At 63.6% G+C, this 57,671-nt stretch carries 44 protein-coding genes and 1 pseudogene (1 of these 45 running past the window's edge); 28 read left to right on the top strand and 17 right to left on the bottom strand.

Features of this window, described 5'->3' with window-relative positions:
- The 4 genes from JQ609_RS29940 to fhuB all read left to right on the top strand — a co-directional run.
- Positions 1-8,472, top strand: the 3' portion of a protein-coding gene (locus JQ609_RS29940; RefSeq protein ID WP_212276348.1) for a non-ribosomal peptide synthase/polyketide synthase. It extends 7,956 nt beyond the left edge of the window; only the last 8,472 of its 16,428 coding nucleotides appear in the window; its start codon lies off the left edge, out of view; it ends in the stop codon at positions 8,470-8,472.
- An 8-nt stretch (positions 8,473-8,480) separates the two neighbouring features.
- Entirely contained in the window at positions 8,481-9,488 is a 1,008-nt protein-coding gene (locus tag JQ609_RS29935) for an alpha/beta hydrolase (protein WP_212276347.1), read from the top strand.
- Between the two features lie 135 nt (positions 9,489-9,623).
- Complete coding sequence (locus JQ609_RS29930) at positions 9,624-10,484, top strand: ABC transporter substrate-binding protein (protein WP_212276346.1); 861 nt, start codon at positions 9,624-9,626, stop codon at positions 10,482-10,484.
- Entirely contained in the window at positions 10,471-12,477 is a 2,007-nt protein-coding gene (gene fhuB, locus JQ609_RS29925) for a Fe(3+)-hydroxamate ABC transporter permease FhuB (protein ID WP_212276345.1), read from the top strand. Before JQ609_RS29930 ends, fhuB begins: the two co-directional genes overlap by 14 nt.
- Before the next feature lie 32 nt (positions 12,478-12,509).
- On the opposite strand, the gene JQ609_RS29920 is transcribed toward fhuB, so the two are convergent.
- Both JQ609_RS29920 and JQ609_RS29915 read right to left on the bottom strand, forming a co-directional pair.
- Positions 12,510-13,334, bottom strand: a complete 825-nt coding sequence (locus tag JQ609_RS29920) for an ATP-binding cassette domain-containing protein (RefSeq protein WP_212276344.1) — start codon at positions 13,332-13,334, stop codon at positions 12,510-12,512.
- Positions 13,335-13,408: 74 nt separating this feature from the next.
- Complete coding sequence (locus JQ609_RS29915; RefSeq protein WP_212276343.1) at positions 13,409-14,470, bottom strand: siderophore-interacting protein; 1,062 nt, start codon at positions 14,468-14,470, stop codon at positions 13,409-13,411.
- 322 nt (positions 14,471-14,792) lie between these two features.
- On the opposite strand from JQ609_RS29915, the gene JQ609_RS29910 reads away from it, so the two are divergent.
- The 3 genes from JQ609_RS29910 (at position 14,793) to JQ609_RS29900 (ending at position 19,096) form a co-directional block, all read left to right on the top strand.
- Positions 14,793-16,493, top strand: coding sequence for a cyclic peptide export ABC transporter (locus JQ609_RS29910; protein WP_409411206.1), 1,701 nt, complete (start codon positions 14,793-14,795; stop codon positions 16,491-16,493).
- Between the two features lie 223 nt (positions 16,494-16,716).
- Positions 16,717-17,775: a GNAT family N-acetyltransferase gene (locus JQ609_RS29905; protein ID WP_212276341.1), complete on the top strand. Its 1,059-nt coding sequence runs from the start codon at positions 16,717-16,719 to the stop codon at positions 17,773-17,775.
- A 22-nt stretch (positions 17,776-17,797) separates the two neighbouring features.
- Entirely contained in the window at positions 17,798-19,096 is a 1,299-nt protein-coding gene (locus JQ609_RS29900) for a lysine N(6)-hydroxylase/L-ornithine N(5)-oxygenase family protein (protein ID WP_212208264.1), read from the top strand.
- Here the strand turns inward: JQ609_RS29900 and JQ609_RS35840 are convergent.
- Entirely contained in the window at positions 19,093-20,079 is a 987-nt protein-coding gene (locus tag JQ609_RS35840; RefSeq protein WP_212276340.1) for a 4'-phosphopantetheinyl transferase superfamily protein, read from the bottom strand. The two genes, JQ609_RS29900 and JQ609_RS35840, sit on opposite strands and share 4 nt — an antisense overlap.
- Here JQ609_RS35840 and JQ609_RS29890 point away from each other — a divergent pair.
- Positions 20,070-21,260 carry a CaiB/BaiF CoA-transferase family protein gene (locus JQ609_RS29890; RefSeq protein ID WP_212276339.1) on the top strand — a complete coding sequence of 397 codons (1,191 nt, stop codon included), beginning with the start codon at positions 20,070-20,072 and terminating at the stop codon, positions 21,258-21,260. The two genes, JQ609_RS35840 and JQ609_RS29890, sit on opposite strands and share 10 nt — an antisense overlap.
- Positions 21,261-21,308: 48 nt before the next feature.
- Here the strand turns inward: JQ609_RS29890 and JQ609_RS29885 are convergent, their stop codons facing one another.
- From JQ609_RS29885 to JQ609_RS29855, 7 genes are all read right to left on the bottom strand, one after another.
- Entirely contained in the window at positions 21,309-22,814 is a 1,506-nt protein-coding gene (locus JQ609_RS29885) for an ATP-binding protein (protein ID WP_212276338.1), read from the bottom strand.
- Between the two features lie 233 nt (positions 22,815-23,047).
- Positions 23,048-23,683 (bottom strand): pyridoxamine 5'-phosphate oxidase family protein, encoded by a 636-nt coding sequence (locus JQ609_RS29880; RefSeq protein ID WP_212208268.1) that lies wholly within the window; start codon positions 23,681-23,683, stop codon positions 23,048-23,050.
- Between the two features lie 29 nt (positions 23,684-23,712).
- Positions 23,713-25,014 carry an ArgE/DapE family deacylase gene (locus JQ609_RS29875; protein ID WP_212208269.1) on the bottom strand — a complete coding sequence of 434 codons (1,302 nt, stop codon included), beginning with the start codon at positions 25,012-25,014 and terminating at the stop codon, positions 23,713-23,715.
- A gap of 61 nt (positions 25,015-25,075) precedes the next feature.
- On the bottom strand, positions 25,076-26,746 hold the full coding sequence (locus tag JQ609_RS29870) for an ABC transporter ATP-binding protein (RefSeq protein ID WP_212276337.1): 1,671 nt from the start codon (positions 26,744-26,746) through the stop codon (positions 25,076-25,078).
- Positions 26,743-27,576 carry an ABC transporter permease gene (locus tag JQ609_RS29865; RefSeq protein WP_212276336.1) on the bottom strand — a complete coding sequence of 278 codons (834 nt, stop codon included), beginning with the start codon at positions 27,574-27,576 and terminating at the stop codon, positions 26,743-26,745. Before JQ609_RS29865 ends, JQ609_RS29870 begins: the two co-directional genes overlap by 4 nt.
- Positions 27,576-28,550: an ABC transporter permease gene (locus JQ609_RS29860; protein ID WP_212208417.1), complete on the bottom strand. Its 975-nt coding sequence runs from the start codon at positions 28,548-28,550 to the stop codon at positions 27,576-27,578. Before JQ609_RS29860 ends, JQ609_RS29865 begins: the two co-directional genes overlap by 1 nt.
- Positions 28,551-28,573: 23 nt before the next feature.
- Positions 28,574-30,151 carry an ABC transporter substrate-binding protein gene (locus tag JQ609_RS29855; protein WP_212208272.1) on the bottom strand — a complete coding sequence of 526 codons (1,578 nt, stop codon included), beginning with the start codon at positions 30,149-30,151 and terminating at the stop codon, positions 28,574-28,576.
- Positions 30,152-30,440: 289 nt separating this feature from the next.
- On the opposite strand from JQ609_RS29855, the gene JQ609_RS29850 reads away from it, so the two are divergent.
- From JQ609_RS29850 to JQ609_RS29840, 3 genes are all read left to right on the top strand, one after another.
- Entirely contained in the window at positions 30,441-31,178 is a 738-nt protein-coding gene (locus JQ609_RS29850) for a helix-turn-helix domain-containing protein (RefSeq protein WP_249128566.1), read from the top strand.
- Positions 31,179-31,363: 185 nt separating this feature from the next.
- A complete protein-coding gene (locus JQ609_RS29845) occupies positions 31,364-32,401 on the top strand; it encodes an aldo/keto reductase (protein WP_409411205.1) in 1,038 nt (345 codons plus the stop codon).
- On the top strand, positions 32,401-33,255 hold the full coding sequence (locus JQ609_RS29840; RefSeq protein ID WP_249128564.1) for an amidohydrolase family protein: 855 nt from the start codon (positions 32,401-32,403) through the stop codon (positions 33,253-33,255). Before JQ609_RS29845 ends, JQ609_RS29840 begins: the two co-directional genes overlap by 1 nt.
- Before the next feature lie 18 nt (positions 33,256-33,273).
- On the opposite strand, the gene JQ609_RS29835 is transcribed toward JQ609_RS29840, so the two are convergent.
- The 4 genes from JQ609_RS29835 to JQ609_RS29820 form a co-directional block, all read right to left on the bottom strand.
- Positions 33,274-34,875, bottom strand: a complete 1,602-nt coding sequence (locus JQ609_RS29835; protein ID WP_212276334.1) for an FGGY-family carbohydrate kinase — start codon at positions 34,873-34,875, stop codon at positions 33,274-33,276.
- The gene (locus JQ609_RS29830) at positions 34,872-35,816 is read right to left on the bottom strand and encodes a sugar-binding transcriptional regulator (protein WP_212276333.1); all 945 of its coding nucleotides are present in this window, start codon (positions 35,814-35,816) and stop codon (positions 34,872-34,874) included. Before JQ609_RS29830 ends, JQ609_RS29835 begins: the two co-directional genes overlap by 4 nt.
- A gap of 113 nt (positions 35,817-35,929) precedes the next feature.
- Positions 35,930-36,952, bottom strand: coding sequence for a zinc-binding dehydrogenase (locus tag JQ609_RS29825; RefSeq protein ID WP_212208276.1), 1,023 nt, complete (start codon positions 36,950-36,952; stop codon positions 35,930-35,932).
- Between the two features lie 191 nt (positions 36,953-37,143).
- Positions 37,144-38,700 (bottom strand): aldehyde dehydrogenase family protein, encoded by a 1,557-nt coding sequence (locus tag JQ609_RS29820; RefSeq protein ID WP_212276332.1) that lies wholly within the window; start codon positions 38,698-38,700, stop codon positions 37,144-37,146.
- 263 nt (positions 38,701-38,963) lie between these two features.
- On the opposite strand from JQ609_RS29820, the gene JQ609_RS29815 reads away from it, so the two are divergent.
- The 8 genes and pseudogenes from JQ609_RS29815 to JQ609_RS29780 form a co-directional block, all read left to right on the top strand.
- Positions 38,964-40,292 (top strand): extracellular solute-binding protein, encoded by a 1,329-nt coding sequence (locus JQ609_RS29815; RefSeq protein ID WP_212208420.1) that lies wholly within the window; start codon positions 38,964-38,966, stop codon positions 40,290-40,292.
- A gap of 119 nt (positions 40,293-40,411) precedes the next feature.
- Complete coding sequence (locus tag JQ609_RS29810) at positions 40,412-41,362, top strand: ABC transporter permease subunit (protein WP_312014912.1); 951 nt, start codon at positions 40,412-40,414, stop codon at positions 41,360-41,362.
- Positions 41,363-41,366: 4 nt separating this feature from the next.
- Entirely contained in the window at positions 41,367-42,287 is a 921-nt protein-coding gene (locus JQ609_RS29805; RefSeq protein WP_212276330.1) for an ABC transporter permease subunit, read from the top strand.
- A gap of 10 nt (positions 42,288-42,297) precedes the next feature.
- A complete protein-coding gene (locus JQ609_RS29800; protein ID WP_212276329.1) occupies positions 42,298-43,059 on the top strand; it encodes a glycerophosphodiester phosphodiesterase family protein in 762 nt (253 codons plus the stop codon).
- Positions 43,056-44,597, top strand: coding sequence for an alkaline phosphatase (locus JQ609_RS29795; RefSeq protein ID WP_212276328.1), 1,542 nt, complete (start codon positions 43,056-43,058; stop codon positions 44,595-44,597). The genes JQ609_RS29800 and JQ609_RS29795 overlap by 4 nt, the downstream gene beginning before the upstream one ends.
- Positions 44,597-45,403, top strand: a complete 807-nt coding sequence (locus JQ609_RS29790; RefSeq protein WP_212276327.1) for an inositol monophosphatase — start codon at positions 44,597-44,599, stop codon at positions 45,401-45,403. The genes JQ609_RS29795 and JQ609_RS29790 overlap by 1 nt, the downstream gene beginning before the upstream one ends.
- Positions 45,400-46,353 (top strand): sugar-binding transcriptional regulator, encoded by a 954-nt coding sequence (locus JQ609_RS29785; protein ID WP_212208282.1) that lies wholly within the window; start codon positions 45,400-45,402, stop codon positions 46,351-46,353. Before JQ609_RS29790 ends, JQ609_RS29785 begins: the two co-directional genes overlap by 4 nt.
- Before the next feature lie 12 nt (positions 46,354-46,365).
- Positions 46,366-46,605 (top strand): annotated as a pseudogene (locus tag JQ609_RS29780) (HlyD family efflux transporter periplasmic adaptor subunit); the annotation flags it as partial.
- A gap of 735 nt (positions 46,606-47,340) precedes the next feature.
- Here JQ609_RS29780 and JQ609_RS29775 read toward each other — a convergent pair.
- Positions 47,341-48,351: an NADP-dependent oxidoreductase gene (locus JQ609_RS29775; protein WP_212276326.1), complete on the bottom strand. Its 1,011-nt coding sequence runs from the start codon at positions 48,349-48,351 to the stop codon at positions 47,341-47,343.
- 175 nt (positions 48,352-48,526) lie between these two features.
- On the opposite strand from JQ609_RS29775, the gene JQ609_RS29770 reads away from it, so the two are divergent.
- From JQ609_RS29770 to JQ609_RS29760, 3 genes are all read left to right on the top strand, one after another.
- Positions 48,527-49,498, top strand: coding sequence for a tripartite tricarboxylate transporter substrate binding protein (locus tag JQ609_RS29770; protein WP_212276325.1), 972 nt, complete (start codon positions 48,527-48,529; stop codon positions 49,496-49,498).
- 104 nt (positions 49,499-49,602) lie between these two features.
- On the top strand, positions 49,603-50,238 hold the full coding sequence (locus tag JQ609_RS29765) for an SDR family NAD(P)-dependent oxidoreductase (protein ID WP_212276324.1): 636 nt from the start codon (positions 49,603-49,605) through the stop codon (positions 50,236-50,238).
- On the top strand, positions 50,235-50,504 hold the full coding sequence (locus tag JQ609_RS29760; protein ID WP_212276323.1) for a hypothetical protein: 270 nt from the start codon (positions 50,235-50,237) through the stop codon (positions 50,502-50,504). The genes JQ609_RS29765 and JQ609_RS29760 overlap by 4 nt, the downstream gene beginning before the upstream one ends.
- 60 nt (positions 50,505-50,564) lie before the next feature.
- On the opposite strand, the gene JQ609_RS29755 is transcribed toward JQ609_RS29760, so the two are convergent.
- Entirely contained in the window at positions 50,565-51,083 is a 519-nt protein-coding gene (locus JQ609_RS29755) for a MarR family winged helix-turn-helix transcriptional regulator (RefSeq protein WP_212276322.1), read from the bottom strand.
- 302 nt (positions 51,084-51,385) lie between these two features.
- Here JQ609_RS29755 and JQ609_RS29750 point away from each other — a divergent pair, with 302 nt between their 5' ends.
- Both JQ609_RS29750 and JQ609_RS29745 read left to right on the top strand, forming a co-directional pair.
- Positions 51,386-52,267, top strand: coding sequence for an SDR family oxidoreductase (locus JQ609_RS29750; protein WP_212268836.1), 882 nt, complete (start codon positions 51,386-51,388; stop codon positions 52,265-52,267).
- A 70-nt stretch (positions 52,268-52,337) separates the two neighbouring features.
- On the top strand, positions 52,338-53,138 hold the full coding sequence (locus tag JQ609_RS29745; RefSeq protein WP_212208289.1) for an enoyl-CoA hydratase/isomerase family protein: 801 nt from the start codon (positions 52,338-52,340) through the stop codon (positions 53,136-53,138).
- A 2-nt stretch (positions 53,139-53,140) separates the two neighbouring features.
- On the opposite strand, the gene JQ609_RS29740 is transcribed toward JQ609_RS29745, so the two are convergent.
- Entirely contained in the window at positions 53,141-53,944 is an 804-nt protein-coding gene (locus tag JQ609_RS29740; RefSeq protein WP_212276321.1) for an enoyl-CoA hydratase/isomerase family protein, read from the bottom strand.
- A 213-nt stretch (positions 53,945-54,157) separates the two neighbouring features.
- Here JQ609_RS29740 and JQ609_RS29735 point away from each other — a divergent pair, with 213 nt between their 5' ends.
- The 4 genes from JQ609_RS29735 to JQ609_RS29720 are packed head-to-tail and all read left to right on the top strand — an operon-like array spanning position 54,158 to position 57,594.
- Positions 54,158-55,027 carry an SDR family oxidoreductase gene (locus JQ609_RS29735; RefSeq protein ID WP_212276320.1) on the top strand — a complete coding sequence of 290 codons (870 nt, stop codon included), beginning with the start codon at positions 54,158-54,160 and terminating at the stop codon, positions 55,025-55,027.
- A 40-nt stretch (positions 55,028-55,067) separates the two neighbouring features.
- A complete protein-coding gene (locus JQ609_RS29730) occupies positions 55,068-55,544 on the top strand; it encodes a MaoC family dehydratase (RefSeq protein ID WP_409363394.1) in 477 nt (158 codons plus the stop codon).
- Complete coding sequence (locus JQ609_RS29725; protein WP_212208293.1) at positions 55,541-56,416, top strand: CoA ester lyase; 876 nt, start codon at positions 55,541-55,543, stop codon at positions 56,414-56,416. Before JQ609_RS29730 ends, JQ609_RS29725 begins: the two co-directional genes overlap by 4 nt.
- Complete coding sequence (locus JQ609_RS29720; RefSeq protein ID WP_212276319.1) at positions 56,413-57,594, top strand: acyl-CoA dehydrogenase family protein; 1,182 nt, start codon at positions 56,413-56,415, stop codon at positions 57,592-57,594. The genes JQ609_RS29725 and JQ609_RS29720 overlap by 4 nt, the downstream gene beginning before the upstream one ends.
- The last annotated feature ends 77 nt before the right edge of the window (positions 57,595-57,671 follow it).

Raw genomic sequence — 57,671 nt, 5'->3', positions numbered from 1 at the left:
CCAAAAGACCGGGTTGATTGGCAGGTCATGGGACGCGCGATAGCGGCCGTGCTGGCCCATCACGACGCGTTGCGGCTTCGCTTCGAAGCGAGGGACGGCGTGTGGCGCGCGGAGCACCGCGCTGCGCCTGACATGGCTGAGTTGTTGTGGGTCCGAAGCGCTGTTGATAGCGAAGCCGTCACGGCTCTTGGATCGTCGGCGCAGGCGAGCCTGTCGCTGGCCAATGGTCCGCTGCTGCGTGCGGTCGGGATCGATGTTGCCGACGGCAGCCAACGTTTGCTGATCGCGATTCATCATCTCGTGGTCGACGGCGTGTCGTGGCGGGTGCTGCTGGAAGACGTCGCGGCGGCGTACAGCCAGTTGACGCAAGGCAACGCGGTTGCGCTTCCGCCGAAGAGCCAGGCCTATTCCCTGTGGGGGGCCCGGCTCGATGCTTACGCAGCGTCGTCCGAGCTCGCGGCAGAACTGCCCTATTGGGTGGAGCGCAGCGGAGTTACGGATTTTCCGTGCGACGACGATCATGGCGGTGTCGACACCATCGCCGACGCCGATGAAATCTCGCTGTCGTTCGAGGCTGAACTGACGCAACGCCTGCTGACGGACGCGCCTTCCGCCTATCGCACGCAAGTAAACGACCTTCTCCTCGCCGGCCTTGCGCGCGCCGTTTCGCAATGGAGCGGTCAAGACGATGTCCTGGTGGAGCTGGAAGGTCACGGCCGCGAGGATTTGTTCGGCGATATCGATATCTCGCGCACGGTCGGCTGGTTTACGACCGCGTTTCCTGTGCGTCTGGCCGGCGGCTCGCAGGATCTGTCGTCGTTGATCAAGACCGTGAAAGAAGAACTTCGCGCCATTCCCGGCCGCGGGCTGGGCTACGGCGTGTTGCGCTATCTCGGCTCGGAAGAGCAACGCATGGCCCTGTCGAGAGCGATCGAGCCGAAGATCACGTTCAATTATCTTGGCCAGATCGACGGCGGCGCCGGAGAGGCGTTCGCCATGGCGCCGGAAAGCGCGGGCTCCTCGCGGAGTGCATCGAGCCCTCTGCGGCGCTGGCTCAGCGTCAACGGCACGGTGCGCGAGGGCCAGTTGCGGCTGTCATTCGGCTTCGGCAGCAAGCGCTATCGGCGCGAGACGGTCGAACGGCTGGCCGTGTTGTATAACGCGGCGCTGCGGGAACTGGTCGATCACTGCTCGAGTGGTGTTTGCGGAATCACGCCGTCCGATGTGGCGTTGTCCGGGCTCAGCCAGACCGATCTCGACCAGCTCGAGCTCGACTGGCGCAAGATCGAGGATGTCTATCCGTTGTCGCCGATGCAGCAGGGCATGCTGTTCCATGCGATGCACGACGGCGAGAGCGGGCTTTATGTCAACCAGGTCGCTGCCGAGATACACGGCCTTGATGCCGGCAAGCTTCGTCTGGCCTGGCAGGCGGTCAGCGACCGCCATGCGGTGCTGCGCACCGGGTTTGTCTGGCGTGACCTGTCGGGTTCGGCGCAACAGGTGGTCTATCGCCACGCCGAGGTGCCGTTCATCGAGGAGGATTGGCGCGCGCGCCTTGCGGTGCTGGAGCCATCCGCACTGGATGCAGCCCTGACGGACGTCTCGTGCCAGGAACGCCTCGAAGGCTTTGACCTGTCGCGGCCGCCGTTGCAGCGGGTCCGGCTGATCCGTCTTGGCGAAGACCGTCACTGGCTGATCTGGACCCATCATCACATCCTGCTCGACGGATGGAGTTCGGCGCGACTGATCGCCGAAGTGTTGAAGTATAGCGGCGACGGCCGGTTGCCTGCCTTGCAGCGCCGCTATCGGGATTACATCGGCTGGCTGCAGAGCAGGGATCGTGACGCCGCAGCCATCTTCTGGCGGACTGCGATGGCGGAGCGGGGCGAGGCGGGCTTCCTCTCGAATGGCTCGGCGGAGCGGTCGAGCGGAGAAGCAACGGGTCACGGTGCGCTGGCGCTGGAAATGGACGTCGCGCTGACCGGGCGGCTGCAGCAATTCGCGGCGCGCGAGCGCGTGACGCTGAACACTTTGGTGCAGGCGGCATGGGCGCAATTGCTGCGCCAGCATACCGGGCAGGGCACGGTCTGCTTCGGCGTCACCGTGTCGGGCCGGCCGTCGGAACTGGCAGGCTCCGAGGACATGGTGGGCCTGTTCATCAACACCTTGCCGGTCGTCGACAGCGTCGCTCCGCAGCAGAAAGTCGGCGCATGGTTGCGCGAGCTGCAGGATCGCAATCTGACCATGCGCGAATTCGGCTGGACGCCGCTCTATGAAATCCAGCGCCTGGCGGGACGACCCGGACGGCCGCTGTTCGACAGCATCCTGGTGTTCGAGAATTATCCGGTCGACAGCGCGCTGAAGGAGAAGAACCAGCGCGTCCGTGTCGGCGAGACAAGGATCACCGAGACCAGCAACTATCCGCTGTTCGCGAGCGTCGGTCTCGACGAGCGGCTGCGGCTGGTGCTCAACTATCAGCGCAAGCATTTTGATGAGGCCCAGGTGGCGCGGCTGCAGGCCGCCTTCGTGCGGTTACTGGAGGCGTTGAGCGCCGATGCGGATCGACCGGTCGGTATGATCGCGGCAAACGATCCTGCTGATGAGGCGCTGCTTTGGCGCATGAACAGTACCCGTCGTGATCGACCACGCCGGGGAATTGTCGCGCAGTTCGAAGAGCAGGTTCGCCGGTCCCCGGCTTCGATCGCGCTGGTGTTTGGCGATGAGGAGCTGAGCTATGGCGAGCTGAACAAGCGGGCCAACAGGCTGGCGCGGGGGTTGCGGGGTTACGGTGTCGGGACGGACGTGGTGGTCGGTCTGGCGCTGGAGCGCGGCGTCGCAATGATGGTAGCGTTGCTGGCGGTGCTGAAGGCCGGCGGGACGTATCTGCCGCTCGATCCGGATTACCCGCCGGAGCGGCTTTCGCACATGCTGGGCGACAGCGGCGCGGGACTGGTGCTGACGCAGACGTCGTTGCTGGAGCAGTTTGCGCCGGTGCTCAAGGAGACCGGCGCCGAGTCGTGGCTGCTCGACGAGGCGGCTGGTGGTGAGGGCGCTGATGCCGCCAATCTCGATGTCGCTGTCCACCCCGAGAGCCTGGCCTATGTGATCTACACCTCAGGCTCGACCGGCCTGCCCAAGGGCGTGATGGTCCGCCACGACGCGGTGACGAACTTCCTGGCGACGATGGCGGAACAGCCGGGAATGACGCCACAGGACCGCGTGCTCGGCCTGACTTCGCTGTCGTTCGACATTGCGGTGCTGGAACTGTGGCTGCCGCTCACGCTGGGCGCGCGCGTGGTGCTGGCGGATCGTGCCGCCGCGCATGATCCGGGTCAACTGAAGGCGCTGGTGACAGCCCAAGGCGTGACGATGATTCAGGCGACCCCGTCGACCTGGCGGATGCTGCTCGATCACGACAGGCCACAACTTCCGGCAAGCTGCCGCGTGCTGTGCGGCGGCGAGGCGCTGCCACCGGATCTTTCGCGGCGGCTGGTGGCACAGGCCGGTGAGGTCTGGAATCTGTACGGTCCGACCGAGACCACCGTGTGGTCGGCCCGTCATCGCCTCGACGCGCAGGACGACCGTCCGTTGCTGGGCGGTCCGATCGGCAACACCACGCTGCACATCCTGGACAGCGATCTCAACCTTGCGCCGGTCGGGGTTGCCGGCGAACTCTATATCGGCGGCGAGGGCCTTGCGCGGGGCTACTGGCAGCGCGGCGCGCTGACGGCGGAACGTTTTATTCCCGATCCGTTCGGCCCTGCCGGTGCACGGCTGTACCGCACCGGCGATGTGGCGCGGTGGCGATCCGACGGTGTGATCGAATATATCGGCCGCTCGGATCACCAGGTGAAGATCCGCGGCTTCCGGATCGAGCTCGGCGAGATCGAGGCACGGCTGATGGAACAGGCCGCAGTGCGCGCAGCCATTGTGGTGGCGCGCGAGGTCGGCGCTGGCCGCCAGTTGGTGGCCTATGTCAGCGGCGAGGCGTCGCTGGATGGCTCAGCGATCAAGACCGCGCTGTCATCGGTGCTGCCGGACTACATGGTCCCCGCGCGCATCATGGTCTTAGACCGGCTGCCGCTGACGCCGAACGGCAAGATCGACCGCAAGGTGCTGCCGGCGCCGGATCAGCTTGCCACTGCCGAGCATGTCGCGCCGCGCACGGCAACCGAGGCGGCGCTGGCTGCGATCTGGGCCGATCTGCTGCGCCAACCCAACATCGGTGTGACAGACAACTTCTTTGAGCTCGGCGGGGACTCGATCATTTCCCTGCAAATGGTCAGCCGCGCACGCCGCGAAGGCGTCTTGATTGAGCCGCGGGACTGCTTTCAGCATCAAACGATCGAAACGCTTGCAGCGGTCTCCCGGCAAGTCCGGCCACCAATGGAAGCGCCGGCGCCGGTGCGGGGCTCACTCTCGGGCCTGACCAGCGAACAGCTCGAAAAGCTCGGTCTCGACTGGAGCCGGATCGAGGACATCTACCCGTTGTCGCCGATGCAGCAGGGCATGCTGTTCCACAGCCTGCGCGACGCCGGCGGTGGCGTTTACGTCAATCAGGTCAGTGTTGAAATCCGTGGGCTCGACTCCGAACGCTTCCGGTCTGCATGGCGCGAGGTGACCGCGCGTCATCCGATGCTTCGGACCGGATTCCTGTGGCGCGAGCTATCCGGATCGCCGCTGCAAGCCGTCTATCGCGACGCCGCCGCGCCGTTCGAACAGGAAGACTGGCGCGGGCAAATCGTTACCGACGAACGCATTGCGGCGGCTCTGGCCGGCGAGCGTGCTGCCGAATTTGACCTCTCGGCGCCGCCCCTGCAAAGGGTCCGGCTGCTGCGCCTCGAGGACGACTTCTATCGCTTGATCTGGACCTATCATCACATCCTGATGGACGGCTGGAGCTCGGCGCGCTTTGTCGGCGAGGTGCTGGAGCGCTATTACGGCGGGTCGCCCGCGGCGAACCCGACGCGTTACCGCGACTATATCGCGTGGCTGGTGGCGCAGGACGCGCAAGCGGCCGAAGGCTCCTGGCGCGAACAACTCAAGTCCTTTGACGAGCCGACGCAACTCGCCGATGCCTTCGGTTCTCGCCGTCATCCGGCTTCCGGCCACGCGCGCTGTTACACGCGGCTCGGCGCGACGGCGACCGCGCAGTTGAAGGCGTTTGCTCGCCGTGAGCGGATCACGCTTAATACCATTGTCCAGGGTGTGTGGGCCTTGTTGCTGCAGCGTTATACGGGTCAGCAGACCGTGACTTTCGGCGTCACCGTCGCCGGTCGCCCGGCCGGCCTCGATGGATCGCAGCAGATGCTCGGTCTCTTCATCAACACGTTGCCCGTGATCGAATCGCCGTCGCACGCAAGCACGGTCGGAGAATGGTTACGGGCGCTTCAGGATCGTAACCTCGCGATCAGGGATTTCGAGCACACGCCGCTCTACGACATTCAGAGCTGGGCCGGACGCGGCGGTCAGACGATGTTCGACAGCATCATCGTATTCGAGAACTATCCGATTGAACGCGGCATGCTGCAGAAGGGGGATGGCTCGCTGCAGTTCGGTGGCCTGAAGAATGTCGACGTGACGAACTATCCGATGGACCTGTCGGTGCTCGTCGAGGAAACGCTTCAGGTCGAATACACCTATATGCCGAGCCATTTTACGGCAGCGCAGGCCGAGCAGATCAGGCTGCAGTTCGAGCATCTGCTGGCGGCGCTGACGCGGGACGCGTCGGTGCTGCTCGGCAGCATCGATCCGGTCACGACGGTCGATGCCGGTCTTGCCGACAACTGCAACCGCCACGCGGTGCCTGCCGTCGCATTGCCGCTGGTGCATGAGGCGATCAGCGCACATGCGAGGCGTCACCCGGAACGAACCGCTCTTACCATCGGCGGCAAGGTGCTCTCGTTCGGAGCGCTCGACACCAAAGCCAATCGTCTTGCCCATCACCTGATTGGCCGCGGGCTCAAGCCCGAGCAGCGCGTCGGCGTCGTGGTCGAACGAACCGAAGCCACGATGGTCGCGCTGCTCGCCGTCCTCAAGGCGGGCGGCGCGTACGTTCCGCTCGATCCGGAGCTCCCGCCCGAGCGCCGCAGGTTTGTCATGCGCGATGCCGGGATTTCGTTCCTGCTGACGGGGCAGCTCGAAGAGGACCTGGACGATGTCGAAAGGATTTCTCTTTCCACATTCGATTTCGGTGCGGGTCCGGACCATGCGCCGCAATCGGATTTGAGCTCCGAAAACCTCGCTTATCTGATCTACACCTCCGGTTCGACCGGAACACCAAAAGGTGTGGCGGTTGCCCACGGGCCGCTCGCGATGCACTGTCACGTCACGGGAAGCCTCTACGAGATCGACGAGGACTCGTGCGAATTGCATTTCCTGTCGCTGGCTTTCGACGGCGCGCACGAACGCTGGTTGACGGTGCTGTCGCACGGCGCGCGGCTCCTGATGCGTGACGCGGAGTTGTGGACGCCGGAGCAAACCGTCGAAGCTTTGCACGCCCATGGCGTCAGCCATATCGGCCTGCCGCCCGCCTACCTTCAGCAGGTCGCGGAGTGGGTCGAGCAGGCGGCCAACCCGCCCCCGGTCAAACTGTATTCCTTCGGCGGTGAGGCGATGCCGAAGGCGGGTTTCGACAAGGTCAAGCGCGTCCTGAAACCGCGCATCCTGATCAACGGTTACGGTCCGACCGAAACCGTGGTCACGCCGCTGGTCTGGAAGGTTGATGGCGACGCCGAATGCGATACGCCCTACGTGCCGATCGGTCTGCCGGTCGGTGATCGCAGCGCCTACATTCTCGATGGCTCGCTCAATATCATTCCCGCCGGCGTCGCAGGAGAGCTCTATCTCGGAGGCCTTGGGCTGGCGCGTGGTTATCACGGCAAAGCGGGCATGACGGCCGAGCGTTTCGTGCCCGACCCGTTCGCAGCGGCGCCCGGCGCCCGCCTGTACCGCACCGGCGACCTGGCGCGATGGTGTGAGGACGGCACCATCGAGTATCTCGGCCGCAGCGACGACCAGGTCAAGATCAACGGCTTCCGGATCGAGCTTGGCGAGATCCAGACCTCGCTTCTTCGTCACGAGGAGATCGAGCAGGCGGCGGTGGTGGCGCTGCCGGGCGATGCCGGAAGCCAGCTCGTTGCCTATGTCGCGCCGAAGGCGGCAAAGGACGCGTCGGGAGCGCCTGCCGAAGCGCTGGTCGACAGATTGACCGAATTCCTAAGGCGGACATTGCCGGTCTACATGGTGCCGGCACGGATCATGGTGCTGGACCGCCTGCCGGTCATGTCGAGCGGAAAGATCGACCGGCGCGCGCTGCCGGCGCCCGACACCGCGGCGCGAAGCTTCGTTGCCCCGCAGGGGGCGGTGGAAACCGCGATGGCCCGTCTGTGGGCCGATATACTCAAGCTGCCGCAAGTCGGCGTCACCGACAATTTCTTCGAACTTGGCGGCAACTCGATCCTTAGTCTCAAGGTCGTTGCCCGGCTCCGTCAGGACAAGAGTTTTGGCATCGAGATCAAGCTTCGCGATCTCCTGCAAAAACCGACGATCCATGCGCTGCTGGCTGATACCAGCGCCGCCGCTGCAGCAGCGCCGTCGGCGTTGCTGCCACTGAACGTTGCGGTTTCTGGAACGCAGCCGGTGTTCTGCGTGCATGGCGGTTTCGGCACCGTCTTCGATTATGGACCGCTGGCGCGGCGCCTCCAGGGACGCCGGCAGGTGATCGGGCTGCAATCGCGGATGCTTGTCGACAGTTCGTGGAGCGACCGGTCGCTCGAGGCGATGGCGGCGGATTATGCGCGCGAGATCAGGCAGGTGCAGCCCCGCGGTCCGTACAGCCTGATCGGTTGGTCGCTGGGAGGACTTCTCGTCACGCTCGTTGCGGCCGAACTCGAACGAAGCGGTGAGCGTGTGGTTCGTCTTGCCTTGGTCGACAGCTTCGTGCTGCGGACACACGGCGGATCGGATCGGCAGGATACCGTTGACCACTGGGCCGATGATCTCGCGGGATTACTGTCGGCCGTTGTTCCGAACGCTGCATCGGGCCGCATCCGTCCGCATGTGGAAGCGGCGAAACGCGCCGGCATGCCGGAGACGTCCGAAAACGTCCGGCGTCTGGCCGCACAGGTACTGGAAGCGGTGCAGGGACCATTGCCGGACGACACACTGCTCGGCGTCGACGACCTGTCCAGCGCCTTCGCTGTCGGGCGGCATCTGAAAACCCTGACCCAAAACGCAGCACCGCCGCACCGTCTCGCGGCCGCGCCATTGTGCTGGTGGACGTCAGGCCGTCTTGCGCAGCGTGATCGGCTGGAGGCGCAGCTCCCGAACGCCGTTGACCGCGGCATTGTTGGGGACGACCATTTTACGATCCTCAGGGATGCCGATTTTCTCGATGAGATCTGCGCGCTGCTGGCTCCGGAGGCGACATCGACAACGTCGCAGGACCAGGTGCCGGAACCGGCGGAGTGAACGATCGCATGAGCCTTGATCCCGATATCGCAGCGCTCCTCGAGATGGTCCAGCTTGGGACCGAAAGCGGTGCACGCGTTCCGTTTCCGCAACTGACCGCCATACAGGCACGCGCGGATTTCGACGCTTCTTCGCCGTTGCTCGACGTCGACCCTCCGGCGCTGGCGTTCGAACGCCAGCTCTCCCTGCCGACGCGCGATGGGGATGCCATCGCCGCGCGGCTCTACGCCCCGCGGGAGCCGGACGCGAAAAATCCCACGGCCGTTCTGCTTTACATGCACGGCGGCGGCTTTGTCGTCGGAAGTCTAGATTCGCACCAACCCTTGTGCCGCGGCCTCGCCGTCGCTAGCGGTGCGGCGGTGCTGTCGATTGGCTATCGGCTTGCCCCGGAGCATAAATTCCCGAAGGCGTTCGAGGATGCGGTCGATGCGCTGGCCTGGCTCGGTCGCGAGGGGGAGGCGGCCGGGCTGGACGCGGGCCGCGTTGCTGTTGGCGGCGATAGCGCCGGTGGAACGCTTGCCGCAGCACTTGCAATCGCAGCCAAGGGCGAGCCGAGTTTGCCGCAGCCCGTCCTGCAGGTTCTCGCCTACCCAGGCCTGAGCTCGCGGCAAGATTCGGATTCCTATAACCGGTATGGATCTGGCTTTCTGCTCGAGCGAGACACCGTCGATTGGTTCTTCCGGCAATATCTCCGTGACGATTCCGACCGCGACGATTGGCGCTTTGCGCCGCTGGCCGCGCATGATCTCTCTGGGCTGGCGCCGGCGCTTTTCGTGCTTGCCGAGTATGATCCGCTGGTCGATGAGGGGCGCGACTATGCGGCACGGCTTCGCGCCGCTGGCGTTTCCGTCGATCTCCAGATCTATCCGGGCATGATCCATGAATTTCTGCGGATGGGGAATGTCGTCGCCGATGCCTTGCAGGCGCAGGCTGCGATCGGGCAGGCCTTGGCAAACGCGTTTCGCGCCCCCAGCGGCAGGGCTTGGACGGACAGGACGGTTGAAGGTATGTCATAATGGTCTTCTGTCCCCTGGCCTTGGCCGCAAGAGCTCTTTGAGCCAATTTCCATGAGCAAAAAGTCTGTAGATGTCCCCGATCGCCGGCCGTCACGCCGCGCCGTTCTCACCGCCGGCGCGAGCCTTGGCGCGGGCGTGCTGCTCGGCAGCAACTGGCCGCTTTGCGCAACGCAAGCTGCAACATCACAGGCCGCGCCGCGCGTTGCGGCGCTCGGCTGGGCCTGTGCGCAGACGCTGCTGGCGCTCGGGGTCGTGCCGCTCGTGGTCCCGGAGATCGAGCGCTACGGCAGGCTCGTCGTCGAGCCGGCTGTCCCGTCAAGCGTTCAGGAAATCGGCCTGCGCTCGGAGCCAAATCTCGAGCTGCTGCAGAGTTTCGCGCCCGATATCATCATCATCGATCCCAGTATCACTGCCGCAATACCCCGGCTCAAGCTGATCGCACCGGTCGAGATCTTCACGATTTTCAAACCCGGCCGGCATCCTCTGGAAACAGCGCGCAGTTCGACGATGGAGCTCGCACAGCGGGTCGGCATGCAGGCCGCATGCGAAGCCTATCTGGCGCGTTTCGATGCGGCGATGACAAGGTATGGTGAGCAGCTTCGCAATCGCGGCGGAAAACCGTTGTATCTCGTCAGCGAGATCGCGCGCAACCGTGCGCTGGTGTTCGGTCCGAACAGCCTCTATCAGGAGGTGCTGAACCAGTTCGGATTGAAGAACGCTTGGACCGGGCAGAGCGGTCCGTGGGGACATACCAGCGTCGGCCTTGAGGTGCTCGCGGCGGTTCCGGACGCGCGGCTGATCCTGATGAGTTCACGGGTCGCAGACATCGAAGCTCTGCTCACGTCGAGTCCGGTGTTGCGAACCCTGCCGTTCCTCCGGTCGGGTCGGTTGACGGTGCTGGGAAATCAATTCTTCTATGGCGGCGTGCCGGCGGCTGAGCGCTTCGCCCGCCTTCTCGCCGAACGTCTGCCGCAGGAAAAAAATGAGCAAGGTTGAGGCGCTGCCCGCCCGCTCCGGGATCGCGATGCATCCGGCGGTGCTGATCGGATTGCTGTTTGCGGCAGCGGCTGCGCTGACATGGCGGCATCTATCGGGGTTTCTGCCGGCGGGCGCTTGGTTGCCGGTGCTGTGGCGTCCCGAAATCAACGATCCGCAGCAGATGCTGGTGCATTACACGGTCTTTCCGCGCATAGCGGTGGCGCTGCTGGCTGGCGCAGCGCTGGGTCTGGCAGGAACGGTGTGTCAGCAGGTGCTGCGCAATCCGCTGGCCGAACCGAGTACCCTCGGTGTCCTGAACGGAGCCTATCTCGCGCTGTCCGTGACAACCCTGTGGGCGCCGTCGCTGCTCACCTTCGGCCGCGAATGGATTGCGTTGCTGGGCGGGTTCGCTGCGTTTCTGTGCGTGTTCGGTCTCACCTGGCGCCGTGCGCTATCGCCGGTCGTGCTGGTGCTTGCCGGGCTGATCGTTGCTTATTATTGCGCGGTGACGACCCAGGCCCTGATATTGCTCAACCATGAATATTTAATCGGCCTGTTCATCTGGGGCGCGGGTTTCCTCAATCAGCAGGACTGGAACAACGTCCTGTTCCTGGCGCCGCGTTTCATCATTTCCTTCGCCCTGATCGCGGCGATGGTGCGCCCGCTGACCTTGCTTGGCTTCGATGACGAGACTGCGCGCAATCTCGGCCTCGGATTGACCGGCGCGCGGGTCTGCGCGCTGGGCATCGCCATCGCGCTCAGCGCGTCAGTTGTAAGCGTGGTCGGCGTAATGGGCTTCGTGGGCCTTTCGGCGCCGGCCATCGTTATGCTGTCAGGCGCGCGCCGTTTTCGCGACCGGCTGATTTGGGCGCCGCTTTGCGGCGCGCTGCTGCTATGGCTGACGGATGAACTTGTGCTGCTGATCCCGCCCGGTTATCGTGAAATGCCGGCTGGCGCCGCCACGGCCCTGATCGGCGCGCCGATGTTGCTGCTGTTGCTGCCGCGGCTTCGGGCCGCCGCTCCGGTGGGAAACCTCACGCCATCCGTTCCACCACGTCTTGATCATCCGTGGCGGGTGATCTTGTACGGCCTGGTCTTGTTGTTGCTCGTGGTCTGGATCGCGCTTGCCGTCGGGGTCGGTTCAGAAGGCTGGAGTTGGAGCGGTCTGGCCGGCATCCAGGAATTTCTGCCGTGGCGCTGGCCACGCGTGGTGTCGGCCTTGGCTGCGGGGGCCACGCTGGCGGTAGCTGGTACGCTGCTGCAACGCATGACCGGAAATCCGATGGCGGCTCCAGAGGTGATGGGGATCAGCTACGGCGCTGCGATGGGTGTGCTCGTTCTCCTGTACGCGATGCCTTCCCACACCCGCGCGGCGCAGATTGCCGCCGGCGCGATCGGTGCTTTCAGTGTGCTCGGGCTGGTTCTGCTGTTCAGCCGGCGGTCCGAATTCAGTCCGGAGCGTGTGCTGCTGGCCGGCGTCGCCATGAGCGCGGCGTTCGGCGCGATCATGGCCATGGTGCTTGCGACCGGTGATCCGCGCATCGGCATGCTTCTGTCGTTGCTGGCGGGATCGCTCTATCAGATCGGTCCGACCGAGGCTGCGATACTGGCCGTCGCCGCGATCATCCTGCTGGCGATGGTGCCGATGTTGTCGCGCTGGCTCGATATCCTGCCGCTCGGTCTGGCGGCCTCGCGTTCGGTGGGCGTATCCATGGCGCGGAGCCGAATCATTATCATGCTGCTGACCGCGCTGTTGACCGCGACCGCGACCCTGATGGTCGGGCTCCTAAGCCTGGTCGGCTTCATCGCGCCGCATATGGCGCGGATGATGGGGGCGCAACGCGCGCTGCATCAGGTGGCGCTGGCTGCGCTGATTGGCGCCACCCTGATGGTGTTCGCGGACTGGGCAGGGCGGATGGTGATATTCCCGTTCCAGATGCCGGCCGGCATCTTCGCGATGATGCTCGCTGGTCCTTATCTGGTGTGGCTATTGCGCCCGCGGCGCGCGTGATCTGCTGCGTGGAAAGGCGGATGATCTGGCCTTCATCGCGCGAAGCTGATGAGGTGGCTTTGATCCGGAGACGGCATCACCCCCATGGGGATGCCGTAGATGGTTTCGAGTTCGGCCGGCGTCATGATCTTGTCAGGCGTGCCCCGGGTTATCAACTTGCCGGAATGCAGCGCGATGATCTCGTCGCAGAAGCGGGCCGCCATGTTGACGTCGTGGAGAACGACGACAATTCCGAGGTTGCGCTCGCGGGCAAGCTTCTGCACCAGCGACAGAACCTCGATCTGATGGGCTATGTCGAGCGCTGAAATCGGCTCGTCGAGCAGCAGGCACTCGGCGTCCTGCGCCACCAGCATGGCGATCCAGACCCGCTGGCGCTCGCCGCCTGACAGTGTGTCGACGAGCCGGTCCGCAAACGCCTCGATGTGGGTGAGCGCCATGGCTTCCGCGACCTTGTTGCGGTCGGTCTCGCCAAATCGGCCGAGCGCGCCATGCCAGGGATAACGGCCCAGCGCGACCAGTTCCTTGACCAGCATGCCGGCGGCAGGCGGGGTCTGCTGGGGCAGGTACGCTACCTTTCGCGCGTATTCGCGATCGCTCCATTCCCGCAATGGACGCCCTTCAAAGCGGATCGTACCGGAGGAATTTGGCTGCTGCCGCGCCAGCATCTTCAGCAAGGTCGATTTGCCGGAACCATTGTGTCCGATCAGGCCGACGACGCTGCGGGCGGGAAGGGTCAGAGTCAGCGGTTCGAGCAATGCGCGGCCCGCCACCGCGAAGCTGACCTGGTCCAGTTCGAACAAGGGCATGGCCGCGTCGCGCGTCGCCGGGGCGGTTTCGGTTGGCAGAACTGCGTGCATGGAAGCGCCCGGTGGAAACTATGTGATGCAAGGAGAACGCAGCCCGGCCGGTCCACGTATCGGACGCCGGGACGTCATGGCTGACGCAGGCTCCAATACGCGACCGCAAGATGCTGCTCGCGGGAAAGCTTTCGCTCATCGCGTAAATGGTTTCGCAGCGCCTTCAGCGCCTGCGCTTCGCAGGCGACCCATGCAAAGACCTCGCGATGATCGGGCCATCGCAGTGCCTTGACGGCATCGACCAGCAATTGCGTTGTCCCGGCCGGACGGTCGCCGCGATGCAGCCAACGAACCGACATGCCGGCTGGCGCGACCAGCGGAACTTCCTCGAGTTGTTCGGCGACTTCGACAAAGACCTCGCCCGTTGCCGTCGCCGGCAGTGTTTCGAGGATGCGCGCGATGGCGGGCAGGGCGGTTTCGTCGCCCGCCAGCATAAACCAGCGCGCCGGACGAATACCTCGCCCGAGAGGACCGGCCATGCCGCAAATGGCGCCGGCTTGCGCATTGAGCCCGAATGCGGAGCCAGGTCCGGCATGGTCGTGAACCACAAAATCGATGTCGATCTCGCGGGTCTGCAGATCGATGCGACGGATCGTGTAGTAGCGGGTGAGAGGCCTGCGGTCCGGTTGGGGCCACATGATACGTCCGTCCGCGGCAGGCCACGGCCATTCAGGCTTGGCGAGGCCTTCCGGTGGAAAATACAGCCGGACGTGGAGGTCATCGTCATCCAGGAAACGTGCGATGTCGTCCCCGGTGAACGTCAGCCGGCGCATGCGGGGCGTGAGATCGATCGCCGCCTTGAGCCGTACCTCGCGGAAATTGGCCAACGTGCCGCCATCGGATTCATGGCCGGACCAGACGATCGTCGGTGCCTCATCGCCTGCGAACTCGATGACGTGGGATGCTACGACCGAACGCAGCATTTCGAGGTGACCCTTGTCGTTGGCCTCGACGCGTATCCTGAGTGTCTCGGCCTCGACGGCGAGCGAGCTGGTTCCAAACGGCAGTTTCGCCACCATCAGGCCGCCCTTATCCTCGAAGGCGATGTCATGCTCGGCCAAATGATCGATCATTCGGGCAGCGAGACCGGCGGCATCGACAAGCTGGATGCGGGTTTCGGAAACGAGCGAATCCAAAGTTATTCTCCAGTCGGGCCTGCTCCAGTCGGGCCTGCCCGATGCTGGCCTGCGAGCGCTCGATTTTCCGGGTATCGCGGTCCGATACGACGGCCGGATCTATGTCCTACGCGCTCTTCGGCTGCGATGCAAAGGGAGTACTACCCGCGCATTTTATTAAATGAGTGACCGATGACAAATTAGAATCAATCGAAAAAGGCCGGAAAATAAGCACTGGAATAGCGGTGCTGCCATCATGTATTCGCATCACTCGGGCACGGCTGTCCGTGCCACCACGGGCCGTGTAGGTTCGCTCCAGCATTAATCCAGCGCGGCACTCATGATGATCCCACCAAGCGGCCTGACCGCGCAGATACTGCATCTCCTGCGGCCGTATTGGCCGATCGTGCTCGGCGGAGTCGTCCTCGGTATTGTCGGCGGCGCCAGCGTCGCGGGGTTGCTTGCGGTCGTCAATCGCGGTCTCTATGCGTCGCAGAGCGATGTCGCGACGCTGCTTTTTGCCTTCGCCGGCCTGTGCTCGCTGATCCTGATCGGCTCGATCGGTTCCGATATAAGCGCCAATTATGTCGGACAGCGGATCATTGCCGAGCTTCGGAAGTCTCTCGCGGCCAAGATTCTGGCGGCTCCAATCGACCAACTCGAGGTTTACCGCACCCATCGCCTGATCCCGGTTCTCACCCAGGACGTCGACACGATCAGCGATTTCGCGTTCTTCTTCTCGTCCTTCTTCGTGTCTGTCGTCATCACTTTCGGCTGCATGGTCTACCTGGCGGTATTGTCGTGGCCGCTGTTTCTGATCACCGGATTGGTCATCATCCTGGGTTCGCTGGCGCATGCCTTTGCGCGAACGCGAGGGGTTCGGGGCTTCAATGCCGCCCGCGACTCGGAAGATGAGTTGCAGAAGCACTACCGGGCGATCGCGGAGGGCGCCAAGGAATTGCGCCTGAACCGCGTCCGCCGGCAGCGCGTGTACGTCGACAAGTTACAACGTACCGTCGACCAGATCAGCACGGTGCAGATCAAGTCGATCAATCTTTTCGTCACCGCACGGGCCTTCGGTACGATGCTGTTCTTCGTGGTGATCGGCGTAGCGCTGACCCTGCGGCCATTCCTTTGGCCGGACAGTCCGGCCTCGGTCTCCAGCGGTTTTGTGCTGGTGCTGCTCTATATGCGAGGTCCTATCGACCAGGTGATAGGCATTCTGCCCGCGCTCGGCCGCGCACAGGTGGCGATGCGCCGCATCGCCGAACTCTCGGAACAGTTTTCCACGCCTGAACAGGATTTGCTGGCTGCGCCTTCGACCGCACCGGAAGCATCGGCCAGGATCAAATCAATCGAACTCCGTGGGGTGTCGTACGCCTTCCGCACCGTGCCCGGCAGCAATCCTTTCGTGCTTGGGCCGATTGACCTGCATATCCGACAGGGGGACATCGTTTTCATTGTCGGCGAAAATGGCAGCGGAAAAACCACGCTCATCAAGCTGCTGCTGGGCCTTTATGCCCCGCAGAGCGGCGCGGTGCTTCGCGATGGCCTGTCGGTCGTAACGGAAACCCGCGATGACTACCGGCAGCTCTTCACGACAATCTTTTCCGACTACTACCTGTTTGGAGATCTTCTGCAGGGAGCGGGAATGGTGCCCGATATCGCGGAACGGTACCTTGAGCGGTTGGAGGTCGCCCACAAGGTTTCGGTTGAAAATGGCGTATTCACGACGACGGATCTGTCCACCGGCCAGCGCAAGCGGCTAGCTCTGATGAATGCCTGGCTCGAGGAGCGGCCAGTCCTGGTGTTCGATGAGTGGGCGGCGGATCAGGATCCGGCGTTCCGGCATATCTTCTACACCGAATTGCTGCCCGACCTGAAGCGCCTGGGCAAGACGATCATCGTGATCTCTCATGACGACCGCTATTTTGGCGCGGCGGACCACCTTGTGCGGCTCCGGCATGGCAAGATTGTCGCTGGCGAGGCGAGGGCGCATAACGTCATGGAGCCGTCATCCGTTCCAACCGGTGCGCCTCTTTAGACCTGTTTTATTCTCTCGGAAAATTTGAATCTAAGTTCGGCGCCACCGGCGCTGGCCTTGAACAAGGCATGCCACGTCCCGGCCCGGTCATTCATTGGTTTTGTAAGGAATCTAAACTGGGTGCGTTGGCATTCCTTGTCATCCTGCACGGGAGTGATTTACATCGCGTGCGTGAGCGAAGATCGCGTCTTGTTTAAAGCAATCACGTCAATACGAGTGCCGGATGAACAAAGCGTCGAGCTCCGCGAAAGATCCTCATGCGTTTCCGGTCGGGCCACGCGCCGCCGCGACAGTCCTTCAAGACGGTGCGGACCTGCAGGTCGTCGCTGGTGGCGCCACGATGATGCGTCTGCGTCTCGATGAGCAGCTGGATCATCTGAAGATGCTCGATGCTCCCGACGATCCGCGACTTGCGGTGCGGGCGGTTTCAGCGGCGGCAGAGGCAATGTTCGGATGGCGTCCGGGCCTCGACCGGATTTTTCTGGATTCGGTCCCGGAACCGATTGCGCGCGAATTGCTGGACCATGGCCTCGCTGTCGTGACCGGAAGCAACCTCGTGCTGCTTCCGGATTTGGTCATGCAGCGTCGTGACAACTGGCTGGTCGATGCCGAGCGGCCGCCAATGCCGCAACTGCACGTCATGACGGACGGCAAACGGCATCCGCGACGTCCGCAAAAACCGGTGGGGATGGTGTATGCCCGCTTCATTCCCTGGCTCGCCGAGGTCATCTCGTTCCGTGTTGCGGATCTGAATGATGATCTTCATTTGCTGCACCGTTGGATGAACGATCCTCGCGTCGACGCCTTCTGGGACGAAGCCGGCGATCTCGAAAAGCATCGCAAGTATCTGTCTACTATCCTGGCTGATCCGCACATGCTGCCGCTGATCGGCTGCTTCGGGGACGCACCGTTCGGCTATTTCGAGGTCTATTGGGCCAAGGAAAACCGTATCGCCCCGTTTTACGATGCCGATGATTACGATCGCGGCTGGCACGTTGTCGTCGGAGAGGACGCCTATCGTGGACGCCGCTACATCAGTGCGTGGCTGCCCTCGCTGATGCACTACATGTTCTTGGATGATTGCCGAACCCGGCGGATCGTCGGCGAGCCGGCGACGGCGCATTCGCAGCAACTCCGCAACCTCGAACTCTCGGGATTTGCGAAGATCAAGAATTTCGATTTTCCACACAAGCGGGCCACCCTGGTCATGCTGCTGCGCGAGCGCTTCTTTGGTGATCGGCTGTGGCTACCGGCTATGGCCGCTCCGGCACCCACAGCCTAACGCGCGAACGGAGCGCAGCTTTATGTCTCACCAGCTTGCCATCGAGCACGACGTCATTGGCGTCGGATTCGGGCCGTCCAATCTCGCGCTTGCGATCGCGCTGGACGAGTGCGCCAGAAGGTCACGCCTGAAATGCGCTCCTCTTTTTGTCGAGAGGCAGCGCCAATTTACCTGGCATGGCGGCATGCTTTTGCCGGGCAGCGATATGCAGATCTCGTTTCTCAAGGATCTGGTCTCGTTGCGTGATCCGACCAGTCCGTTCACCTTTGTGAACTATCTGCACAAGCACGGCCGCTTGCAGGATTTCATCAACTGCCGGACGTTCTATCCGAGCAGGACGGAATTCAACGATTACCTGCGGTGGGTGGCAGCGCAGTTCAAATCACAAGCGGCTTACGGCGAAGCCGTCGTTGCCATCGAACCCGTAACTGCGGGGCAGTCGGTGACATCATTGCGCGTCTATTCACGCAACTTCGCCGGCGGTGAAACGGTGCGGCTTGCGAAGAACCTGGTCGTGGCGGCGGGAGGTAAGCCCAATATCCCGCAGGTCTTCGCGAAAATCGCCGATGATTCCAGATTGTTTCACTCAAGCCGCTACCTCGATACGGTCGAGTCCGCCGGCCTCGGCGGCAAGGCGGCATGCGTGGCCGTAATCGGTGGAGGGCAGAGTGCGGTCGAGGTGACGGTCGATCTTCGAAACCGTTTTCCGCACGCGAACATTGACCTGATTTTTCGTGGCCATGCGTTGAAGCCGTCCGACAGCAGCCCGTTCGTCAACGAAATCTTCAACCCGGATTACACGGATTTTATCTATGCCCAGCCGGACGAGCGTCGAGATGCGATCGTTCGCAATTTTCGAAATACCAACTATGCCGTGGTCGATTCCGATCTGCTCGATCAGCTGTATCGATTGCTCTACCAGCAACGCGTCAGCGGCACGACGGGCATCGAATTGCATCCGCGCAGCGAGATCACCAAAGTGCTTGCGGCTGTTGAAGGCATTGAAATCCGAACGGTCGATAAGTTCGACGGTCGGGACCGCCGCTCCTGCTACGATGCCGTTATCCTCGCGACCGGCTATGACAGGGAAACACCACACGCGTTTCTGGAGCCGATACGGCGCTATATCCATGACGACGTTGTCGACCGCAATTACAGGCTCGCCACGAGCCCGGCGTTTCGGCCGCAAATCCATCTCCAGGGATATTCCGAGGCCTCTCACGGCCTGAGCGACACGTTGCTCTCCGTTCTTGCCAACCGTTCGCAGGAAATCGCCGAGTCGCTGCTTTTGACGATCTCGCGCCGCGAGCTCATAGCTTAACCTTCGGCGACGGGAGCTATCAGCCGCCATTGCGAGACAGGCCCGAGCGCTGCTGGCAGCGAAAGAACGGCGGGTGATGGGCCTGCGTCGATGATCACCGAGTGCGGTGGAATGATGAATCCAAGCGCGGCTGCCTTAAGTATGGATTCCTTGAGGGTCCAGTAGCGAAGAAACAGCCGCGACCGCAATGCGGCAGGGGTGCTCCACAGGACCTCACGCTCTTCGCGAGCCAGGACGATTTCACTCACGGAATCCAGATCGGGGATTTCCCGCAAGGGCTCGACATCGACACCGACCGGCGAACGCGCAGCAGCGACAGCGATCACACCTTTTGCGTGACTGAGGCTGAAGTCGATGTTCGGCGCGTCATTGACGAGCATCGGCTTGCCGTGCTCGGACGGTCGAAACCGCAAGGTGTCGGCGGCGTGCCCCACAATGCTCCCCAGCAAAAGGCGGGCGCCGGCATGTGCGGCGAGGTAGCTGTTTCGATCCTCAATGTGCACGAAGCGCACCATGCGGCTGGCTTCCTCGCCGTCGAGCACCCCGGCAGCCTGTTCGAAGCTGAGAATGCCCAGTCCTTCGGTGCGTTGGTCATGAGAGGGGTGCACTGCCGCTAGCCAGAAGGCGATGTCCCCCGATCTCAACTGCTCGGGCAGGCCTGGGATGCCTGGACTGGTCAGCCATCGCACACTCAGCTCTTCCTGCGGAATGTTGCATTTGGTTGCGATAGACCACGCGACGGTATCTCGTGCCTGGGCCGTCGTCAGCGATATTGCGAGTTTGTCCTTTCCAGCGTCGTCGGATAGCGCCATGTCCATCGGCCATTTGGAGAAATTTTGAAGAGTAATGTAGGCTGTCGAGAAATCAAAAATGTCCCTTCTCCGAAGGACAAGAGCAGTGAGATGGTCGCTCTCATGCACATCAAGTTGGCGAGGAAACTGCTCGACCGGGCAGCCAGCGTCGGGGGAAAGCCGTGAGAGCACTTGAAGGGATCCGGGTCCTCGACCTCGGCACGTTCATCGCAGGGCCGCATTGCGCCACCATTCTCGGCGAATTCGGCGCGGAGGTTATCAAGATCGAGCCGCCAAAGACCGGCGACTCGCTTCGGCGTCTTGGAACCAATACCGAATGCGGCGATACGCTGGTTTGGCTCTCCGAAGCCCGCAACAAAAAATGCGTGACGCTGGATCTCGGGAGCGAGCGCGGACGGGATCTGCTGAAGCGCCTCGCCGCGAAATGCGACATCATCGTCGAGAATTTTCGGCCCGGCACGTTGGAAAAATGGGGGCTCGACTATGACGAGCTCAAGAAGATCAATCCCGGTGCGATCCTGGTGCGCATCTCGGCCTATGGGCAGGATGGACCGATGCGGACGCAGCCGGGCTTTGCCCGCATCGCGCACGCGTTTTCCGGCCTGACCTACCTTGCCGGTGAGCCCGGCGGTATTCCCGTTGTTCCAGGTTCGACCTCGCTGGCCGATTACATGTCGGGCATGTACGGCGCCATCGGCGCACTGGTCGCGCTGCAGGCCCGTAAAACGACCGGCGAGGGGCAATGCGTTGATCTCGCACTGTACGAATCGGTGTTTCGCGTGCTCGACGAGATTGCGCCTGCCTATCAGAAGTTCGGCTATGTGCGCGAGCGAATGGGCGCGGACGCGGTCAATGTCTGCCCGCACAGCCACTACCAGACCAGGGACGGCAAATGGATCGCGATCGCCTGCACCAGTGACCAGATGTTTGCGCGGCTGGCGGAAGCGATGGGGCAACCGGAACTGGCCTCGGCGGAACGATATGGTCCGCAGACGCTGCGGCTGGCGGCCCGTGACGAGGTCAACCGCATCGTCGCCGAATGGGTCGCCTCACTCGACCTCGATAGCGTCCTTGCGCTTTGTTCGAGGGGAGGCGTGCCGGCCAGTCTGATCTTCAGCATCGCGGATATTTTCGAAGACCCCCAATACCGCGCTCGGGGTAACATCCAAATGACGGAGTCGCGAGCCGGCGAGATCGCGGTTCCGGGCGTCGTACCACGGCTGTCGGAAACGCCGGGCGAGATCCGCTGGCTTGGCGCAGGGCTGGGTGCCCAAAACGAGGATATCTACAAAGGTCTGCTCGAATTATGCAGCGCAGAGATCGAAGATTTACGGATCGCCGGTGTGATTTAAGAGATCGCCACGGCTTGGTATCTTCTAAGTGCGCGCTTGAGCGTCAAATCATAGCGCCGGGCTGCAGCCTTGCTCCGCCGGCAGTTCCTCGGCATTGGGGTCGCCCGGTGCCGTCGCCCAGGCCAGTTCGACGAGCGTCACAATCCGCCGACCTGCACCATCGAGCTGGCAAACGATGAGGCCCTGCTCCTCGATGTAGGTCAGCAGACGCCGCGCACGGCGCAACGAATGTGAGCCATAGGCGCGGGCAATCGCTGCATCGCCCGGGCAGGGCCAACCTTCCTTCGCGGCGCGGGCGATCATCATGAAGACGCCCTGCATATCCTCCGGCAGAAGGGAGGCGCGGACCGAGACATCCTGCCAGCCGTCATCGTCAGCCATATCGGAGCCGAGCCCGGCGCGGGCGCGCGTCAGCATGCGACGGAAGTCACCCAGGTCCGGCACAGCCGAACCGAGGCCCTCTATTCGGCAGCGGACAACGAACTCCTGATAGAGGACGCCGATGGCACGGAACCCAGCGTCGGGTTCGGCCATGACGGCGCGCAGAATGCGGTCCACGCGCTCATTCCGCTCCGCCAGTGCCTCGGCGCTAAGCGGCTGCTCCAACGATTCGGGACGGATCTCCAGCGCCGCCGACTTCGCCGCCATGAGCTGGCCGAGGAGGTCGGGTGGCGACCGGCGCTGGGGCCGATTATGCTCGGGCGGCGGTGCTGCCAGGATGATGGCGTGTGCGTCCGACGTCGATTCCGGCAGAGGCATCAGGCGCGGTGTCGCGTTGCGCGGCGTTGTATCCGTCGGACCAATGCGCAGCCCCAGCGGACGGCGGGACAGGGCCGGCCCCAGCGCGATGAATTGGCCGCGCTCCAGATCCCGGAAGGCCTCTGCCTGTCGCCGTTCCATGCCCAGCAGGTCGGCGGCGCGCGCCATGTCGATATCCAGAAACGTTCGCCCCATGAGGAAATTGGACGCCTCGGCCGCGACGTTCTTGGCGAGTTTTGCCAGTCGCTGGGTGGCGATGATTCCCGCAAGCCCGCGTTTGCGGCCGCGGCACATCAGGTTCGTCATGGCGCCGAGCGAGAGTTTGCGCGCTTCGTCCGAAACCTCGCCGGCGACGGCCGGCGCGAACAGCTGTGCCTCATCCACCACCACCAGCATCGGATACCAGTGGTCGCGGGCGGCCTCGAAAAGCCCGCCGAGGAAGGCGGCGGCGCGCCGCATCTGGTTCTCGGCGTCGAGCCCCTCGAGATTGAGCACCGTGGAGACGCGATGTATGCGCGCTCGCTCGCCGGCGACCTGCAGGCCCCGCTCGGTATGGTCCTCAGCATCGATCAGGAGGTGGCCGAAACGGTCGGCAAGCGCAACAAAGTCGCCTTCGGGGTCGATGATGGTCTGCTGCACCCAGGGGGCACTCTGTTCCAGCAGCCGGCGCAGCAGATGGGATTTGCCGGAGCCCGAATTGCCCTGCACCAGCAGGCGCGTCGCCAGCAGTTCCTCAAGGTCCAGGTTAGCCGGGGCGCCTGCCGTTGTGTGGCCCATCTCGATCGCAACGGTCATGTCTCGACTCAAAGGCTCCCTGCGGAGGCGGGCTTAACAACCCGACCGCAGCCAGTCGAGCACCCATTGGACGGTTACTCACGTTCTCCACGGCTGGTCGAACGCTCGCATGGTCGCCTTTTTTTGGAAAAAGTGATGACCGTCATCATGGCCCAGGCGATTCGATGTCGCTCTGGACAACGCGAAACCCAATATTGCTGGCAGAGCCGCCCCGGGTCGAGACAGCTAATTCATCAATAGAGCCTCGTCCGGTAGCCTTCTTCCATGGTCTGCTCGGCCACTTCAACCGATATGGCCGCCGTCTGCTCGGCGATGATGCGGCCCAGCGTCGGGAAACTGTGGCGTTCGACCTGGGCCTTGGGGTCCCACAATTTCGAGCGCATCAGCGCCTTGCCGCAATGGAAATAGCATTCGTCGACATGAACCTTGAGCCCGATGATCGGTACGACGTTTTGCACCGCCAGCGGCGTCAGCAGGGCCGGATCCTGGGTAATCTCCGCCTTGCCGTTGATGCGCAGCGTTTCATTGATGCCGGGCACCAGGAAAATCAGGCCGATGCCTGGCGAGGCCAGGATGTTGCCGAACGTGTCGACCCGGTTGTTGCCGCGGCGGTCCGGGATCAGCAGCGATTTGTCGTCGAGCACCGCGACGAAGCCCGGCGCGTCACCGCGCGGGCTCGCGTCGGCGTTGCCCTTGCCATCGCTCGATGCGAGGACCAGGAACGGGGAGAGCGCGATGAAGTCGCGACAGAACTTGTCGAGATGGTACAGGACCTTCTTCTCGGCGAGCGGGCTCAGCTGCCCGAAATGCGCACGCAGATCTTCTGGCGTTCGGACCAGGGGCTTGCCGCCCGCGCCGTTGCTCTCCATGGCAGACCTCCTCCTGTCTTGTTGCGTTTTTACGCAACCTCGACACCGCACCAACCCGCGATGAACAGCGCCAGCGTCTTAGTGACCTTCTTCACGGATTCGAGTTCTACCCGCTCGTCGAAACCGTGCGCGTTTTCCATCCTGGCGCCGAAGCAGAATGCGGGGACATCGTAATCGAGTCCGTAGAAGCGTGTGTCGGTGAGGCCGGTGAAGCTGGCATCCTCGAGTGGGCCGCCGAACACGGCCTCATACGCAGCAGCGAGCACCGCCTCGCTGTCCTGCGCGCCGGTCACCTCGTAGCCCGGCGACAGAAAGCCGGACCATACGACCTCCGGCGCGTTGTCGGCCAGGAACGGATGGGTCTTGGCGGCCTTCGCGACGCAGGCGACGATCTCGGCCTGGCAATCGGCGATCGTCCAGCCGGGCAGGATGCCGATACGGCAATCGACGTCGCACCAGGCCGGCACGCTCGAGGCCCAGTCACCACCCTTGATGATGCCGGGATTGAAATTCAGCGGATGGTTGATCTTGCCGAAAAAGCGATGGCTCTTGGCGCGCTCGTTCCACTCGGCCTCCAGTCCTTCGAGGGCCTGGATCAAATGGTAGGCGGCCTTGATGGCATTCGAGCCGGTGCCGGCGTGCGAAACGTGGACCGGCAGTCCGCGAACCTTGAGGCGGAACCAGATCACGCCGACCTGGGCGCGCATCAGCTTGCCGTCGGTGGGTTCGGGGATCAGGCAGGCATCGGCGCGATAGCCGCGCTGGAGCGTGGAGAGCGCGCCGAGCCCGGTGCTTTCCTCCTCGATCACCGACTGCAGATGGATGCGGCCCTTCGGCGCCAGTCCCGCAGCTCTCAATGCATCGAGCGCGTAGAGCGCAGCGATGGTGCCGGACTTCATGTCGCCGGCGCCGCGGCCATAAAGCCAGCCATCCTCGACGACGGGCCGGAAGGGCGGACGTTTCCACATGTCGAGCGGGCCGGTCGGCACGACGTCGCAATGACCCTGCAGGATCAGCGAGCGCCCGGATTCTTCGGCGGGCCGATAGGTTCCGACGACGGTACGGGCGCGCGAGAAATCGGTCTCGACCGGTCCGTAGCCGGGCAGCGCTTTCAGATCGTCCTGGTTGATGATCCAGTCGTCGACCTCGTAGCCGCGCTGGCGCAGCAGACGCGCGATCATGTCCTGGCACGGCCCCTCCTGGCCGCGCGTGCTCGGTATCGCCGAAAAGGCGATCGTGGTTGCGATCTGTGCCTCGAAGGCGGCCTCGACCGCGGCTTCAATGCGCTCGCGGACGCCGGCGGGAAGGGGAATGACGTTGCTTTGCGACACGGGTCAGTCCTTGCAGGGTTTCACAACAGATCGGGAGTGTGTCTAAGGATAGCACTGTCCATCATGCGAGCGCCTCGCGTTGTCGCGCGAAATTCGGCTGGTCGAAGAAGCGGCGCCCCGGGATCGCGTCGAGCAGGTCGCGCGTATAGGCCTCGCGTGGGTTGGTGAACACGGCGGCGGTCGGCCCTTCCTCGACGATGCGGCCGTGTTGGAGAACGATCACGCGATCGGCGATCTCGGCTGCGATGCGCAGATCATGCGTGATGAAGATCATCGCCAGCTGCATTTCGCGCCGCAGTTCGGCGAGCAGCGCCAGCACCTGCGCCTGAACCGAAACGTCAAGCGCGGATACGGCCTCGTCGGCGATCAGCACCTTCGGCCGCAGCGCGAGGGCGCGCGCGATGCAGATGCGCTGGCGCTGGCCGCCCGAAAATTCGTGCGGATAGCGATCGGCGGCCGAGGGCGTCAACCCGACGCGCGCGAGCAATTGCCGGGCCTGCGCCATCGCCTCGTCGCGTGCGGTGCCATAGGCCATCGGGCCGCGCGCGACAGCGTCGCCGACCTTCTGGCGCGGATCGAGGCTGGAGAAGGGATCCTGGAAGATGATCTGAAGGCCGCGGCGCGCCTGGCGCAACGCCTCGCCGCGGAGCAGCCACAGGTCCTGGTCGCCGAGCCGGATGGCGCCGGAATCGGGCTCCGTCAACCGCATGATCATGCGGCCGAGGGTCGACTTGCCGGAGCCGGACTCGCCGACAACAGCCAGCGTCTCGCCTTGGTGCAACGTGAGCGAGATGCCGTCGGCCGCGACCACTTCCCGCGGCGGCTGCAGCCAGCCGCGTTTAACGCGAAACGTCTTGCGCAGCTCCACGACGTCGAGCAGCGGTGTGGCGTGCGAAGCGCTCTCGCGGCTCTTCACATGCGCCTTCGGTACTGCGTCGATCAGTTCGCGGGTGTAGGGATCGCGCGGATTGCGCAACACTTGCTCGACCGAGCCGTGCTCGACCACCTTGCCGTGGCGCAGCACGACGACGCGATCGGCGACGTCGGCCACCACGCCGAAATCATGGGTGATGAGCAGCACGCCCATGCCGCGCTCGCGCCTGAGATCGTCGATCAGGCGGAGGATCTGGCGCTGGGTGGTGACATCGAGTGCGGTCGTCGGCTCGTCTGCGATCAGTAGCTCAGGCTGGTTCGCGGTGGCCATCGCGATCATGACGCGCTGGCGCTGGCCTCCTGAGAGTTCGAACGGATAGCTGTTGGCAAGCAGCGACGGGTTGGGCAGGCCGACCTGGGTCAGCAACTCCTGCACCCTGGCCTTGATCGCGGCTGCCGGCGGCAGCGGTTGCTGGTGCGTGAGGATCGTCTCCTCGATCTGTTCGCCGACGCGCTTCAGCGGATTAAGCGACGACAAGGGCTCCTGGAAGATCATGGCGGCTTTGCCACCGCGCAGCCGGCGCAGGGCACGGCGATCGAGGGCGGCGGTATCCTGCCCGACCACCTTCACGGCGCCGGACACGATATCGACGCCTTTCGGCAGCAGCGAGAGGATCGCATGCGCGATCATCGATTTGCCGGAACCGGATTCGCCAACCAGGCAGACCACCTCGTTGCGCCCGATCGCAAACGACACGTCCTCGACCGCGAACGGCCGGTCGCCGCCTTCGGGCAATGCAATCGAGAGCTTCTCGACCGAGAGCACGGATGCTTTGTCCTGCACGCTTGGGTTTGTCATGCGCGGCGCCTCGAGACGCGCGGATTGAGTACGTCGGACAGGCCCTCGCCGAACAGGTTGATGGCAAGCACGGTGATCAGGATCGCGAGCCCAGGAAAGACGCTCATCCACCAGGCCTGCCGGATGACGGTGCGCCCGGCGCCGATCATGAAACCCCAGGACATCAGGTTCGGGTCGCCGAGCCCCATGAAGGAGAGTGCGCTCTCCAGCAGGATCGCAGTCGCGACCGTCAGCGAGACGACGACGAGGATCGGCGAGATCGCGTTCGGCAGGATGTGTCCGAGCACGATGCGGGCCGTGCTCTCGCCCTGGCATAATGCGGCCTCGACAAATTCGCGCCCGCGCAGGCGCAGGAATTCGGCGCGCGTCAGCCGCGCGAGCGGCGGCCAGCTCACCGCGCCGATGGTGAGGATGATGGTGAGCAGCGAAGGGCTGAAGGTCGCAACCAGCAGGATCGCCAAAATGAACGCCGGGACCGTCTGGAACAACTCCGTCACCCGCATCAGCACGAGATCGACTTTTCCGCCGAAATAACCTGAGATAGCGCCGATCATGACGCCGATCGTCATGGCGGCCAGCGCGGATGCGATGCCGATCAGCAGCGAGACCCGCGCTCCGTGCGCCACGCCCGCCGCGACGTCGCGGCCAAGCGTATCGCCGCCGAGCCACATCCCGTCCTCGCCGGGCGGCGTGAAGGGCGTGCCGCTCATCTCCCACGGCGAGACCGGGAATACGACAGGCGCCGTGATCGCGACGATCAGGACGATGATGAGCAGGACGAACCCCGCCATTCCGCTCGGATGCCGCACGAAAGCCTTGACCGCATCCATCAGGCGGCTTCCGTCGTCATGCGCGGATCGATCAGGCGGTAGATCAGGTCGGTCACGAGGTTGAGAGCAATCACGATGACGGACAGGATCAGGAAGATGCCGAGCAGCACCGGATAGTCACGCTGCAGCACGGCCTCGAAGGTGAGCCGGCCAAGGCCGGGCCAGGCGAACACGGTCTCGATCACCACCGCGCCGCCGACGAGCGCGCCGGCCTGCATGCCCGCAACCGTCACGACCGGCACCAGCGCGTTGCGCAGCATATGGCTGACGACGATGCGCGGGCGGGCCAAGCCCTTGGCCCGCGCCGTCTTGATGAAATCCTGGTGCGAGACCTCGATGATCGAGGAGCGCATCAGACGGGCGTAGATCGCCAGATAGATCGCGGCGAGTGAAATGACAGGCATGATCATGTGCTTCATGATGTCAAAGATGCGCTCGATCGCCGTGTGCTTCGCGTTGATCGTCTCATAGCCGAACGGCGGCAGCCAGCCGAGCGTCACCGAGAAGACGAGCACCAGCATCAGCCCGAGCCAGAACACCGGCGTGGCGTAGAGCAACAGCGAGAGCACGGTAAAAACCGTGTCCGCAATGCTTCCGGCGACCAGACCCGCGAGCGCGCCGAGCGTCGTGCCGATCAGGAGCGCGAGGCAGAAGGCGGTGAGCGTCAGCAGCAGCGTTGCCGGCAGGCGCTCGAGGATGAGATCAAGGACCGGCCGCCGCTGGCGATAGGAATATCCGAGATCCAAAGTGAGCACGCGCGCGAGATGTGTGCCGAGCTGCACGAGATAGGGCTTGTCCAGCCCATACTCCTTGCGCAGATCGTCGAGGATCTTGGGGTCGGCCGCGCCCGACTGCCCGGCCATGACCATGGCCGGATCGCCCGGTGCTGCGCGGACCAGCACGAAGTTGAAGGTCGCGATCACCAGAATGATGGCGACCAGCCGCACAATCCAGGCGGCGACCAAGAGTCCAATTCTTGCGGTGCTCCTGGTGCCGGTCACGATTTGTAGACCGAGCCGAAGGTCTCGTGGGAGCCGATCCCGGTCGTCACGATTTCCTTGAAAGCCTTGTCGTAGATGATCGGGTATTCGAGCTCCAGGGTCCAGGCGACGGGCACTTCCTCGACCAGGATCTGCTGCACCTTGGAATAGAGCTCCTGCCGCTTGGCCTCGTCGAGCGCGACGGCGGCTTCCTCAAACAACCTGTCGACCTCGGGGTTTGAATAGCCTTGGGTGTTCGAGAACAGGATGCCCTTCTTGATGTTTGAGGAGATGTAGGTGCGGGCGACGCCGAGTGCGGGATCGCCGAGCTGATAGAGCAGATTCTGGGTCATCTCGTAATCCCAGTTGCCGACCTTGTCGGCCCAGCCCGCCATGTCGGTGCCGACCAGAACGAGATCGATGCCGGCCTTGGAGAAGCTCTGGCGGAAGAACTCGCCGGCGCGCTGATAGACCTCGCCATAGGGCGGCACGAGGTATTTGATCTCGGCCCGCTTGCCGTTGGCGCCGGGCTTCAGGCCCATCTCGTCGAGCAGCGTAATGGCCTTTTCGACCGAGAAATCGTAGCGCTTTACCTTGGGGTCGTAGAATTTGGTTTTCGACGAGATCGGACCGGTTGCGACCTTGGCGTTGCCGAAATAGACGCGCTTGTTCATCGCGTCGCGGTCGATCAGGTGCATCACCGCCTGCCGGAACCGCTTGTCGTTCATCGGCGCGACGCGATTGTTCATCTCGAGCCACTGGTGCGGAGCGAAATACTCGTAGCCCTTGGTGGTGTATGCGAGGTTCTTCTGCGACTTGAAGCGCTGCACGTCAAAGAACTCGACGTCGGACCATTGCACGAGTTGGACCGTGCCATTCTCGAGCGCCAGCGCCCGCGAGGCGCTGTCCGGGATGATGCGGTAGATGATTTCGTCGAGATAGGGTTGGTCCTTGCGGTAGTAGCCATCGTGCCGAACGAGATGGACGTGCGAGCCGCGCACCCATTCCTTCAGCTTGAAGGGGCCGGTGCCGATCGCCTTGTCGTTCATCGGGTTCTTGCGGAACTCGGTTCCCTCGTAGATGTGCTTCGGCACAATTGGGGCCGAGGTGCAGTCGAAGCAGCCGAGGAAAGGCGCGAAAGGCTGCTTCAGCTTGAATACGACAGTCAGCGGATCAGGCGCCTCGGCGGACGCGACGCGCGCGAAATTCTGCCGCGCGCGGGGATGGGTCTCCGTCAGCACCTTCATGCAGCTGAAGACCACGTCCTCCGATGTCATCGGCTTGCCGTCGTGAAAAGTGATGCCCGGGAACAGCTTGAACGTATAGGTGAGGCCATCAGGCGAGACCTCCCACGATTGCGCCATACCCGGCAACGGCTTCAAATCGGCGCCGTATTTCAGCAGGCTCTCGTAGATCTTGCCGCCCAGCGTCAGCGTCGGCTGTTGCTGGTTGAACGCCGTGACGAGGATCGGCGGTTCGGGTTGGATGATCGTGTTGAGCGTGCCGCCCTTTGGCTGACCAGCCGCTCTGGTGATGCCGAGCGGGATGGCCGCGCTGGCGGCCAGCATTGCAGCAGTGAATTCGCGCCTGTTCATGGACCAACCCCTTCGTTGCGGATTGCGCCATCGTGACGGAGCGCCGCATTCTGTGCTACACGGCATGGGACAGCGATCGTCGCGATCGGGCCATCTGGCCCGGAAGATGCATGGCTGTGGGGAGAGCAGGCATCTCACATCAAGAGCCCAGATGAACATAAATGTAAGAGTCGGCACAGCACCGACCGGCGGCGACAGCCTTGAGCGCCCATGCCACAAGCGATGCGGACCGATAGCCGCAGCGAACTATGCCGGTCACCTGCAGACGCAGAAGCGGCCGGTCGTCTCTATGGCAGCGACGTATCCGTCCGAGAGCACCAGCACGCGTCACGCGCACCGGCGAGGGCAGTTCATCCTCCAGACCATCGGCGTCACCTCGATGATGACGGAACGCGGCAATTTCGTCATCCCGCCGGGGCATGGCCTGTGGATTCCCGCAGGAATCGTGCATCAATCGCGCGCCTGGGGCGATATCGAGGCCCAGACCATCTATGTCGAGCCGGATCAGGTGCCGAGCTACCCGGCGACGTGCCGCCTGATCCGCGTCTCGCCGCTGCTCGAGGCGCTGATGGATGAAGCTGTCCGCATGCCGGTGGATTACGACGAGGACGGGCGCGACGGGCAGCTGGTTGATCTCCTGCTAGGCGAGATCGGCCGGATGCCGGAAGTGTTGCTGCACGTGCCGATCCCGCTGGATCCGCGTCTCGCCCGGATCTGCGAAGCTGTGCTCGCCGATACCAGTTCCGACCTCACCCTCGACGATTGGGCCGACCGCAGCGGCCTCAGCCGGCGTACGCTGACGCGGATGTTCCGTCGTGAGACCGGCCAGAGCTTTGCGGCCTGGCGCCAGCGCGTCCGGTTGCTGGAAGCGCTCGCGCGCCTTGGCGCCGGCGAATCCGTAACCAACGTCGCACTCGATGTCGGCTACGACAGCCCGAGCGCCTTCACGGCGATGTTCAGGCGCGAACTTGGTGCTGCGCCGCGCAGCTACTTGCGGTGGGCCGACCAGGAGATCGTGTTGAGATAGCTGGGCAGGATCCGGCCGCGTTGCGCAGTTTGAATGTTTCCAGACGCCAGCCAAGGTGGTCCCATTGAACGGGCGGCCGCGGCTGGCAATATCGCCAGGTTCACAGCCAGCGGACATGTCCAATGGCAAGCAAGGTAAAGGCGCATCCCCGCGACTGGGCGATGGGCCGAAAAGAGCCGGTCAATATGAAACCAGTATTTGCGGTGCCGCGTCGTGCTCTTGGTGGGATGCGGCTTCAGGTTTCGGTTGTGGGATTCGGAACCGCGCCGCTTGGTGATCTCTACGTGCAACTGGATGACGGCACGGCCATTGATACGGTGAAACGTGCATTCGAACTGGGCATTAATCTCCTCGACACTTCTCCGCTCTATGGCAACGGCCTTGCCGAACATCGTTGCGGCGCCGCCATCAGGCGCGTGCCGCGCCAGGACATCGTCGTTTGCACCAAAGTCGGTCGCTGGACGGATCCGTTTCGCGGTCGAGGCGACCGTGCCGGTTTTGCAGGAGGGTTGCCGCACCGGGCGGTGGTTGATTATTCCTATGACGGCACGATGCGTTCGGTGGAACAGTCGCTATTGCGGCTAGGGGTCGACCGGCTGGACCTGTTGCTGATCCACGACGTCGACATTTGGACTCATGGCCCCGACGCGATCGAGGAGCGGTTTCGCGAAGCGATGGCTGGCGCGTACGTGGCGCTGGACCGGCTTCGCGGAGAGGGCGTTGTTGCGGGCATCGGGATCGGCGTAAACGAGGCCGAGATGTGCGTGCGTTTCGCGCAAGCCGGATCATTCGATACCATGCTGCTCGCGGGGCGCTATTCCCTGCTGGAGCAACCGGCGCTGGCGGAGTTTCTGCCGCTTGCGCAACAACAGGGAATCGGCGTGTTACTCGGCGGCGTATTCAATTCAGGTATTCTGGCAACCGGCGCGGTGAGCGGTGCCAAATACGATTATCGGGATGCGCCACCTGAGATCCTGGCAAGGGTGGCTCGGATCGAAAGCATCTGTGATGCGCATGGCGTTGCCCTGCCAACCGCGGCGTTGCATTTTGCCCTGGGCCATCCGGCGGTGGCGAGCGTTGTGCTGGGGGGCCAGAGTCCGCAAGAGGTCGAACGCAACGTAGCCGCGCTGTCCTGCGACGTGCCGGCGGCGCTTTGGGCCGATCTGAAGGCCGAGCGCCTGCTGGCTGCGGAAGCGCCCGTTCCGCTGCCGATAGCCGGCTGATGCGGATCGATGCGCATCATCATCTGTGGACTCTCGCACGTGGCGATTATGGCTGGCTCACTCCCGCGCTCGCGCCGATCCACCGCGACTTTTCCCTTTCGGATCTGGCGCCACACCTCGCTGCCGCGAACATCAGGGGGACGATCCTGGTGCAGGCTGCACCGACCGAGGCGGAGACCATGTTTCTGCTCGACATCGCGGCGAAGGCACAGGTGGTGCGGGGTGTGGTCGGCTGGACGGACTTCGATGTAGCCGACGGCGGGGCGCGCATTGATGCACTCGCCGTGCACAGCCTCCTGGTTGGACTGCGGCCGATGGTGCAGGACATGCCCGATGACGATTGGCTGCTCCGCCCTGGCTTGGCGCGGCTATTGGCAGTGATGGCCCGAAACAACCTGGTGTTCGACGCGCTGGTGCTGCCGCGCCATTTGCCGCGACTGCTGAGCCTGGTCGATGATCATCCCGATCTGCAGTTCGTGCTTGACCATTGCGCCAAGCCCCGGCTTGCGACCGGCGAGACAGCAGATTGGTATCGCGACGTCGCGCTGCTTGCCGAACGCCCCAACATCGTCTGCAAGCTATCGGGATTGGTGACAGAGGCCTTACCGGATTGGCAAGTTGTGGATCTGCGGAAAGCGGTGGATCATGTCGTTGCGTGTTTCGGACCACATCGCCTGCTTTGGGGAAGCGACTGGCCGGTGGTCAATCTGGCGGGCGGCTATGAAAAATGGATTGCCGCCGCCGAAACCCTGCTCGCCGGTCTGTCACCGGATGAAAAGGCGGCTATCTTCGGCGGTAATGCGGCTCGCATCTACCTCGCAAGCCGGGGACGGAATGTTGAAGTCAATTGCTGACGAGAAAAGACTTTGCGTTCAGAATGCGCCAGCGGACGAGGAGGGGCGGCTGGCCGGTCGCCGACCTTCCGCCTCGATTTCGTTGCGGACGGCGAACAGCTTGAGATAGGTCGAATAGGCGGCATCGTTCGCCGCCGCCCATATCGGGTCGGCCCGGTGGACCGTCTGCTCCGGCGCCATCGCGTCGAGCGCCGCAAACAGATCCGGGTAAAGCCCGGCCGCGACGGCGGCGACCATCGCGGTGCCGAGTAGCACCGGTTCGGGCGAGTGGGAGATGACGAGGTCGGCGCCAAGCGCATCACGATAAAGGCGCACCATCAGCGGATTCCTAGTGTGCCCGCCGGAGAGACAGGCGCGGTCGATCGCATAACCACGCGTGTTGAGATGCTCAAGGATATGACGGCTTTGCAGCGCGAGCGCGCGGGCCGTCGCGTAGTAATGTTCGAGGAAGGAGCGTGGGCTCGTCTCAAGGCCAAGGCCGCTGACGAGCGCGCGCACCGCACCGTCGCCATGGGGCGCGCGGTTGCCGAGCCAGTCGGGGACGATATGCCGCCGCGCGCCGAAGGCGGGGCCTTCGAGATCGAGCAGCGCGAGAATATCGCACGCGGTTTCCGCGTGCTGGGCCGCCGACGCCTTGCCGGGGCTGGCGGGATGCTGATCCAGCACGGCGTCGAGCGCCGCGCCCGAAATGCTCATCCCGGCCTCGTGCATCCAGTAGCCGGGAAATACCGCGTCCTTGAAAGGACCCCAGACTCCGGAGATGTACCGCTTATCCTCGGCCCAGCACATGTAGCAGCTCGAGGTGCCGCCGATCAGCGCCAGCGTGCGGTTCATCTTGTCGCGAAATCCGTGGCCCGCGACGCCGAGAGCGCCTGCTTCCGCGTCGATCAATCCGATCGCGACCGGCGCACCCGGCGCGATGCCGAGCGCCTTCGCCGCATCCGCGGAGGCCGTTCCGTGCACCTGGCCGACCAGGCCCGGCGGTTCGGCGAGCTTGCCGCGCCGCAGCAGATCGGAGAGACCAAGCGTAGCGAGCAGGTCGCGGCGCCACGGATCAGGGTCGGCGGGCAAATAGGGAAACTTGCAGGCAAGCCCGCAGACGGAGTGCCGATCGATGCCGGTCATCCGGCGAGCGACTTCGTCCGTGAGGTCGCGCACGGCGGTGACGCGCGCCCACGCCTCCGGCGTGTGCCGCTTTACCCAGAGGATCTTGGGCAGATACATCTCCGGCGAGACCGTGCCGCCGACATGATCCAGATAGTGGTCGCCGGATGCGCCAATCTCCTCTGCCTCGCGTTCGCCGCGATGGTCCATCCAGCAGACCACGTCCGCATCACCTTGCAGCGGCGCTCCGCCGTTCGCCTCGAAATAAATGGAGGATGTTGCGTCGACGGCGACGCCCGCGATCGCTGCTGCCGCACCCGGCGTATCGGCAATGGCGGCGCGGATGGCGGCACATACCGCCGCCCAGATTTCGTCCATCCGATAAACAGCGTGGTTCTCCGCGGGCCGCAGCAGTTCGAACGGATGACTGCGCGCGGACACCAGCCGGCCCGACGCGTCGAACAGCCCGGCGCGCGCCGATACCGTACCGACATCGATGGCGAGCAGCAGGCTCATTGCAGCAGCGCCTCTGCCGCAGACTCGTCCGTGACGAGGCAGCGTACATAGCGCGCGTTCAGAATGCCGCGGATCACCGGTGCCTTGGGTAGCCCGCCCGAGGCCAGGATGGAGATCGGATACGCCTTCAGCTCCTGCGGGCTCAGCGCCATGACTCGGGAATTGAGAGGGTGGTTGACCGGGCGGCCGTATTCGTCGAGGTAGGTTCCGAGCAGGTCGCCGACCGCGCCCGCCTTGCGCAGTCCGTCCAGCGCTTCATTCACAATATGGGTCGCCGCGAGCAGCGAGCGTGGTGTCAGGTCGCCGCAGGATACCAGCGCGATCTGGCCTTCGCGAGCCCGGCGCATCACGTCCGCAAGTCCGTAGTGCGTCAGGAGTGTGGAACGGCTCTCGACCGACGGGCAATAGATCGGTGCCGCGACGTAGTAGCATTCGGCGCCGATCAGGCGAGCAAACTCGGTCGCGACCTCGAACGTGTTGGTGCCGGCGCCGCGCGTCATGCCGCCCATCAGGGAAGTCACCCAGCTGCGGGCGAATTGTCGCTGCTTGAGCGTGCGCGCGGCGGCTCTGAGCGTGCGACCCCAGCCGACGCCGAGGCCGATGCCATCCTTCAGCAGGGGATGAAGCATCGTGCTCGCCGCTTCGCCGATCACCTGTTGCAGCGCATCGGGATCGGGCAGGCTGGGAACTACCGAAACATCGTCGAGCGCGAAGCGCGCCTTCAGCTTCTCTTCCAGCGCAACGCAGTTGGCGAGCGGCAGCTTGATCTCGACGCTGACGAGCCCGTCCTGTCGAGCCTGCCCGAGCAGCTTGTTGACCTTGAGCCGCGTCAGCCCAAGCCGATCGGCAATCTCCTGCTGCGTCATCGCGCCGACATAGTAATACCAGCACGCTCGAGCCTGGATTTGCGCTTCGGCCAGATCCTCGGCGTTGATACGCATTGTCGTCGTTTCGCTGTCTGATGTGTCGCTCACAACTTCACCTCACGCATACACCGGCTTCATCGTGATGCTCCCATTTGCTAGTGGCGGCCAGGTGTCATTCGGGCGTCGGTTCAACTCCCTTTCAGATCGACGAGGACCTTGATGTAGCCGGGCGCATTCTCGGCAAGTGCCGTGAATATGCCGGGCACTTCCTCCAGCGCGACGCGGTGGGTCACGATCGAGCGTACGTCGATCTTCCCCGCTGCGAGGAACTCAATCGCGCGCGGATAGACGTCGCCCATCCGCCGCGCGAACTTGATATTGAGGCCGCGGCGGCGCGCGTCCGCGGCCGGCAAGGTGTAAATGTCGCCGTCGGGAATGCCGACCAGCACGATCCGCCCGCCGATGCGTGTCGCGGTTACGGCGTCGCGGAAGCCGAACGGCGAATTCGTCGCTTCCAGCACAAGGGGGCAGCCGCCCTTGGACCATTCGGCAATGTCGGCGGCGCTTTCACCGACGCGATCGGCGCCGATCTTTTCGGCCATTGCGCGGCGATGCGGCAGCGGATCGCAGGCGAGGACTTCCCCGGCGCCGGCAGCTTTCAACACCTGGACAATGAGCAGGCCGATCGGGCCACAGCCCAGCACGGCCACACGTTCGAGCATGCGCGGCTTGGCGAGCCCGACGGCGTGAATGGCAACGCCGAGCGGCTCCAGCATGACGGCGTCCAGCGCGTCGAAGCCATTCGGCAACGCGACGAGCTGCGACCTTGGTGCCCAGATGCGCTCCGTCATCGCGCCGTCGAAGGGAGGAGCTCCAATGAACTCAACGTTAGGGCAGAGGTTGGGATGGCCCTCATGGCACCAGTCGCACCGACCGCATGCCTTGTTCGGATCGACGGCAACGAGTTGGCCGCGCGTAAGACCGAGTTCCTCGACGTCCTGACAGAGATAGCCGCCGAACTCATGCCCGGGGACAAAGGGTTCGTTGATAAGCGCGCTGCCGATACCGCCGTCCTTGAAATAATGCAGATCGCTGCCGCAGACGCCGACCGAGGCGACATCCATCAGGACTTCGTCCTCGCGCCCCTCGCGCAGATTGAACTGCGCGACCCGCGCTTTGTTGGCCCCGTCGATGAAGAGAGCTCGGCTCATAAACCCTTGCACCCGGCTTGTACCCATTCCCTCGTGGGACACTCCTATCGTGCTCTATTACATTCGTATTTCATATGATGCAACATATGAGAAATACAAAAAACATCTGTTCATCGCTCAAAGTCGGCCTTTCCGGGGCGGAGGGTGATGACATCCTTGCCCGGAAGCGGCGCGTTCACGGCAATTTCCATTCAATCCACGTCGAACTTGACGCCCTGGGCGAGCGGCAGCGTGCGGCCATAGTTGATCGTGTTGGTGGCGCGGCGCATGTAGGCCTTCCAGGCATCCGACCCGGACTCACGTCCGCCGCCGGTTTCCTTCTCGCCGCCGAATGCACCGCCGATCTCGGCGCCCGAGGGGCCGATGTTCACGTTGGCGATTCCGCAATCGGAGCCGCGCGCGCACAAGAAGGCTTCGGCCTCGCGCAGATCGTTGGTGAAGATCGAAGACGACAGCCCCTGCGGAACGGCATTGTGCAATTCGATCACCGCATCGAAGTCGCTGTATTTGATGACATAGAGGATCGGCGCAAAAGTCTCGCGCTCGACCGTTCCGGTCTGTCCACCGATCTCGACCAGCGCCGGCCGGACATAGAAAGCCGCGTCGGCGCCTGCCACGGCGACGCGGTCGCCGCCGACGATGGCAGCACCGGCGGCCTTGGCCTCGCCGAGGGCGCGCTGCATCGATTCATAGGCGAGGCCGTCGATCAGAGGGCCGACCAGATTGCCGGTGAGGGGATTGCCGACGGAAACGGACTGATAGACCTTCTTGAGGCGCGGCACGAAGCTGTCATAGACGCTCTCGTGAACGAACAGGCGGCGCAGCGTGGTGCAGCGCTGACCGGCCGTGCCCATGGCCGCGAAGGCGACGCCGCGCAGCGTCAGGTCGAGATCGGCGGTCGGCGTGACTACCGCCGCATTGTTGCCGCCGAGCTCCAGAATGGCGCGGGCGAAGCGCTGCGCGAGCTTCGGCGCGACGGCGCGTCCCATCGCGGTCGAACCGGTTGCCGAGACCAAGGGAACCCTGGTGTTGTTGACGAGGGCCTCGCCGATCTCGCGCCCTCCGACCAGCACGGCAGCCAACCCGTCGGGCGCTGCGCCGCCATCGGCCTTGAAGCGCTTCAGGGCGCGGGCGAACAGCGCGTCGGTCGCCAAGGCGGTGAGGGGCGTCTTTTCCGACGGCTTCCAGACGATGCTGTTGCCGCAGACCAGCGCCAGCGCTGCATTCCATGACCAGACCGCGACCGGAAAATTGAATGCGGAGATGATGCCGGTGACACCGAGTGGATGCCAGGCCTCTGCCATCCGGTGCTCGTGGCGCTCGGTCGCGATCGTCAAGCCGTAGAGCTGCCGGGAAAGCCCCACGGCATAGTCGCAAATGTCGATCATCTCCTGCACTTCGCCGAGACCTTCGGACTCGATCTTGCCCGCCTCGATGGAAACCAGCCGGCCAAGCGCACGCTTGCTGGCGCGCAACTCTTCGCCGAGCAGCCGCACCAGTTCACCGCGCTTGGGAGCAGGGACCAGACGCCATTGCAGGAAAGCCGCATGGGCTTTTTCGATCGCCGCGGTCGCGCCGGCGGCGTCGACCTCCCTGACATGCGCCACGGTTTCACCGCTGATCGGGGTTCTCGCGACCAGCGTGCCACCGGTATAGCTGACAGGTTCGACACCGAGTTCAATCAGAAGCGCGTCGACCTCGGCCTTGAGCGAGAGGTCTTTGGCATGAGCGGATTTTTTATCTGACATGAGGGGCTCTTTCCGAGGGCTCGCGTTGATTTCAGAGAGGGCGGCTGTCGGCGATTGGCGCCGCGCTCCCGGTCGATTGCGCCATACACCACCATACACTGACCAGCCGGGCCTGAGCACGCGTGCTCCCCGCAACAAAATCCGTGTATCGGGCCCCCTTTCATCAAAGCGACACATATGTCATTGTAGAAATACAAATGATCGAAGCCGGGTTTGAAGCGCCGGCTCGCTGGACCGCTGAGGGAGGATCACCCGTGAAGAAGATGGCATTCATTGCGGCATTGTTCGGGGTTTTGGCGTTGGCCGCGCCCGCTCAGGCGGCGCGTGTCGAGGTGCAATGGTGGCACGCCATGAGCGGCGTACTGGGCGAACGGCTCAACGAGCTGGTCGAGAAGTTCAACGCATCGCAGGATAAATACACCGTCGTGGCGGTCGCCAAGGGCAATTACGACGAAGTGACCAATGGAGTGATCGCGGCCTATCGTGCCAAGCGGCCGCCGGAAATGGTGCAGATCGCCGAACGCGGCTACATGACCATGCTGCTGTCGGGCGCCGTGGTGCCGGTGCAGGAACTTCTGGACCAGAAGGGCTACAAGGTCGACTTCTCCGACTTCGTCAAGCCGGTGGCGAGCTTCTGGAGCTACAAGGGGCGGATGTCGGCGATGCCCTTCAACTCCTCGACGCCGATCTTCTGGTACAACAAGGACCACTTCCAGAAAGCCGGCTTCGACAAGCCGGCCGCAACCTGGCAGGAGTTGGAGAAACAACTCTACGCCATCAAGGCCAAGGGCGTCAGTGAATGTGGCACGGTGCTGCCGGGCGACTTCTTCTGGAGCCTGCTGGAAAACTACAGCGCCATCAACAACCAGCCCTACGGTACGCTCGCCAACGGCTTCGACGGACTTGGCACCGAATTCGTCTACAACAAGACCAAGGTGGTCTCGCAAGTCGCGCGCCTGAAAAAATGGCTCGATGATGGCGTCATGCAGATCGCCGGTCAGGGCTTTAGCCCGGAACAGTTGTTCACCTCCGGACGCTGCTCGACCTTCGTCAACTCGACCGCGTCGCACGGCAATATCGAACGCAACGCCAAGATCAACTGGAGCGCCACCTTCCTGCCGCACGAGAGCGATATCAATCCTCCGCTCAACAGCACCATTGGCGGTGGTGCCATCTGGGTGATGAAGGGGCACACGCCGGAACGCTACGACGCGGTCGCCGCCTTCCTCGATTTCGTTGCCCAGGCGGAGACGCAGGTGTGGTGGCATGGCGTGACCGGATATGTCCCGGCGACCAACAAAGCCTATGCGATGGCGCGCGAGCGCGGCTATTACAAGGACCATCCGACACGCGAGATTGCGGTGCTGCAACTCTCGCGCGGCACGCCCAATGACAATTCGCGCGGCTTCCGCTTTGGCAATTTCGTGCAGACAATGCTGGCGCAGCGCAGCGAGGTGGAAGCGGTGTTCACCGGCCAGAAGCAGCCGCAACAGGCGATGGATGATGCCGTCAAGCGCGGCAATGAGATCCTGCGCCAGTTCGAGAAGCTCAACGCCGGAAAAGGCACCGAGTGGTCCCCCGAGGCGAAATGAAGGCAAGCGCGCCGATCGCACCTTCGTCGATCTGGCCGGAGGCCCCGGCAGACTCGCCTTCCGGCCTGGCCAGATCGCAGCACAAGTCGCCCGGCGAAACTGCCGCCGGGCGTAGGGCTGTGACGGAACGGGCCAGTAAGGCGCGGACGCCCAAGCGTGGCCAGCCTGATCGGGAGCCCGGACTGAAGCGAGCGAATTTCGGCCGCGGCGTCGGCCTGCCGACGCTATTGCTGCTGCCGCAGGTGTTGATCCTGGTGTTCTTCTTCTTCATCCCGTCGCTGCGGGCGCTCACGCAGTCCGTATTGTTGAGCGATCCGTTCGGCACCACCGTCCATTTCGTTTGGTTCGACAACTTCAAGGCGCTGTTTGCCAACGGCGAGTATCGCCAATCGCTCGTGACGACGGTCTGGTTCACGGTGGCGCAGAACGTCATTACGCTGGCGATTGCCGTCGTGCTGGCATTCGCCACCGACCGGGTGGTGCGCGCGCGATCGGTCTACCGGACTCTCATCCTGCTGCCCTATGCGATCGCGCCCGCGATCGCCGGCATCCTGTGGGCGTTCCTTTTCAATCCGGTCGTTGGGCCGCTCGCACACATGTTGCACGCGCTCGGGATCTCCTGGGATCCCAATCGCAACCCGAACGACGCGCTGTGGCTCGTGATCATGGCGGCGTCATGGAAGCACATCTGCTACGACTACATCTTCCTGGTGGTCGGCCTGTTGGCGGTGCCGGTCTCGCTGATGGAAGCCGCCGCCGTCGACGGTGCCGGGCCGATCCGGCGGTTCTTTCTCATCGCGCTGCCGATGCTCGGGCCGACCATCTTCTTTCTCGCCGTGATGAATTTTATCTACGGCTTCTTCGAAACCTTCGCGATCATCGATGCCGTCACCCATGGCGGGCCGGCCGGCGCGACCAACATCCTGGTCTACAAGGTCTTCGTCGATGGTTTCATCAACCTCGACCTCGGCTCCTCGGCGGCGCAGTCGGTGCTGTTGATGACCTTCGCGCTGGTTTGCACGCTGCTGCAATTCCGCTATTTCGACCACAAGGTCAATTACGGGGTCTGACCACATGGTGGAGCGCGCACCCATCCTCGATATGATCTGCCACGCGATCCTGATCGCCGGCGCGATGTTGGTGTGCGTGCCGCTCTACTTCGCGTTCGTCGCGGGCTCGCTGACGATCGCCGAGGTGCAGAAGGTGCCGCTGCCGTGGCTGCCGGGCGACCAGTTTCTTGCCAATCTGCAGACGGCCTGGGTCAAGGCCGACTTCAGCCGCAGCTTTCTCAATTCCATTGTGGTGGCGCTCGGAATCACTGCCGGAAAGATCGTGGTATCGTTGCTCTCCGCCTTCGCCATCACCTATTTCCGCTTCCGTTACCGCATGCTGGCGTTCTGGTTGATCTTCATGTCGCTGATGCTGCCGATCGAGGTGCGGATCGTGCCGACGTTCGAGGCGGTGGCCAACGCCGCGCTGCCCCTGCAGTGGCTCGCCGATATGCTGCATGTTGCCGATCTCTGGAAGTGGATCAGCGGCCACGACGTGACGATCGCGCTGGAATGGAACATGGTCAACACCTATCCGGGGCTGATCCTGCCATTGATCGCATCCGCCACTGCGACCTTCCTGTTCCGACAGTTCTTCCTCACCGTGCCGGATGAGTTGTGTGAGGCGGCAAGGCTCGATGGCGCGTCGCCGCTGCGATTCTTCTGGAGCATCCTGCTGCCGCTGTCGGTCTCGAACATCGTCGCGCTCGCGATCATCCTGTTCTTGTTCGGCTGGAACCAGTATCTGTGGCCGCTGCTGTTCACCACCGACAAGGACATGGCGACCGCCGTGATCGCGCTGAAGAATCTGATCCCGCGCGCCGACAGCGAGCCGGCCTGGAACATCGCCATGAGCGGCGCGCTGCTCGCGATGCTGCCGCCGACGCTGGTGATCTTGCTGTTGCAGCGCTGGTTCCTCAAAGGGCTCGTTGACAGCAGTAAATAGGGGACCCATCATGGTTTTTATCGCCGGACACCGCGGCGCCCGCGACCTTTGGCCGGAGAACAGCCTGCTCGGCTTTCGCAATCTGCGCGGACTAGGCGTTGACGCGGTCGAGTTCGATATTCATCAAAGCGTCGATGGTTCGCTGGTCGTCATCCACGATTCGCTGCTCGATCGCACCGCGCACGACACCGGGCCGGTCGGCGTTCGGACGCTGAAACAATTGACCGCCATCCGTCTGCGCGAGGCCGGCGATGAATGCATCCCAACGCTCGATGCCGTGCTCGACGTGTACAGCGATTTACCGCTCGAGCTTCACATCGAAATCAAGACCGACGCCTTCGGCAATCCCTATCCGGGAATCGAAGGGCGCCTCATCGAGGCGGTCAAGCGGCGCGGGCTGGAGCGGCGCGCGGTGCTCACCTGCTTTGTCCCTGACGTGCTCGCGACGTTGCGGAGGCTGTCGCCGCAGGCGCGGGTGCTGGCCTCGCTGGACCGCAGGTCGGCTGAAATGATGGGCGGCATCTCGCCGGCGTTCGACCGTCTCGCCGCGATACCCGATTGCATCGTGGCGGTCGAGAAGTCGCTGCTGACGCTGACACTGCCGCTGGCACTGAAAGTCTTCGGTCGCGAACGGCTCGGTGCCTGGGTGACGAACGAGCCGCAGGATATCGCCCACTGGCTCGCCCAGCCGGTGCGGCAGATCACCACCGACCGGCCCGATCTCGCCGTGAAGATCAGGCGCGACCTGACGTCGGCATCTGTGCCGTCATGAGCGGCATCACGATCCCGCGCCGGCGATTCCTCGCAGGCTCATTGGCCAGTGCCGCGATGGCCGCGCCATTCGGGATCGTGCGCGGTGCGCCGGTGGCGTTCAACGCGGACCCATACACGCTCGGCGTAGCCTCCGGCTGCCCGCGCGAGGACCGCGTCATTCTGTGGACACGGCTTGCGCCCCGACCGCTCGAAGAGGGCGGCATGCCGCCTGCGCCGGTCGACGTCGAGTGGCAGGTCGCGGAGGATGAAGGATTTGCGCGCGTCGCCGCGAAGGGCGTCGTGCAGGCGACGGCGGAGCTCGCGCATTCGGTGCATGCCGAGGCAACAGGCCTGCGGCCGGGCCGCGTCTACTGGTACCGGTTTCGCGCCGGTGCGGCGGTGAGCCCGGTCGGGCGTACCCGCACCGCGCCGGCCGTCGGCAACAGCCGCTTTCGCTTCGCCTTTGCCTCCTGCCAGCAATATGAGCAGGGCTATTTCGCCGCGTATCGCGACATGGCGGCGCGCGATCTCGATCTGGTCGTGCATCTCGGCGATTACATCTACGAAAAGTCCTGGGGCTCGCGTCACGTCCGTCAGCACGGCGTCGGGATTCCAACCACGCTTGCCGAGTTTCGCAATCGCTACGCGCTGTACAAATCCGACGCCGACCTGCAGGCGGCGCACGCCGCGTTTGCGTGGCTGTCGATCTGGGACGACCATGAGGTGGCGGATGATTACGCCAATGACCGCTCCTACACGACGCGCGATCCGGAGCAGTTCCTGAAGATGCGCGCCGCTGCCTATCAGGCCTATTACGAGCATATGCCGTTGCCGCCATCCGCCCGCCCGCTTGGACCGAATGCCACCATCTACGAGCATTATCGTTTCGGCGACATGCTGGACATCATGCTGCTCGACGACCGGCAGTATCGCTCCGCGCCCGCCTGCGTGAAGGGAGGGCGCCCGACCGCCGTGCCGGACTGTCCGGAACGAACCGACGAGGAACGCTCCATGCTCGGGCGGCCGCAGGAGCGGTGGCTCGACGCACGGTTGCGCGACAGCCGCGGGCGCTGGACCGTCGTAGCGCAGCAGACTCTGATGGCCGAAAGCAAGCGCAAGGCGGACGACGGCAACCGCTTCTGGATGGATGGTTGGGATGGCTACCCCAATGCCCGCCGCCGGCTGCTCGATTCGATCGTGTCGCACAAATTGCGCAACCCGGTCGTCATCGGCGGCGATCGCCACGCTTACTTTGCAGCCGACCTCAAGCGCAATTATTCGCAGCCGCATGAAGCGACCATCGCGACCGAATTCGTCGGCACCTCGATCTCTTCCGAGGGGCCGAGCGGAAGCAGTGTGGCCAGGGCGCTCGCCGACAATCCGGGTCTGACCTATGCGCGGGGCGACAAGCGTGGCTATGCGACCGTCGAGCTCGATGCGCGATCCTGCACGGTCGGTTTCGAGGCGCTCGACGACGTCAAGGATGTGAACAGCAGTGTGCGCCGGCTCGCGACCTTCGTGGTCGAGGATGGTGCGCCCGGCGTGAAGGCGGCCTGATGCCGATATCCGCCAGGACAGATCTGATGGCGCTGATGCGCGGCGCCGAGCCGGTGGTGGCGGAGGCGGCCGCGACGCTGGTCGCGATGCAGCGCGCACCGCTTGCGACCGCACGCAAGGAACTACGTGACATCGTCACCGACGCCGACCTTGCCGCGGAAAGGATCGTGATCGATGGACTGAGGACGCTGACACCAGGCGCGGCGATCCTGTCGGAGGAGCGGGGTTTTAGCGGCAACACAAGCGGACCGCGCTGGATCGTCGATCCGCTGGACGGCACCGTGAACTACGCCTCCGGGCTGCCGTGGTATTCGGTCAGTGCGGCCTACCATGATGGCGGTGAGGCACTGGTCGGCTTGGTTCAATCGCCGCTGGCCGATGTCTGCGCCCGCTACGTGCAGGGCGCGCTTGCCACCGTGAACGATGAACGCGTGCGGGTGTCGAGCACGCGGTCGCTTTCCGATGCGGTGGTATCGGTGATCCTGACATCGCATTATCAACCCGACGAGGTGCGGACGGCCGCTGCCATCATCGAGCGGCTCGGCTCGGCAGTTCGCGGCGTCCGCATCGTGGTCTCGGGCGCGCTCGAGATGACATGGATCGCGGCCGGCCGACTCGACGGCTTCGTGTCGATCAAGGCCGATCTCGTATCGCACGCTGCGGCGATGCCGCTGGTGCGCGCGGCAGGCGGATGCGTGACCACGATTGCGGGCGAGGCTTCGCAGTTTGACGATCTGCAAAAGATCGCTTCAAATGGTCACATCCATGACGAGCTTTTGCGGTTGCTCGAGGAGGTTGCGCTTTGAGTGACCAAACCATCCTGCGGGTCGCGTGGCTCTATTACATGGAGAACTTGACCCAGGCCGAGATCGGCGAGCGGCTCGGATTGACGCGGGCACGCGTCAACCGCATGCTTTCGGAGGCGCGGCACAGCGGCATCGTGAGTATCAGGCTGAACTCGGCGTTCGCAAGCTGCACCGAGCTCGAGCATCAGTTGCGGCAGCAATGCGGGCTCGACGACGCGGTGGTGATCCCGAGCCCGGAAAACCCCGAACTGGTGGCAAGCCTGATCGGAATGGCGGCGGGAGCCTATTTGTCGAAATTCCTGGAAGAGAAGAAGCCACGCACCATCGGCATCGGCTGGGGGGCGACCTTGCGCGAAACCATCCGCCATGTGACGCCTGCGGAGTATCCGGATCTCTGGATCGTCTCGATGATGGGCGGGCTCTCGCGCGGGCTCGAACTCAATACTTTCGAGATCGCAGGCGAGTTGGCGCGCCGGCTGCACGCCAAGTGCAGCTATCTGGCGGCACCGATCTATGCCAGCAGCCGCCGCTCGCGCGACACCTTCATGGCGCAGGAGGTCTATGCGGAGGTGTTGGACCGCGTTGAGCGGATCGATCTTGCGCTGCTCAGCATGGGCGACCTCTCGCCGCGTTCGCTCCTGGTGCGGCACGGGCTGCCGCCCGATGTCGGCATCGAGGATCTGCGCGCCGCCGGCGCCGTCGGTGACGTGCTCGGCCAATATCTCGAGCAGTCCGGCCGGCAGATCAACCACGGCATCAATGCGCGCGCCATCGCATTGCCGATCGAGAAGCTGGCGCGGGCGCCGACCGTGATGCTGATCGCGGGCGGCACCAACAAGGTGCCGGTCATCGCGGCGGCGCTGCAGGGGCGGATCGGCAAGGTGCTGGTGACAGATGAGAAGGCCGCCGCCGGCGCGCTCAAGCTGATCGGCAAGCGGCGGATGGGCTGAACGGTACAGCAGCTCGCCGTCACCACCATCGGCGGTGTCGTGCAGCCGGCGCAGGCCCTGATGATCATCGTCCCCGACGGCGCCGAGATCGAGGTCGAGGCCCATGTCCTCAACCGCGTCCGCGACCGCAAGCAGGCGCTCGGCCCCGGGCTCTCGGTGCAGGCCGAGATCAAGACCGGCCAACGGCGGGTCATCCGATATCTGCTCTCGCCGATCATGCAGGCCTTGGATGAGGCGGGCAGGGAGCGGTGAGGGGGTGATGGCGTGACTATCCCTCACGTCGTCCCGGCCTTGAGCTCCGATGCGCAATTGCGCATCTGAGCTCAAGCCCGGGACGACGGCGGTGATTGTAGATGCGCAATCATTCAGAACGTAACTTCGCATTCTCGCGGCGCATTACGCCCGAGCTTTGCCAGTAACTTCCCGCCCTCTGCAAATAGAGGGCGCAGGGAATGCCGGATGCGCGCTGCACCCGCGGTCTCGTGTGCGGATTGTGCTAAGTAGGCTGCACACGAGCATACAGGGCAGCGGAGAACATCCGACATTCCCTGCGCAATGGCTTTACGGCTTATATCGCGCTCTCCCCGGAGACGAGTTCTTGATTGACTCCGTCGCCCCTGATCAGCTTTTGGCCTCCCAGGAACTTGACGCCAGCAACGGGCGCCAGGACCACGCGTCTTCGCCGTACGCCTCTGTCGCGTTACGTCTCCGCAACATCGGCGTCCACCGCAACCCGTCCAACGTCCGTGACGACGGCCGACGCCCTCTGAGTGGGACGGGATGGCAAATATATGCACCTGATTTTCATTCTGGTAAACAGAAATATTTTTTGCTTCGGGGCTTGACTCCATTTCCGTAAATCAGAATTGATTTGCCCGTCGGGTTGATTTGTCGCAGGCGGCGCGCAAGATTGCGCTTGCACGTAGGGCGACGCAGCTCGCGAAACGCCGCCCTGGGAGTTACGCCTATGAAGCCTGTTACCCGCCGTCAGCAAATCCTGATCAGCCGCTTGCCGGTATTCTCGCCGCGATAAAGACCGGCGATCGCTCCCGGCGCGTGTTCGATGCCGTTCAGGATGTCTTCGGAATAGCGCAATCGTCCATCGCGGATCCACTGGGCCAGACGGGTGACGGCCTCTTCGAACCGGGACGCGTAGTCGAAGATGACGAATCCCTGCAAGCGTGCGCGCTTGACCAGCAAATGACGCTCGGCGCGTGGCCCGTTGGGCCAGGGATTCCAGCTTGAGACCGACGCGGTTCCGCAAATCACGACGCGCGCGCCGACGGCGAGATGGCGAAGCACAACGTCGCTGATAGCGCCGCCGGTGTTGTCGAAATAGAGGTCGACACCCCCTGGGCAGGCCGCGGCAAGCGCGGTCTCCAGATTGTCGCTCTTGTAATCGATCGCCGCGTCGTAGCCGAACAGCTCGCGGCATTGGGCGACCTTCGCCGGCCCGCCGGCAATCCCGACCGTCCGGCAGCCCGAGAGTTTCGCGATCTGCCCGACCGCCGACCCCACCGCGCCGGCCGCGGTCGACACTACGACGGTGTCGCCGGGGCGCGGCTGGCCAACGTCAAGCAGCCCGAAATAGGCAGTGATGCCATTGAGACCGGTGACGCCGAGCGAGAGCGAAAGCGGCAGTCCGTCTTCCCCGATCTTTCGCGTGATCGCGGCAGGTCCGACGACGGCGAACTCTTGCCATCCGAACATGCCCATCACCCTGTCGCCCGGCTTGAAGTCGGGATGTGTCGATTGCAGCACCTCGCCGGCGGCGAATGAGCGCATCACTTCGCCGATGCGCACCGGCTCCGAATAATTGGCGACATTGCTGACCCAGCCGCGCATGGCAGGTTCGACCGAAAGATAAAGGTTCTGCACCAGGATTTGACCGTCCCGCAGATCGGGAACATCGGACTCGATGATTTCGAAATTATCGGCCTGAGGAATATCGGTCGGCCGGGATTTCAGGATGACGTGACGATTGCGATTGTTCTTCATGGCCAACGGTTCCTGTTGGAGGGTATGCGGTGCGCGAACGCGACGAGCGTCCCACCGATCCTCTTGCATTAGTCCGCAAAGATAGTACGTATGTGTACTATATCGGACAAGGCCTTTATGTCGCGGTCGATCCGGAAGGCGATGCCGCCCATACGCCAACAGGGGAGAGATCAGCTTGAGGGCCAATTTAACGCAGGCTGTCGCTGCCGTCGTACTTCTCCTGGCCGCTTGCTTCCCGGCGGCTGCTGCGGAACCCTATCCCTCGCAGCGTATCACGCTGATCGTGCCGTTCCCGCCCGGCAGTGCGACCGACAGCGTAACGCGCCATTTGGCGGAAAGCATTCGTGCAACGACCAACGCCACCGTTGTCGTCGAGAACAAGCCAGGCGCCGACGGCAATCTTGCCGCACTCGCGGTCCTGAAAGCGGAGCCCGACGGCTATACGGCATTTGTGACGACGAATTCGACGCAGGCGGCGAACATCAGCCTATTCCATTCATTGCCTTACGATCCCAAAGCGGATTTCGCGCCGGTCGCCGGTATCATGACGATACCGATGATGCTGACGGTAAAGGCTGATTTTTCGGCCAGGACCGTTGCCGAATTCGTCGCTCTGGCGAAGAAGCGTGAGAAACCGTTGTCCTTTGGCAGCGGCAATACATCGAGCAGGGGCGCGGCCGAGCTATTCAGATATCGTCAGGCCATCGAAATGCAGCACGTGCCATATCGCGGCATGCCGCAGGCCCTGACCGACGTGATGGGCGGGCAGATCGATTGTGTCTTCGCTGATCCCGCGAGCGCGCAAGGGCTGGTACAGGACGGCAAGCTGCGGGCGCTGGCCGTGACCAGCGCGAAGCGTCTGGAGACGATGCCGGAGCTACCCACCATCGCGGAAAGCGGATTGCCGGGTTACGAATTAACGGCCTGGGTCGGCGTCTTCGTCCGGGCAAAGACGTCAACCGAAATCATCGCAAGGCTCAACGCTCTGGTCACCGGCTTCGTCAATAGCGCTGAGGCGAGAAAGTACCTGACCACGATTGGTGCTGCGCCATTTCCCTCGACGCCGCAGGAGCTCGGAGCCTTTCAGGAAGCCGATACAAGGCGCTGGGCCGAGATCGTCGCGACCGCGAAGATCGAGAAGAAGTGAACGGCGCTCGGCTGTTCGTCGAAATGCGCGAATGGCGCTGCGGCGATGGCGAGTTCTCCTGAGTGTATGTGTCAGTGAAGCGAAACGATCCAGGAATGTTGAAAATGGGAAATCTGTGTGCGGGACGTGTTGCGATCGTTACGGGTGCGGGCCGCGGCCTCGGGCGCGAATACGCACTGATGCTGGCCGAGCAGGGGGCGAAGGTCGTCGTCAACGATCTCGGCGCCACCGCGGCTGGCGAGGGCGCCGACCTGACGCCGGCGCAGTCGGTTGTCGAAGCGATCAGGCTGGCCGGCGGCGAGGCGATCGTGAACGGCAATGATGTGAGTGATTGGGCCGGCGCCAAGGCGCTGATCGACGAGGCGGTCGGGACGTTCGGACGCCTCGACGTCCTGATCAACAATGCCGGTATTCTGCGGGACCGCATGATGGTCAACATGACGGAGCAGGAATGGGACAGCGTGATCAAGGTGCATTTGAAGGGGACGTTCGCGCCCTCGCACCATGCGGCGCAATATTGGCGGCAGGAGGCCAAGCGGCGCGGTTCGCCGGTGAGCGCTCGGTTGATCAATACGTCTTCTGCGTCGGGCCTGTTCGGCAATGTCGGCCAGAGCAATTACGGCTCGGCAAAGGCCGGCATCGCCGCCTTCACCATCATCAGCGCGACCGAACTCCGGCAATACGGAATAACCGTCAACGCCATTGCGCCGCGCGCGCAGACCCGGATGAAGAGGGATTGAGGGAGCGCACCGAGGAAGAGATCAAGCGGCGCAATCCGCGCTGGGTCGCGCCGATCGTCGTCTGGCTGGCCAGCGAGGAATCCGGCGATGTGACAGGCCGCGTGTTCGAAGCGGGCGATGGCATTCTCAAAATTGCGGAAGGCTGGCACGCGGGGCCGGGGATAGAGCCGGTCGAGGATCCCAACGAGCTGGGCGCAAAAATTGCCGAGTTGATCAAGCAGGCTCGCCCCAATGCCGATATTTGGGGGCGAGACATCGTGTCATAGAGCGCCACCGCATCGCCAACGATCGACGCGGTCCGCCCGGCAAGCAGGGAAGATGAGCGGCTACGCCGCTTTCCTGCTCTTTCGCGGTTTACTCTTCTTGCCGACGTCCTCTTCGCCTTCGCTCGGCAGGGCGTTTCCATCGGACATCGCCAGCAGATTGTGCTTCATCGCCAGCAACGCGTCCGACGCCGCTTCCAGTGCCTTGCGGTCAATCCCCTGGGTCAGCTGGGCATTGAACTTGTCGGTCTCCTTGCGAAGTTTTTCCAGGAAGCCGCGCGCCTGCTTGGTGACAAAGACGCGCTTGACGCGGCGGTCGACCGGGTCCGCCTGCCGAAGCACGAAGCCGGAAGACTCCAGACGGTCAATCAGCGCCCCCACGCCGACCTTGCCGACGTCGAGCTCATTGGCGAGCTGCGTCTGCGGCAGCCCGTCTTTGCGCGAGATGAAGGCGAGCACCCACCATTGCGACCGCGTGATGCCGAGCGGCGCAAGGGCGCGATCGAACATCATCCGGCGCAGCCGGGAAACGTCGTGGATGAGGTAGCCTAGTCGGAGATCCCAGTCGGGCCGGTCGACCATGTCGTTTTTCCTCGTCAGAAGCCTGATACCGATGCGTGTCGATCCTGGCGATTCAACTGATATCATACACAAGCGTATTTTAAAAGGAACGCACCGCGGCGAACCCGGCCGTGGCGATTCCCGGCGGGGCGTATCCCCAGGAATCGGCTCTATTTGCTGGGAGTTGAGCCGGATCGAGCTCCCGGGGACATCTTTGAGCCGGGACGATCGCGATTTACAGATGAAGTACATTAGTGTATTAATTTGGCTTGGCGGCCTGGCTCGGCTGTCATGTAAGCTTCGAATAGCGGGATTTGCCGTTCATGTTCAGCCGTGACGTCCTCAAGGGCAAGCGCATCCTCGTGACCGGCGGCGGCACGGGACTCGGCAAGGAGATTTCCTTAGGCTTCGCCGCGCACGGCGCGCATGTCTTCATCTGCGGCCGCCGGCCGGAAATTCTCGAGCAGGCGGCTGGCGAAATCCGCGCGCGATCGGGCGGGCAGGCCGAGGCGCTGGTCGCCAACGTTCGCGATCCCGACAGCATTGAAAAGATGATGGCGGAAATCTGGGCCACCGGACCTCTCACGGGCCTCGTGAACAACGCCGGCGCCAATTTCCTGGCGCCGACCGAGACGTTGTCGCCTCGCGGCTACGAGGCGATCAGGTCGACCATCATGGACGGCTCGTTCTACGCGGCGCAGGGCTGCGGAAGGCGCTGGATCGCCGCGGGGCTTCCCGGCGTGATCATCAGCAATCTCGTCACCTGGGTCTGGACCGGATCGGCCTATGTGGTGCCGGCCGCGATGGCCAAGGCCGCGGTTCACGCGATGACGATGTCGCTCGCGGTCGAATGGGGACCGAAGGGCATCCGCGTCAACGCGGTGGCGCCCGGTCCGTTTCCGACCGAAAATGCCTGGGACAAGCTCAATCCGCTGGCGGAGACCGGCGTGGGGGCGACCCAGGCGGACGAAGTTCCGCTGCGGCGGTTCGGCAAGATGGATGAGCTGCGCAATCTGATGATCTTCCTGATGTCGGATGGCTGCAGCTACATCACCGGCGACACCATCAGCATCGATGGCGGGCATCATCTGGCGGCGCCAAGCACGTTTGCCGGGCTTTCAAAACTTTCGCCTGACGATTGGCAGCGGGCGCGCGAGGCCATTCAGGCTTCCACGCGCAAGGAAAAGGAAGGCCGGTCAGCCTGACGCCAGGCCGGTGGCGAAGAGCCGGCCTCGAACGCATTTCCAACAAGTCCGAACGACCGGGAGAGACGCAATGGGTCTGGCAAACGCTACCACCAGCTTCGAATGCACGATCGACGGTGGCCTCGCGCATATCGTTCTCAATCAGCCCGAACGCGGCAACCCGATCGACGGCGACTTCTGCCGCCAGTTCGGCCTTTGCATGGCAGAATTGAGCGAGCGTGACGATGTACGATCGGTGCTGATTTCCGCGCGCGGAAGGCTGTTCAGTGTCGGCGGCGATCTCGCAGCGCTCGCCTCCCGTGGCGCCGCGCTGCCCGTGACCATCAAGTCGTGGACGGCGGATTTGCATGCCGCCATCGTGCGGATGGTCCGCATGCGTGCACCGGTGGTGGTAGCGGTGCAAGGCAATGTCGCGGGCGGCAGCGTTTCGCTGATGGCCGCAGGCGATCTGGTGGTGATCGGCAAATCGGCGCGTATTTCATCCGCATTCGCCAAGATCGGCTTCACGCCGGACAGCGGCTCGACGACAACCGTGACGCGGCGCATCGGGGTCGCCCGTGCCCGGCGGTTCTTCCTGCTGGCGGAAACGATGGATGCCGACGCCGCGCTTTCGGCTGGACTGGTCGACTATGTCGTGAATGACGATGCGGTCGTTGCCGAGGCCGAGAAGATCGCGCGCGAACTGGCTTCCGGCCCCACCGAAGCCTATGGCGGGATCAAGCGCCTGTTCCTGCAGACGCTCAACCGTTCCATTGAAAGCCAGTTGGAAGACGAGGCGCAAACGCTGGCCGCGATCTCGCGAACGGCGGACGCCCAGGAGGGCGTAAAAGCCTTCAGGGAGAAGCGCAAACCGACATTTGCGGGACGGTAGTTCTATTGATCCCGGTAGGTCGGGTCGCGCTTCTCGCGAAATGCCGCGACAGCCTCCTGGTGATCGCTGGTTTCGAGCAGCATCACCTGCTGACGGTCTTCGATCATCAATGCGGCATCGATGCCGGGCGCGTCAATCAGCGCGTTCAGCGTTTGCTTGGTCAGACGCAAACCCATCGGCGAGGCGCGGGCCATTTCGGCGGCGAAGGCAAGGCCGGTCTTGAGCAATTTGTCGTCGTCAACGACGTCGCTGACGAGGCCCACGGCCTTGGCCCGGTCCGCACCCAGAAACCGTCCAGTCAGCAACAGTTCCGACGCCACCGAAAGACCGACCAGCCGCGGCAACAGATAGCCGGACCCCATGTCGCAGCCGCCGACGCCGACGCGTATGTAGGCGGCGTTCATCCGCGCCGCCGGCGTCGCAAATCTGACATCGGAGGCCAGCAGCAAAGAAAACCCGGCGCCGCATGCCGCGCCCTGAACAAGTGCCACGATCGGCTGCGGGCAGCTCCGCATCAGGCGGATGATCCGCGAGTAACGCTGCTGCATGTCGAGCTGCCGCTGCGGACGTCCCGCGCCGGGCGCTGCGAACGCATCGGACCCGAGCTCGGCCCCGGCGCAAAACGCCCGCCCATTGCCCCGGAAGATGACGATGCGCGTGCTCAGGCGATCGTGGAGCCCCGAAAAGTACGCGATCAGCTCGTCGGCCATCGCGGGTGTCACCGCATTGAGGGCATCCGGCCGATTGAGGGAAAGAATCTCGATGGTGTCACGTTGCTCGACGGTGATGGTTGTGAATTTGTCCATGTCGTGCGTTTCCCATTCGCGCCAGGACAGCAGGATGTCACGGTGCGGTGTGGATGGCCATAAGCGGCCGATTGTTCCAAGTCGTCTTCGGCCTGTCGAGGCGGTCAGCAAAGCGCTTGCGAAACAGAATACACCATATCATAATATAGTGTACTAATTTTTGTTGCGCGGGGCGGTCAACTGCCGATCGCGCCCATCCCTTCGGAGAGCACGATGCCGTATAAATCGGTCTTCCGGCCGGATCTGTTCAAGGGCAAGACGATCATCGTCACCGGCGGTGGCAGCGGGATCGGTCGTTGCACCGCACACGAACTGGTGGCCCTCGGCGCCAATGTCGCGATCCTCGGTCGCACCGCCGAAAAGCTGGCGGAAGTGAAGGCGGAGATCGAGGACGACGGCGGAAGGGTTCTCACCCAGGTTTGCGATATTCGCGACGAGACGATGGTAATCGCGGCGATCGACGCCGTGCTCGGCACTTACGGCCGCATCGACGGGCTCGTCAACAACGCCGGCGGTCAATACCGCGCGCCAATGAAAACCATCTCGACCAAGGGTTTTGAGGCGGTGGTGCGCAGCAATTTGACCGGCGGGTTCATTTTCATGCGCGAGGTCTACAACCGCTGGATGGAGGCCAATGGCGGGGCCATCGTCAACATCATCGCCGACATCTGGCATGGCTGGCCCGAATTCGCGCACTCGGGAGCTGCGCGCGGCGGCATGCTGACGCTGACCGAAACCGCGGCGTGCGAATGGTCTTCCTCGGGCGTGCGCGTCAACGCGGTCGCCCCCGGTGGTATCGTGTCAAGCGGGTTCGATACCTACACGCCCGAAATGCAGAAGAAGCTGCATGACTTCACCGCCGGTGTGCCGCTGCAGCGGTTCGGCACCGAGGCCGAAATCTCGGCGGCGATCGTGTATCTGTTGTCGCCGGCTGCAGCCTACGTCACCGGTTCCTGCATCCGGGTGGACGGGGGGACGCCGAATGCGCGAACGACGTGGAGGCTCGAACCGCATAATCGTAGCGCGCCCTTTGAAGGCTTTCATCGCTCCAGGCTTCCGGAGGCGTTGAAGAAAGCGCCCTGACTCCCGTCGGGCAGCGAAGATTTCGTACGCGTATGTACGAATACAAGAAAGGCGAGGAAACCAGATGGCGGGACTCTATTTCGAGCAGTTTTCGGTCGGACAAACTTTCGTCCATGAAATCCGGCGGACGGTCACCGACATGGACAACATCCTGTTCTCGTCGCTGACCTATAATCCGGCAGCGGTGCACATCGATCACGAATACGCCAAATCGACCGAATTCGGCAAACCGCTGATGAATTCGATCTTCACCCTCGGCCTGGTCATCGGTCTGTCGGTGCAGGACACCACGCTGGGCACGACGGTCGGAAATCTCGGGATGGAAGACACGAAATTTCCGCGCCCGGTCTTTGCCGGTGATACGATCAGGGCGGAAACGAAGATCCTGGCGGTGCGCGAGAGCAAGTCCCGCCCGACCCAGGGTATCGTGACGTTCGAGCATCGCGGCTTCAATCAGCACAATGAGGAAGTCGCCTATTGCCGCCGCATAGGTCTGATGATGAGGCGCCCCGCATGAGATTGCGCTCCCTTCTGTTTGTGCCTGGCGACAGCGAACACAAATTCGCCAAGGCATCCGGCATCGGCGCCGACGCGCTGATCCTTGATCTTGAAGATGCCGTGGCGCCGCCGCGCAAGGCGTTGGCGCGTGAGATGGTGAAAAATCTGCTGGGCGGTCCGGCGCGCGACTGGGTGTTCCTGGTGCGCATCAACCCGCTCGGCAGCGGCCTGACGCTTGACGACCTCGCGGCGATTGTCCGACCCGGCCTCGACGGCATCCTGATCCCCAAGGTCAACGGCATGCAGGACATCGAACTGATTTCGAATTACATCGACGTGCTGGAGGTCGCCACCGGCGTCACGCCGGATCACGTGAAGCTGCTGGTGGTCGCAACCGAGACGCCGGCCGCCATGATCGGCTTTGCGGGTTATGCAACGCCAAACCGGCGCCTGGTCGCCATGACGTGGGGCGCCGAGGATCTGGGCGCGGCGCTCGGCGCACTCTCGAACAAGGAAGCCGACGGAAGCTGGACGTTCCCGTATCAGGTCGCGCGGGCGCAGTGTCTGTTCGCCGCGGGGGCTGCGGGTGCCATGGCACTGGACACGCTGTATGGGGATTTTAGGGATGAGAAGGGACTGGCGGAAAGCTGCCGGATCGCGCGCCGCGACGGCTTTGTCGGCAAGATCGCCATTCACCCCGCTCAGGTCGCGACGATCAACGAATGCTTCACGCCGTCGGAGGCCGACCTGGCGCATGCGCGCCGCGTGGTGGCGGCGTTCGCGGCGCAGCCCGATGCGGGAACGCTCGGCATCGACGGCAAGATGTATGACATGCCGCATCTGATCGCGGCAAAACGCGCGCTCGCCTCGGCCGGGGAGGACGTCACATGAGTGCATTGGCCAACGAGTTCGAGCCGGGAGACGATCAGGCGGCCATTCGCGAAGGCGTGCGCGCAGTCGTCGCGCGCTTTGGCGACGACTACTGGCTGGCGCGCGATGACGACGGCAAGTTCCCGTTGGAATTTCATCGCGCGATGGCCGACGCCGGCTGGCTCGGCATCACCATGCCGGAAGAATATGGCGGCTCCGGCCTCGGGGTGACCGAGGCCGCGATCATGATGCATGAAGTTGCCAGCCATGGCGGCGGCATGTCCGCGACCTCGGCGGTGCATATCAATCTGTTCGGACCGCATCCGATCGTCGTGAAGGGTACGCCGGAGCAGAAGGCGCGCTGGGTTCCGCGGCTGGTCGCCGGCGAAGATCAGTGCTGCTTCGGCTTTACCGAGCCGGATGCCGGGCTGAACACGACCCGGATTAAGACTTTTGCGCAGAAGGTCCCCGGCGGCTATCTCGTGCATGGCCAGAAGGTCTGGACCTCGACCGCGCAGGTCGCCAACAAGATCATGCTGCTGACCCGGACCACCAAATACGAGGATTGCAAGCGCCCGACCGACGGCATCACGATCTTCTACACCGATCTCGACCGGTCCAAGATCGACGTTCATCGCATTCCCAAGATGGGCCGCAAGTCTGTCGATTCCAACGCCATCTTTATCGACGGGCTGTTCATTCCGGAAGCCGACCGGATCGGCGAAGAGGGCAAGGGCTTTTCATACATCCTGCACAGCCTCAACCCCGAGCGCATCCTCATTGCGGTCGAAGCGATCGGGATCGGCCAGGACGCGCTGCGCCGGGCAGCAAAATACGCGCGCGAGCGTGTGGTGTTCGACCGGCCGATCGGCCAGAATCAGGGCATCCAGCATCCGCTCGCGGAGAACTGGATGTATCTGGAGTCAGCCTGGCAGATGGCGATGCGCGCCGCCTGGCTCTACGATCACGACAAACCCTGTGGCGCCGAAGCCAACGCCGCCAAGTTCCTCGGCGCCCGCGCCGGCCACGACGCGGCGTGGCAGGCGATCATGACCCATGGCGGCTTTGGATACGCCAAGGAGTATCACGTCGAGCGGCTGTTCCGCGAAGTCTCGATCACGCGGCTGGCACCGATCACCGAGCAGTTGATCCTCAGCTTTATTGCCGAAAAAGTGCTGGAGCTGCCGAAGAGTTATTAGAGCGGGATGGAGTTAGGTTGAATCGATTTGGGATTCCCAAATCAGTAGGTTTCTGATTCACCATGCTGGCTGGACGG

It is taken from the genome of Bradyrhizobium sp. AUGA SZCCT0169 (assembly GCF_018130085.1).
Lineage (GTDB): Bacteria > Pseudomonadota > Alphaproteobacteria > Rhizobiales > Xanthobacteraceae > Bradyrhizobium.
Note: the sequence above shows the minus strand (reverse complement) of the source record. Positions and strands in the feature narration are given on the sequence as shown.

Coding starts and splice junctions, on each gene's coding strand:
- JQ609_RS29750 (WP_212268836.1), top strand. CDS start 51,386: ATGTTCAGCCGTGACGTCCTCAAGGGCAAGCGCATCCTCGTGACCGGC.
- JQ609_RS29745 (WP_212208289.1), top strand. CDS start 52,338: ATGGGTCTGGCAAACGCTACCACCAGCTTCGAATGCACGATCGACGGT.
- JQ609_RS29775 (WP_212276326.1), bottom strand. CDS start 48,351: ATGAAGAACAATCGCAATCGTCACGTCATCCTGAAATCCCGGCCGACC.
- JQ609_RS29795 (WP_212276328.1), top strand. CDS start 43,056: ATGAGCGGCATCACGATCCCGCGCCGGCGATTCCTCGCAGGCTCATTG.
- JQ609_RS29735 (WP_212276320.1), top strand. CDS start 54,158: ATGCCGTATAAATCGGTCTTCCGGCCGGATCTGTTCAAGGGCAAGACG.
- JQ609_RS29885 (WP_212276338.1), bottom strand. CDS start 22,814: ATGACCGTTGCGATCGAGATGGGCCACACAACGGCAGGCGCCCCGGCT.
- JQ609_RS29905 (WP_212276341.1), top strand. CDS start 16,717: ATGAACAAAGCGTCGAGCTCCGCGAAAGATCCTCATGCGTTTCCGGTC.
- JQ609_RS29870 (WP_212276337.1), bottom strand. CDS start 26,746: ATGACAAACCCAAGCGTGCAGGACAAAGCATCCGTGCTCTCGGTCGAG.
- JQ609_RS29765 (WP_212276324.1), top strand. CDS start 49,603: ATGGGAAATCTGTGTGCGGGACGTGTTGCGATCGTTACGGGTGCGGGC.
- JQ609_RS29800 (WP_212276329.1), top strand. CDS start 42,298: ATGGTTTTTATCGCCGGACACCGCGGCGCCCGCGACCTTTGGCCGGAG.
- JQ609_RS29935 (WP_212276347.1), top strand. CDS start 8,481: ATGAGCCTTGATCCCGATATCGCAGCGCTCCTCGAGATGGTCCAGCTT.
- fhuB (WP_212276345.1), top strand. CDS start 10,471: ATGAGCAAGGTTGAGGCGCTGCCCGCCCGCTCCGGGATCGCGATGCAT.
- JQ609_RS29835 (WP_212276334.1), bottom strand. CDS start 34,875: ATGAGCCTGCTGCTCGCCATCGATGTCGGTACGGTATCGGCGCGCGCC.
- JQ609_RS29820 (WP_212276332.1), bottom strand. CDS start 38,700: ATGTCAGATAAAAAATCCGCTCATGCCAAAGACCTCTCGCTCAAGGCC.
- JQ609_RS29900 (WP_212208264.1), top strand. CDS start 17,798: ATGTCTCACCAGCTTGCCATCGAGCACGACGTCATTGGCGTCGGATTC.
- JQ609_RS29865 (WP_212276336.1), bottom strand. CDS start 27,576: ATGGATGCGGTCAAGGCTTTCGTGCGGCATCCGAGCGGAATGGCGGGG.
- JQ609_RS29815 (WP_212208420.1), top strand. CDS start 38,964: ATGGCATTCATTGCGGCATTGTTCGGGGTTTTGGCGTTGGCCGCGCCC.
- JQ609_RS29790 (WP_212276327.1), top strand. CDS start 44,597: ATGCCGATATCCGCCAGGACAGATCTGATGGCGCTGATGCGCGGCGCC.
- JQ609_RS29845 (WP_409411205.1), top strand. CDS start 31,364: ATGAAACCAGTATTTGCGGTGCCGCGTCGTGCTCTTGGTGGGATGCGG.
- JQ609_RS29855 (WP_212208272.1), bottom strand. CDS start 30,151: ATGAACAGGCGCGAATTCACTGCTGCAATGCTGGCCGCCAGCGCGGCC.
- JQ609_RS29920 (WP_212276344.1), bottom strand. CDS start 13,334: ATGCACGCAGTTCTGCCAACCGAAACCGCCCCGGCGACGCGCGACGCG.
- JQ609_RS29755 (WP_212276322.1), bottom strand. CDS start 51,083: ATGGTCGACCGGCCCGACTGGGATCTCCGACTAGGCTACCTCATCCAC.
- JQ609_RS29850 (WP_249128566.1), top strand. CDS start 30,441: ATGGCAGCGACGTATCCGTCCGAGAGCACCAGCACGCGTCACGCGCAC.
- JQ609_RS29830 (WP_212276333.1), bottom strand. CDS start 35,816: ATGCGTATCAACGCCGAGGATCTGGCCGAAGCGCAAATCCAGGCTCGA.
- JQ609_RS29840 (WP_249128564.1), top strand. CDS start 32,401: ATGCGGATCGATGCGCATCATCATCTGTGGACTCTCGCACGTGGCGAT.
- JQ609_RS29880 (WP_212208268.1), bottom strand. CDS start 23,683: ATGGAGAGCAACGGCGCGGGCGGCAAGCCCCTGGTCCGAACGCCAGAA.
- JQ609_RS29740 (WP_212276321.1), bottom strand. CDS start 53,944: ATGGACAAATTCACAACCATCACCGTCGAGCAACGTGACACCATCGAG.
- JQ609_RS29910 (WP_409411206.1), top strand. CDS start 14,793: ATGATCCCACCAAGCGGCCTGACCGCGCAGATACTGCATCTCCTGCGG.
- JQ609_RS29825 (WP_212208276.1), bottom strand. CDS start 36,952: ATGAGCCGAGCTCTCTTCATCGACGGGGCCAACAAAGCGCGGGTCGCG.
- JQ609_RS29720 (WP_212276319.1), top strand. CDS start 56,413: ATGAGTGCATTGGCCAACGAGTTCGAGCCGGGAGACGATCAGGCGGCC.
- JQ609_RS29725 (WP_212208293.1), top strand. CDS start 55,541: ATGAGATTGCGCTCCCTTCTGTTTGTGCCTGGCGACAGCGAACACAAA.
- JQ609_RS29805 (WP_212276330.1), top strand. CDS start 41,367: ATGGTGGAGCGCGCACCCATCCTCGATATGATCTGCCACGCGATCCTG.